Here is a 51,594-nt window from a genome sequence, read left to right as displayed (position 1 = left end):
ATGAGGTATCCCACTCTTCGTGAGTTAAGGCCCCCAGCTAGACCACTGGGTTGATAGGCCGGAGGTGGAAGACCGGTAACGGTTGGAGCTGACTGGTACTAATAGGCCGAGGACTTGTTACGAAGACGCTACGCATCCACTGTGCGGTTCTGGAAGAACAACCAGAACCGATCGAGCCCTGCCGCTGTGGCGGTTCGGGGTTTGGGTTGTGAATTCCATAGTGTTTCGGTGGTTATAGCGTTGGGGAAACACCCGGTCCCATTCCGAACCCGGTAGTTAAGCCCTTCTGCGCCGATGGTACTGCACTGGTTACGGTGTGGGAGAGTAGGTCGCCGCCGAACAATCTTTCAGAAGGCCCCTGCGGGTCGAGCACCCAGTGCTCCCCGCAGGGGCCTTTTGCATGCCCTCATCCGGCTCGGGTGGCGGATTTCGCTTGCCGGGCCTGGTCTGATGAACCCATGGACGCGGTCGTGCACACCACCCTGGAGTCCTTCGACGCCACCGCCCACGATCGGCTCGCGGCCGATCCGGTGCGCAACACGGTGGCGCTCACCTCTCTGGACCGGGTGCGGCGGCTGCCGGCCACCGCACTTCCCCCGACGCTGATCACCTTCCACGACAACGGCGAGCTGGTGGGATCGCTGATCCGCACTCCTCCCTGGCCCTTCCAGGCGGCAGACCTCCCCCTCGCGGCGGCGGTCCTGGCAGCCGAACTGGTCAGCGAAGTCGACCCGGACGCCCCCGGCGTCACCGGCCCGCGGGAAAGGTCATCGGCCTTCGCCACCGCGACCGGCAAGGACTTCACCGAGTCCCTGGCCACCAGGCTGTACCGCCTGGACACCCTGGCCCCGCCGACCGTGGACGGCTCCGGCCGCATGGCCACCGAAGCCGACGCCGGCCTCCTCGGCGCCTGGCGCGCGGCCTTCCAGGCGGAAGCGGTCCCGGAGGCCCCGGACGAGGACCCGGCCGAGGTCGTGCGCGGCTCCCTGCGCCTCGGCAACGGCCACGCCCTCTGGCAGGTCGACGACACCCCGGTCGCCTGGGCGGTGGCGAGCGTCCCGCACGCCGGCATGACCAGGATCGGCCCGGTCTACACCCCGCCCGAGCACCGCCGGCACGGCTACGGCGCCGCGGTCAGCGCCATGATCAGCCAGTGGGCCCTCGACCAGGGGGCCACCGACGTCCTCCTCTTCGCCGACCTGACCAACCCGGTCTCGAACTCGATCTACCAGCGCATCGGCTACCGGCCACTGGACGACTGGGCGGAGTTCTGGTGGAAGCGGTGACCCGCTCACCGGAGCGCGACCGGTAGAGGGCTCGCAGCACCTAGTTGAAGAGTTCGGGAGTGAGCGGCCGGTTGCGCACGTGCGAGGAGAAGACGAGAGACGTGGTCGTGTCGCCGTAGCGCTGCATGACCTCGACGAGTTCCTCCAGCTCGATCATCGACCGGCAGACGACGCGCAGCAGCCAGCAGTCGTCGCCGGTCACGTGGTCGGCGTCGAGGATCTGCGGCAGCACCAGGACCTGCGACCGGAACCGCGGCGTGTCCAGTGAGCGGACCCGCACGCGCACGATCGACTCGATCGGCAGGCCCAGCCGGGCGGGCGACACCACCGCGGTGAAGCCCGTGATCACGCCCAGCGCCTGCAGGCGGCGCACGCGCTCGGTCACCGCCGGGGCCGACAGCGAGACGTCCCGGCCCAGAGCGGTGAACGACATCCGCCCGTCCTGCTGCAACAGCGACAGGATCTTCCAGTCCACGGCGTCGAGCTCCACCTGGAAATCATAAGGAGAACGCGCCGAACACCTGGACTTCCGCATGTGCGAACGGGCCGTACCTCAGCAGGATCAGGGGCATGACGAACGCGTTGCGCTTCCCCGCCGCCGACCCGCACGCCGCGGCCGCCCACTTCGCCGCCGAGCTGGCGTTCGAGGCCGATCCCGACGACGTCCACCGGGACCTGCTGGCCGGGAACACCGCGGGGTACGTCCTCGTCGAGACCCGTGCGTCCGAGGCGTTCGCGCGGGCACGCATCCCCGGTGCGATCAACCTGCCGTACCGCGACCTGCCCGAGCGGCTCGACCTCGATCCCGGCCTCGTCTACATCTGCTACTGCGAGAGCTTCCAGTGCAACGCCGCCACCAAGGGTGCGCTCGCCCTCGCGCGGCGCGGGTACCGGGTGAAGCGGCTTTCCGGAGGCATCACGGCCTGGCGGGAGGCGGGCTACCCGGTGGAGTCCGATCAGGTCGTCGCGGCGGACGTTCCCCAGGTCGCGTGTCATTGCTGACCGGAGCCGACATAGGCTCATCCGCGTGACCGCACCGCGTTTGCTCGTCCTGCAGCCCTCGCCGTCCGACCCGCTGGCGAAGCTGGGCGACTGGCTCGAGGCCGACGGCGTCGAGCTCCACCTCGTGTCGCTGAAGGAGGAGCCCGCGCCGACGGACCTCGACGGCTACCAGGGCGTCATCTGCCTCGGCGGCGAGATGGGCGCGCTCGACGACCTCGAGCACCCGTGGCTCGCCGACGTCCGGCGCCTGCTCTCCCAGGCCGTGGCGAAGCGGCTGCCGACGCTGGCGATCTGCCTCGGGGCCCAGTTGCTCGCGGCGGCGACCGGCGGACAGGTGCGGCGTGGCCCGAACGGACCCGAGGTCGGAATTCTGCTCGTGGCCAAACGAGATGGCGCCGGAAAAGACCCGTTGTTCGCCGATCTGCCGTGGACGCCCGATGTCGTGCAGTTCCACCATGACGAAGTCCACCTCCTGCCGCCGGGCGCGGAACACCTCGCGGCCTCGCCGAAGTATCCGAATCAGGCGTTTCGCGTCGGCGCGTGCGCATATGGGCTGCAGTTCCACATCGAGACCACTCCGGAGATCGTTCAGGCCTGGGCGGCCAAGGCACCCGATGAGGCGGCCTGCGCGCGTGCCGGCCACTTCGACCAGGACTTCCTGGAGGAAGCGCACCGCGACCTCGAAGAGGTGTGGCACCCGTTCGTGCAGAGATTCGCGAAGCTCGTGCGCGGCGAATTGGCGCCCGCGGGACCAATGGGGACACCGCTCCCGTTGGTGTGACGTAACTTTCGTAGGTTCACCGGCACTCGTCGTTACCGGTACCTTCTGGTTGGCCTTGTTCGATCCAGCCGGAGGATCAGAGTGGATCCCGCTCTTGTAGTGATCATCGTCGTCGTCACTGCTCTCATATTCGACTTCACCAACGGGTTCCACGACACGGCGAACGCGATGGCCACCTCCATCGCGACCGGTGCGCTCAAGCCGCGCACGGCGGTCGCGCTGTCGGCGGTGCTCAACCTCGTCGGCGCGTTCCTCTCCGTCGAGGTCGCGAAGACGATCTCCGGCGGGATCGTCGACGACGCCAAGATCACCCCGGCGATCATCTTCGGCGGGCTGATCGGCGCGATCATGTGGAACCTGGTCACCTGGTACGCCGGTCTGCCGTCGAGCTCGTCGCACGCGTTGTTCGGCGGGCTGATCGGCGCCGCGTGGGTCGCCTCCGGGGTGGACGCCATCCACTTCGCCAAGGTCCTCGACAAGGTGATCGTGCCCGCCATCGTGGCGCCGCTGGTCGCGGGCATCGTGGCGGCACTGGCGACGATCATCGTCTACCGGCTCAAGAAGGCGGCGGACGCGCGCGTCTCGCACACCGGCTTCAAGGTCGGCCAGGTCGCGTCCGCGTCGCTGGTCTCGCTCGCGCACGGCACGAACGACGCGCAGAAGACGATGGGCATCATCACGCTGGCGCTGATCACGTCCGGCTCGCTCGCCCCCGGCTCGGCGCCACCCACCTGGGTGATCGTCAGCGCCGGTGTCGCGATCGCGCTCGGCACGTACCTCGGCGGCTGGCGCATCACGCACACCCTCGGCCGCGGCCTCACGACCATCGAGCCCGCGCAGGGCTTCGCGGCGCAGACCTCGACCGCCACGGCGATCCTCGCGTCGTCGCACCTCGGCTTCGCGCTGTCCACCACGCACGTCGCGTCGGGCGGCATCATGGGCTCCGGCCTCGGCCGCGACCGCCACGGCGTGCGGTGGGGGACGATGGGCAAGATGGCCGCCGGGTGGCTGCTCACCCTGCCCGCCGCCGGCATCGTCGGCGCCATCGCGGGCAAGTGGGCGTCGAGCGGCACCGCGGGCGTCATCGGGGTCGCCGTGATCGGCGCCGTCGTGTCCATCGGCATCTGGATCCTGTCGCGGCGCGAGCCCGTGAAGCCCGAGCACATCGTCGACGAGGTGGCCGCGCAGGCCGAACTGCACAAGGTGGCGGCATGACGATCAAGTGGGAAGCGCTGCTGCAGGTCTTCGGCGCCACGCTGCTCGTCACGCTGGTCGTCGTGACGCTGTTCGTGCTCGGCATCCGGGCGCTGTCGGGCGAGAGGAAGGTGCCCGCGTACGCGAGCTTCGCCGGGTGCGTCGCGGTCGTGCTCTACGGGCTCTCCCTGATCGTCTTCTGACGGTGTGAGGACTAGGTTGGCTCCTGATGAGCGAACCTGTCCGCCACGCGTCACCAGCACGATTCGGCCTCACCGGACCGCGCAGCGAGGAAGTGCTGCGCGGCCTCGGCCTGTGGGGCGACCGCCGTCCCGCGGACGGCTCGGAACCGGTACTGGCGGCGCTCTCCCGCTGCCCCGATCCCGACCTCGCCCTGCGCGGGCTGGAGCGGCTGCACGAGGTCGCCGAGTGGGACGCCCTGTCCGCCGCGCTGCACGACGACGAGGTCGTGCGGGGGCGGCTGCTCGCCGTGCTGGGCTCGTCCACCGCGCTGTCGGACTTCCTCGTCGTCAACCCCGGCCGGTGGCGTTCGCTCACCGGCGACGTCGACGTGTCGCTGGAGCTCGCGGACGACGACGTGCTGCGCACCGAGTACCGGGCGAAGCTGCTGCTCATCGCGGCCAACGACCTGGCGCACGTCGTCGAGCCGACGCTCCCGTACGTCCCGTACGACACCGTGGCCGCACAGCTGTCGGATCTGGCCGTGTCCGCGCTACGGACGTCGTTGCTGCTTGCCTCCGAACGCGTGACCGGCGCCGACCGGTGCCGGCTCGCGGTGATCGCGATGGGCAAGTGCGGCGCGAACGAGCTGAACTACGTGAGCGACGTCGACGTCGTGTTCGTCGCCGAGGGCGACCTGGGTGTCGCGACGCGGCTGGCCAGCACGGTGATGCAGATCGCGGGCCAGTCGTGCTTCGAGGTCGACGCGGCGCTGCGGCCGGAGGGCAAGGCGGGTGCGCTGGTCCGCACGCTCGACGGGCACGCCTCCTACTACCGGAAGTGGGCCCGGACCTGGGAGTTCCAGGCGCTGCTGAAGGCGCGGCCGGTCGCGGGCGACGCCGAGCTGGGGCAGGCGTACATCGACGCCGTGCGGCCGTACGTGTGGACGGCGGCCGAACGCGAGAACTTCGTCGAGGACGTGCAGGCGATGCGCCGCCGCGTCGAGGACCACGTGCCTTCCGGGCTCGCCGACCGGGAGCTGAAGCTCGGCCGCGGTGGCCTGCGCGACGTCGAGTTCGCCGTGCAGTTGTTGCAGCTCGTGCACGGTCGTTCCGACGAGGAACTGCGCATCCAGGCGACGACGGCCGCGCTGGCCGCGTTGGGCAAGGGCGGGTACATCGGGCGCAACGATGCCGCGGACTTCGGGCGTTCGTACCGGTTCCTGCGCACGTTGGAGCACCGGCTCCAGTTGCAGCGTTTACTGCGCACGCACCTCTTCCCCGCGGACGACGACGACGCGGCGTTGCGGTGGCTGGCGCGTTCGGCCGGTCTGGCGGCCGACGGCCAGAAGTCGGAGGGGCAGGTGCTGCTCGCGGAGTTCCGCAAGCACGCGAGCCAGGTCCGCAGGCTGCACGAGAAGCTCTTCTACCGGCCGCTGCTGCAGTCCGTCGCGGGCGTGCCGACCGAGGCGTTGCGGCTCACCACCAAGGAGGCCGTCGCCCGCCTCGCCGCCCTGGGCTACACCTCGCCCGACGGCGCGTTGCGGCACATCCAGGCGTTGACGCACGGCGTTTCGCGGCGTGCGCGCATCCAGGGCGCGCTGCTGCCGGTGCTGCTGGACCTGTTCGCCGGCACCCCGGACCCCGACGGCGGTCTGCTGGCCTACCGGAAGGTGTCCGAGGCGCTCGCCGAAACCCCCTGGTACCTGCGGCTGCTGCGGGACGAGGGCGCCGTCGTCGAACGGCTCGCGGTGCTGCTCGGCACGTCGAAGCTCGTGCCGGACCTGCTGGTGCGCGCACCGGAGGTGCTGCGCCTGCTCGCGGACACGGAGGCGTTGGTCGGCCGTGATCCGCACTCGATCGGCAACCCCCTGCGCAGCGCCGTCTCCCGCTACGGCGACCTGACGCGCGCGGTCGCGGCCGCGCGCTCGTTGCGGCGGCACGAGCTGCTGCGGATCGCCGCGGCGGACCTGCTGGGGTTCATGCCGCTGGAGACGGTGTGCGTGTCGCTGTCCGAGGTGTGGGTCGCCGTGCTGCAAAGCGCACTGGACGCCGCGGTGCGCGCGTCCGGTCAGCCCGCCGCCGCGCTGGCCGTGATCGGCATGGGCCGGCTCGGCGGGCACGAGCTCGGGTACAGCTCGGACGCGGACGTGCTGTTCGTGTGCAAGCCGTTCGAGGGCGTGACCGACGCCGAGGCGGCGAAGTGGGCGAGCGGTGTCGTGGAGAACATCCGGCGCCTGCTCGGCGCGCCGTCGCACGACCCGCCGCTGCAGGTCGACGCGGACCTGCGCCCGGAGGGCCGCCAGGGGCCGCTGGTGCGGACGCTGGACTCCTACCGCGCCTACTACCGGCAGTGGGCGGAGATCTGGGAGAAGCAGGCGCTGCTGCGGGCGCGGTTCATCGCGGGCGACGCGGCGCTCGGCGCCGAGTTCGAGGCGTTGATCGAGCCGTTGCGGTATCCGGCCGACGGCCTGGACGCGGCGTCGGTGCGCGAGATCCGGCGGATCAAGGCGCGCGTCGACGCCGAACGGCTGCCGCGCGGTGCCGACCCGAGCACGCACACCAAGCTCGGCCGCGGCGGGCTCGCGGACGTCGAGTGGACCGTGCAACTGTTGCAGCTGCAACATTCCGGCGCGGTGCCCGGCCTGCGCACACCGTCCACAATGGCCGCGATGGCGGCCGCCGTCGAGGCGGGCCTGCTCGCGGAGGAGGACGCCGCGTCGCTGACGGCCGCCTGGAACCTCGCGACGCACGCGCGCAACGCCGTGACGCTGGTGCGGGGCAAGGCGTCCGACCAGCTCCCGACGTCCGGTCGCGACCTCGTCGCCGTGGCGTCGGTGATGGGGTACCGGCCCGGTGGCGATCCGGGTGAGTTCCTGGAGGAGTACCGCAGGACCACCCGTCGTGCACGTGCAGTGGCCGAGCGGGTCTTCTACGGTGAGGGATCGTGAAAGCGATCGCGGTTACCCGGTTCGGCGACGCCGACGTCATGTCGCTGCAGGAGCTCCCCGACCCGTTGCTGGGGCCCGACCAGGTGCTGGTCGAGGTGAGGGCGGCCGGGGTGAACCCGGTGGACGCCAAGGTCAGAGCCGGGTACCTGCGGGGCCTGATGCCGCACCACACGCCGTTGATCCCCGGCTGGGACGTGGCGGGCGTCGTGCGGGCCGTGGGCACCGGTGTGCAGGACTGGCGGCCGGGCGACGAGGTGCTCGCCTACGCCCGCAAGGACCACGTCCAGTTCGGCACCTACGCCGAGCTGGTCTCCCTGCCGGACCGGCTGGTCGCCCGCAAACCGTCCACCGTGGACTTCGTGACCGCCGCCGCGCTGCCGCTGGCGGGACTGACCGCCCTGCAGTCGTTGAGGGCCGTCCACGCCGGCCAGGGCGATGTCGTGCTGGTGCACGCCGCGGCCGGTGGCGTCGGGCACCTCCAGGTGCAGATCGCCCGCGAGCTCGGCGCCGCGCAGGTCATCGGCACGGCCTCACCGCGCAACCACGAGTTCGTGCGGTCACTGGGCGCCGAACCGGTCGCCTACGGCGACGCGCTGGTCGACGCGGTGGCGGAGCTGGTCGGCGGGGACGGCCGGGTGGACGTGGTGATCGACAACGCCGGCGGCCTCGCGTTCGACCAGTCGTTGCGGCTGGTGCGGGACCGGGCGCGGATGACGTCCATTGTGGATGGGCAGCGGGCGCTGGAGAACGGCGTGATCAACACCTGGGCGCGGCCGAACGCCGAACAGGTCCAGTGGCTGGCCGACCTGGTCGCGGCCGGCTCGTTGCACGTCGAGGTCCAGCAGACATTTCCGTTGGCGGAAGCCGTGAAAGCGCACAAACTGCTCGAAGGTGGGCACGTGCGTGGAAAAGTTGTGCTGACCGTCTGAAATCTTCAGGTATTTCTTCAGGTTCGGGGGCATTCCGGAACGGGAGTGCCCCCGAACCCGAACTGCTCAGTCCTCGTCGGAGTCGGGGTCGACAGCCGGAGCGCTGGTGTAGACCTCGACCACCCACTCCTCCTCCAACGACTCTGCGTCGTCGGCGTCGGGGACGAGGCGGTTGTAGACGCGGACACCGAGATCGAGCACGTCAGCGGCCTGGAGCGCCTCGAGCGCCTCGGCCGCGGAGTCGACGATGTGAGTGGTGAGCAGCTGCGGAGCCGTGAATTCGGCGACATCTTGGGACACGCGCGGACACTAGCGCATTGACGTTTCACCCGATCGATATGAGACTAGGCGCGCCCAGCGGGGGAGCTGTGGGCAAGTCACCGGGGGTCGAGCAGAGGAAGTCATGCAGCATCGTCGGGTCACGCGCGGAGCGAAGACCGCGATCACCATCGCGGGCGTGGCGGCTGGGGTGCTCGCACTACTGGGTGTGATCCAGTTTGCACTGAGTGGTGAGAACTCCGCCGCCCAGCCCAACGTGAACATCACGACGACCACGTCGAACGGCGTCCAGACTCCGGACGCCGCACTGGAGACGACAGAGCCGTCGGCCGAGGTGAAGGTCCGGACAGGATCCTTCAAGCAGCAGCGCGGCATGCTCACCGTCGAGGTGACCCGCGTGGAGGTCGCGAACGGCCGGGTGAAGCTCTTCGTGACGGCCACGAACGCCTCCCAGGCCAGGATGACACTGCCCGTGGACGGCATCGCGGTCCTGGACGACCTGAACCGGACCTACGCGGCGTCGAGCAGCAAGTGGGAAGGCCTCGTCACCCAGGGCACCACGGCCTCGGGCACGGTCGTCCTCGACGAGAAGGTCGGCGCGGGTGTGAACTCGCTCACCCTGACGTTCTCCTCGGTGTCCGGCCAGTTCGCCCCGACGGGCGCCGCGATCACCGTGGCGGGGATCCCGCTGCCGAAGTGATTTTCCGCCGGAGCGGGGTACGTCTCGTGCATGACCCAGCGCGGAAGTGACCAACACGGTTTCATGATGGACGACCACCTGAAGAAGGAGGTCGAGAACGAGCTGCGCGCCAACGGCCCGACGCGGGCCGAGGAGTGGCGCGAGCCGGAGATGCCCGAGCCCGGCGAAATGGAAGAGGACTACCGCGCCTAGGCCGCCTACTGTGGCCGCGTGAAGTACCTGTTCTTCTGGGGCCACCAGCCCGAACGCGACGGGAGCATCGGCAAGGGCTGCCTGTCGCAGTGGTGGCCGTGCACGTTCGTCGCCGACGGACGGGAGTTCCCGTCCGCCGAGCACTACATGATGTGGCGCAAGGCCTTGCTGTTCGACGACCACGCCGTCGCCGAGCGGGTGCTCGCCGCCCGCACGCCCGCCGAGGCGAAGGCCCTGGGCCGCGAGGTCTCCGGCTTCTCGGAGCCGGTGTGGGCCGCGGCGCGGCTGGAGGTCGTGGTCGAGGGGAACCTGGCCAAGTTCGGCCAGGACCCGGCCCTGCGCTCCTACTTGCTGAGCACGGGTTCCCGCGTCCTGGTCGAGGCGAGCCCGCAGGACCGCGTGTGGGGCATCGGCCTGGCCGCGTCCGACCCGCGCGCCGCGGACCCGGCGTCGTGGCTCGGCCTGAACCTGCTCGGCGAGGCGCTGATGGAGGTCCGCTCTAGGTCGTCCGCAGCGTGAGGTAGGTGGTGAGCGCCGCCAGCGTGATCCCGCACGGGACCAGTCCTTTTCGGATCATGGCGGGAACCTCGTCGAGCGGCACCCACCTCACCTCGGCGGCCTCGGCGGGATCGTGCTCACCGGTCTTGACGGCGTTGGAGCCGACGAAGATGTGCGTGACGTGCGAGCTGATGCCGTTCAACGGGTTGATGGTGACCAACGGCTCGACCTCCGTCCTGTACCCGGTCTCCTCCTCGGTCTCCCGCACCGCCGCGTCCTCGGCCGTCTCACCCGCCTCGAGCCGCCCGGCCGGGATCTCCCAGCCCCAGGCATCGGTCGTGAACCGGTGGCGCCACATGAGCAGCACGTGGTCGTCCTCGACGACCACCACCGCCGTCGAGGGGTAGGGCAGGCGCAGCACGTGGTGCTCGAACCGTTCCCCCTGAGGCACCTCGACATCGTCGAGGTCGACGCTCATCCACTCCGACTCGTACATCCTGCGGGTGCCGTGCACCGTCCACTGCGTCACCGGTCAGCTCTACCACGCGGGAGCCGCACGCTGCTCGGCGGACGCCGCCCGGCGAGACCCTCGGCCGCCGCGTGAACCCAACGCGCGCGCCACGCGTGTTCCCAGGCGTTGGCGAAGCAGGGAGAGATGATGTTCAGCTACTCAGGGCCCGCCCGGCTCGTCTACGCGAACGGCAGCACGGCCGAGCTGGATCGCGTCGACATGATCGAGACGGTCACCGACGGCCTCTGGCAGTTCTCCGGCGCCGGAACGGCCGCGGAGGCCCTCGACGCGGGAGCCGCCCGGATCAAACTGGTGACCGGCGGGCAGGCCGACGTGCTGGTCTCCAACGTCCGGATCAGCGAGGGCGTGAGAGGGGTCTCGTGCAGCGTGACGCTGATCGGCTCGGAGAGGCCGCCGAGCGCGGCGTGAGCTCCGAAAGGCCCGGCGGGTGATCCCGCCGGGCCTTTCAAACGTGTCCGCGACATCGCCGGCACGTCTGGTGGATCGTGAGGTCCCCGTGGACGACACCGATCTGGATGACGTCGCCGTGCACCTCGCACGTGGCCTGGTTCGTCACGTCTGACCTGCTGTCCAGCCGGCGCAGGAGAAGCCGGGCGAGCCCTGTGGAGAAGCGGACCGAGAAGGCGACGAGGCCCGCTGCCAGCGCGAGCACCACTCCGTAGAGGAGGAGGTCCGCGGGTTTCGGGCAGGCTCCGCTAGGAGTCGGCGGTGGCCGCGAAAACCCAGATGATCCCTGCTGTCATCACCGCGTATTTCGCGGTCGGTGGAGCAGGCGTTACAGGAGCCGGAAGGCTCGGCGGAGGTCCACCGGGCCTTCCAGGACGAACGACTCCTACGTCGAGGTGGAGCGACCACCCTGGTCCCGTCTTCGGTCGCACGGCTCGGCTCGTCCAGCACAAACGCGCCGAGGGCCGGGCGACCACTGGTCACCCGGCCCTCGGCCTCACACGATCAGACGGCCCGACCAGAGCTTCAACCGGCGAAACGCCTGGTCAAAGCCCCGCGCCGATCACACGTCGTAGTAGAGCGCGAACTCGTAGGGGTTCGGGCGCAGCCGCAGCGGGTCGATCTCCTGCTCGCGCTTGTACGAGATCCAGGTGTCGATCACGTCCGGCGTGAACACGCCGCCCTCGAGCAGGAACTCGTGGTCGGCCTCCAGGTTGTCGAGCACGGCGTCCAGCGTCGCGGGGACCTGCTTGACGTCGCGGGCCTCCTCGGGCGGGAGCTCGTAGAGGTCCTTGTCGATCGGGGCCGGCGGCTCGATCTTGTTCTTCACGCCGTCGAGGCCCGCCATGACCATCGCCGAGAAGGCGAGGTACGGGTTGCCGGACGAGTCGGGGCAGCGGAACTCGATGCGCTTGGCCTTCGGGTTGTTGCCCGTGATCGGGATGCGGACGCACGCCGAGCGGTTGCGCTGCGAGTAGACCAGCGAGACCGGGGCCTCGTAGCCGGGGACCAGGCGGTGGTAGCTGTTCACCGTCGGGTTGGTGAAGGCCAGCAGCGACGGCGCGTGGTGCAGGATGCCGCCGATGTAGTGGCGGGCGGTGTCGGACAGGCCCGCGTAGCCGCTCTCGTCGTGGAACAGCGGCGCGCCGTCCTTCCACAGCGACTGGTGGGTGTGCATGCCCGAGCCGTTGTCGCCGAACAGCGGCTTCGGCATGAACGTCACGGTCTTGCCGGCCTGCCACGCCGTGTTCTTGATGATGTACTTGAACAGCATCAGGTCGTCCGCGGCGTGCAGCAGCGTGTTGAACTTGTAGTTGATCTCGGCCTGGCCGCCGGTGCCGACCTCGTGGTGGGCGCGCTCGACGGTGAAGCCCTGGGCCTCCATGTTGAGGACCATCTGGTCGCGCAGGTCGGCGTAGTGGTCGTTCGGGGTGACCGGGAAGTAGCCGCCCTTGTACTTGACCTTGTAGCCGAGGTTGCCGCCCTCTTCCTCACGGCCGGTGTTCCACCAGCCGGAGACCGCGTCGATCTTGTGGAAGCTGGCGTTGGCGGTGGTGTCGAACTGGACCGAGTCGAAGATGTAGAACTCGGCCTCGGCACCGAAGTACGCGGTGTCGGCGATGCCCGACTCGGTGATGTACTGCTCGGCCTTGCGCGCGATGTTGCGCGGGTCGCGGCTGTAGGCCTCACGCGTGAACGGGTCGTGCACGAAGAAGTTGACGATCAGCGTCTTCTCGATGCGGAACGGGTCCAGGCGCGCGGTGTACAGGTCGGGCAGCAGCAGCATGTCCGACTCGTGGATGGACTGGAAGCCACGCACTGAGGAGCCGTCGAAGGCGAGACCCTCTTCGATCGCGTCGGCGTCGAACGCCTTGGCCGGCAGCGTGAAGTGCTGCATCACGCCGGGCAGGTCGCTGAACCGCACGTCGACGAACTTGACGCCCTCGTCGGAGATGAACTTCAGCACCTCGTCGGAATTCTTGAACACCCTCGTCGACTCCTTGACTATGGACAACGGCTGGTCATCGCGAGCGACCGTATGTCGGCGGTGTTGCCCGTCCGTCACTCGGATGTTTCGCCAGTGTTAACGGGCGGGTCCACGGCGGCAAGGCGACCTGCCGATCCTCACCCCGCGTTCACGGGCTTACTCTGGTGGAGTGAGCAGGTGGACCGGTTCGTGGCTGTCAGGACCCAGCTCGGCGCTGTCGCCGGGTGACGATTCGAACGACGGGACCGGGCAGCGCTGGCGCGGTGAGCGCCACGGCTTCCCGGAGAAGGGGCCGGGCTCCATCGCCTCGATCGGGCGGCGCACGTTCGCCATCCTGGCCGACTTCCTCCTCGCCGCGGGCGTCGCCGCGGTGTTCACCCAGCCCGACCTGCCGCGCAACTGGAGCCTGCTGGTCTGGTTCGTCATCACCGTGGTCGCGGTGGCGTTCTTCGGGTTCACGCCGGGGCACGCGCTGTTCGGGCTGCGGGTGGCGCGCATCGACGGCAAGGCGTTCGTGCACCTGCCCCGCGCGCTGCTGCGCACGGTCCTCATCTTCCCGCTCATCCCGGCGCTGGTCTGGGACTCGGACGGGCGGTGCCTGCACGACAAGGCGGCCGGCACGGTCGTCATCAAGGTCCGGTAGCCGCACTAGAAGGCTGTGAACAGCGAAAAGGCCCGCCGCACAACTCGTGCGGCGGGCCTTTTCGCGTGGTGGGAGCTCGCCTCAGCGGCGGCGCAGGGTGCGCTGGACGTTGCGCATCTTGGCGCCCTGCGGCATCGGACCCTTGGGCAGCGCGGCACCGCGGCTGGACAGTGCGGCGAGACGGGTCTCGAGCGCGTCGACCTGGGCGGCCGTGATGTTGCGCGGCAGCTTCATCAGGGTCGACTGCAGCTTCTTCAGCGGGACCTGGCCGGCCTCGGTGCCGATGATGAAGTCGTAGATGGGCGTCTCGCCGATGACGCGCGCGATGCGCTTCTTCTCCTGCGCGAGCAGCGGCTTGACCCGCTGCGGAGCGCCCTCGGCGACCAGGACCACACCCGGCCGGCCGAGCACGCGGTGCACGGCGTCGAGCTGGGTGGTGCCCGCGACGGCGGGGGTGACGCGCCAGCGGCCGCGCAGGTTCTCGAGCGCCCACGCGCCCGCGCCCGGCTGGCCGTCGGCCTTGCGGAAGACGTTGCTCTGCACCCGGCGGCCGAAGATGATCACGGCCAGCAGCGCGCCGATCGCGACGCCCAGCGGCACGAACATCCAGACCGCGTCGAAGACCAGGCCGAGGACCACGGCGATCGCGGTGACGCCGAGCAGCGCGCCCAGCATCAGCGGAACGAGCGCCTTGTCCTCGCGGCGCTGCATCTTGAACGCCTCGAAGATCTGCTTGCGCCGTTCGCGTGAAGCCGCGCGGCGAACCTTCGCCGCTTCCTTGGCAGCCGCCTTGTCCTGCTTACCAGCCATGAGGACAGGATACGGCGCGGTGGTATCAGACTCGCATCGGCCGTCTGCGAGACTGCCGGGCATGGACGCGTTGCTGGAGGGTCTCGATCCGGAACAGCGCGCAGCGGTCGAGGCGCCGCGCGGCCCGGTGTGCGTGCTCGCGGGCGCCGGCACCGGCAAGACGCGGACCATCACCCATCGCATCGCCTACCTGTGCCAACGCGGTCACGTCGCCCCGTCGCAGGTCCTCGCCGTCACGTTCACCAAGCGCGCCGCGGGTGAGATGCGCACGCGTTTGCGCTCACTCGACGTGCACGGCGCCCAGGCCGTGACGTTCCACGCCGCCGCCTCACGCCAGTTGCGCTACTTCTGGCCGCGCGTGATCGGCGGCCCGCGCTGGGAGCTCGTCGACCAGAAGATCCGCGTCGTCGGCCGCGCCGCGTCCCGGCTGGGCCTGCCGACCGAGGCGGACGCGCTGCGCGACCTCACCAGCGAGATCGAGTGGGCGAAGGCGTCGCTGCTCACGCCGGAGGACTACCCGGCGGCCGCCGCGCGCGCCGCGCGGGACATCCCGGCGCCCGCCGAGCAGATCATGAAGCTCTACGCGACCTACGAGCAGCTCAAGAACGAGGCGCAGCTGCTCGACTTCGACGACCTGCTGCTCTACACGGCGGGCGCGCTGGAGGACAACGCGGAGGTCGCGCAGGAGTTCCGCGACCGCTACCGCTGCTTCGTCGTCGACGAGTACCAGGACGTGACGCCGCTGCAGCAGCGCGTGCTCGACGCGTGGCTCGGCGCCCGCGACGACCTGACGGTGGTCGGCGACGCGAACCAGACCATCTACTCCTTCGCGGGCGCCTCGCCGCAGCCGCTGCTCAACTTCGCGCGCCGGTTCCCCGAGGCCGTGGTCGTGCGGCTGGAACGCGACTACCGGTCGACGCCCCAGGTCGTCGCCCTGGCCAACGACGTCATCAAGTGGGCGCGCGGGCGTCCCGCCGGCTCGCGGCTCAACCTGGTCGGGCAACGGCCCGAAGGACCGCCGCCGCGGTTCCACGAGTTCGACGACGAGCCGGCGGAGGCGGACGCGGTCGCCGGTCGCGTCAAGACACTGCTCGACGAGGGGGTCGCCGCCTCCGAGATCGCGGTCCTCTACCGCGTCAACGCGCAGTCGGAGGTGTACGAGCAGGCGCTCGCCTCGCTGGGCATCCCCTACCTGGTCCGCGGTGGCGAGCGGTTCTTCGAGCGCGCCGAGGTGCGCCAGGCGATGATCGCGTTGCGCACGGCGGGCGAGACGTCCGGCAGCCTCCCGGAGGTCGTCCGCGCGGTGCTGGCCCGCGTCGGGCTCACCGACGAGCCGCCGACCGGCGGCTCCGCGCGGGAGCGCTGGGAGTCGTTGCTCGCGCTGGTCGAGCTGGCCGAGGAGTTCGCCGTCTCCGCGCCGGAGGCCGACCTGCCGCGGTTCTGCGTCGAGCTCGACGTGCGGGCGGAGGCCCAGCACCCGCCGACGGTCGAAGGCGTGACGCTGGCATCGCTGCACGCCTCGAAGGGCCTCGAGTGGGACGCCGTGTTCCTCGTCGGACTGGTCGAGGGCACGATGCCGATCCAGTACGCCGACGGCGACGAGGCGAAGATCGAAGAAGAACGCCGCCTTCTGTACGTGGGTGTCACTCGCGCGCGTGAACACCTTTGGCTGTCGTGGGCGCTGTCGCGCGCGGCCGGTGGGCGCAAGTACCGCCGCCGTTCGAGGTTCCTCTACAACCTGGTGCCGGAGAACCACCCGGCCGCCCGTGTATCCGCCGGCGCGCAGCGCCCTCCTCTGATGAAGAAGGAGAAGCCGACCTGCCGGGTGTGCGCCGCGACCCTGGTCGAGGCGCAGGCGGTGAAGCTGGGACGGTGCCGGTCGTGTCCGTCCGATGTGGACGAGGAACTGCTCGAGTCGCTGCGCCAGTGGCGTTCGGCGCGGGCGCGCGAGCTGAAGGTGCCCGCGTACGTCGTCTTCACCGACGCGACGCTCATGGCCATCGCCGAACAGCGGCCCACCGACACGGCGGGGCTGGTGGCGATCTCCGGGATCGGCGCGTCGAAGCTCGACAAGTTCGGCGACGACGTGTTGGGGCTGGTCCGGGCCGGTGTCGGGTACCCCGCCACCTGATCGGGACAAGTTTTCCTAAATAGGTTGCGGGCCCGTGGGACGGGGTCATAACCTGCTCATGCCGGGTCCGGAGGACCCGTCTGGGGAAGAAGAACTACTACTGCTCTCTCTTGACGACAGAGCTCTCTTGGAGGAGGTGCACCGTGAAGATCTTCACCATTTCACGCGCGCTCGCCCTCCCCATGCCCGAGGGCATCTGCACGTCCGCAGCCGCTCAGACCGTGTGGCAGAAGTCTGCCCACCGGCCGGTGGCGTTGCTGGGTCGTGAATGCGGCACCGGGCTGTTCATCGAGCAGCCGCGCCTGCGTCCGGCCGTCGATGACGTTCCCAACTACACGAATGCGCTGTCCGCGCATCAAGTGAGAAGGCTCCTGCCGACCCCATAGGGGTCGAAGGACCACCAGGCTCACGAAGGCCGCGGACTCGCACAGAGTCCGCGGCCTTCGTGTTTTCTGCGTACCCCACACAAGGAGAAAACCCAGATGTTGACCGCGACTGTCCCGCTCACCGGCGAGACACTTCCGGACCTCGCGGAAGGGCTGGACCTGCCCTGCCGCACCCACAACCCCGACCTCTGGTTCGCTGACGCGCCGGCCGACCTGGAGAAGGCGAAGTCCTTCTGCGGGACCTGCCCGGTGCTGGCGGAGTGCCTCGCAGGCGCGCTCGCACGTCACGAGCCGTGGGGTGTCTGGGGTGGAGAGATCTTCGAGCGCGGTGTCGTCATCGCGCGGAAGCGGCCGCGTGGCCGTCCGCGCAAGGACGCGGCTGTTGTCACTGCTGACAAGACGGAGGCGGCAGCGTGAGCACCGTGCAGATCAACCACAGCACAATGCCCGCCTACCTGAACGAGGCCCTGACACCCATGTCTCTGAATGAAGAACTCGTGCGAATACGAATACAAGAAGCCCAGAGGTTCGCGGAAGAGCAACGCCTGGCGAACCGCCTCGCGGCAGCGCAACGTTGGCGCAGGTTGTCGCGATGGGCGGGGCGCAGAGCGGCTCGCTTCGACCTCTGACAGTCTCGAGCTGAGGCCGTCATCCACGAGAAGGTGGATGGCGGCCTCGGCCGTTCGACCGTACCGTTCCCCTTGTGCCGCACCACACCCACGACGGGATCGACTGGTCCGCCCGCCTCCACGCGATGAAGCGCTACGGCTCGCTGCAGGCCGAGGCGTTGTCCGTTGTCGCCCGCAAGCTCGTCTCGTTGCTGCCGGACTCACCGGTCGTGATGGACGTGGGCTGCGGTGCCGGTTCGATGAGCGTGCCGCTGGTCTCGGCCCTGCGCGAGCACGGTGGCGGCGTCCTCGTCCTGGTCGACGCCACCCCGGAACTCCTCGACGCGGCCTGCGCCGCCGCGCGTGCCGAGGCCGACGGCGTCGTGTCGGTGAAACCCGTGCTGGCCGATCTCGCCTCCGAGGACCCGCTGTCCTTCGCCGGCCCGGTCGAGCTCGTCTGGGGCTCGCGGGTGATCCACCACCTCTCCGATCAACTGCGCGGTGTCCGCCGCCTGGCCTCTGCCCTCGCCCCCGGCGGCTGGCTGGCCCTCGCCGAGGGAGGGCTGGAGACGCGGTTCCTCCCGTGGGACCTCGGCGTCGGCGAGCCGGGCCTGCAGGACCGCCTGGCCGCGGCCCGCGCCTCGTGGTTCGTGTCGATGCGCGAGAACATGACCGGTTCCGTCCGGCTGCCCGTCGGCTGGAACGTGGCCCTGGCCGACGCGGGCCTCGGCGAGATCAGCGCCTTCAGCTTCGTCGTCGACCATCCGGCCCCGGCCAAGCAGCTCGTGCGCGACTGGGCCGTCGACCGGCTGGCCTGGCTGACGGAGGTCACCGGGCCGTACCTGCACCCGGCCGACCGGGAAGCCCTGCGGCGGCTGCTCAACCCGTCCGACTCCGAGTTCGTGGGAGCCAGGGAGGACGTGTTCCTGCTGGAGACCGACACCGTCCACCTGGGACGGCGGCGGTGACGGCGTGCCACCGGTGCGGGCGGTTGCGCACCTCCGTTTCCGACCTCGAGTTCCTGGCTTGGTCCTCTGAGCGGACCGGTGGGACCGTGCGGTGGCTTTGCCACGTTTGTGCGAAGGCGCACGTGCGGGACATCGAGGGGAAGCTGCCGGACGAGTACTGGCGCTGACTCACCTCCGTGTTCTGGGGTGGCATGTCGAGTATGTGAGTGCTCATGGGTGGGGGCTCGTGAGCGGGATGAGGCCGGCTGTGGTCGGGGGTGTCCGATGGGCGCGGTCTTCCGGTTGGCTCGGGTGAGGTCGGGCGAGCCGGTGGTGTCGGCTGGGTGGCCGGGGGCGGTGCCGCGGCGGACTGGTGTGGCCTGGGGGCGAGAGTTGCCGGGGGCGGGCCGGTGGTGCCGGGTGATTGGTGTGGTCAAGGGCGCGTAGGCACGCCGGACTGATGCGACCGGGGCGGGTGTTGCCGGGTTGAGCGGGCCGGTGGCACGGGTGATTGGTGTGGCACGGGGCCCGGCGAGCCGGTGTGACCGGGATCGGGTGTTGCCGGGTTTGGGTGGGCTGGTGGTGCCGGGTGTTTGGTGTGGTCAAGGGGCGTGGGGTACGGCGGGCTGGTGTGGCCGGGGACGGGTGGTGCCGGGTTTGGGTGGGCTGGTGGTGCCGGGTGTTTGGTGTGGTCAAGGGGCGTGGGGTACGGCGGGCTGGTGTGGCCGGGGACGGGACGTGCCACAGTCAAGTGGGCTGATGCTGCGAGCTGATTGGTGTGGTCAAGGGGCGTGGGGTACGGCGGGCTGGTGTGGCCGGGGACGGGACGTGCCACAGTCAAGTGGGCTGATGCTGCGAGCTGATTGGTGTGGTCAAGGGGCGTGGGGCACGGCGGACTGATGCGACCGGGGGCGGGAGCCACCGGGGCCGGGCGAGCCCGGTGGCATCGGGTGACTGGTGTGGTCGGGACCGTGGCGCACGACGGACCGATGCGGCGGCATCGGGAGTTGCCAAGCTCGGGCGGGCCGGTGGCACCGACTGACTGGTGGCCGAGAACGGGAGCCACCGAGGTCCGGCGGGCCGACGCGAGCGCCCGGTCAAGGACGCCCAGCAGGCGTGAGCGGCCGACCGGTCCAAGCCGAGACCTGACCGAGGCCCGATCCAAGCCCCGCGGCGCGAACCGGTGAGACCGGATCGGCTTCGCCGCACCTCCCGAAGCCGTCGGCCCGGCGCAACCGCCAGAACGCCCCGCGCGCGGCGGTCAGGTCGGGCAGAGGTGGCGCAAGGCCTGTCTGACCAGCGCCGTTCCTCGGCGGCTGCTCTGCCGCAGCTCCTCGTGCAGGTCGCCGGGCGAGCACAACCGGGCGTCCACCACGGCGTCGAGGATCTGCACGACCGCCTGGGGGTTGGTCTCCCGCCTCGCCATGTCGACGGCGGCTCGCGCCGGCGCGGCCAGTCTCAGGCCGTCCTTCTCCACCACGGCCGGCATTCGGCCGGTGCGTTCGAGGAGGATTCCCGGGTGCGCCCGGCGCGCGTTCTTCCCCGCGAGCACGTGGATGTGCCGGGGGAGCGGGACCGCGGCTCCCTGCCGCACCACCGCGTCGGCGCCGGTGATCACGGACGAGAGCCCGAGGAAGAACAGGACGGCTCGGAGCCGGTCCAGCCGGTTCGGGGGCGACGGCTTCTGCAGCACGACGCCGGGCAGCAGTTGCTGCCAGGGCCCGAGAGGGGCGCAGCGCCTGAGGACCTCACGCGGGGAGAGGCCGGATTCACGCAGGTCAGCGGTGGTCGCGATGAGGGTCATGGGGTCATCGTGGCCGACTGGGCGGGGGCTGGGGCGGGCTGAGCGCCAACCTGTGGACAACTCGGCGGAGGTTCACCCGGACGAGTCAGTCGTCGAATCCCGGCTGCCAGCGGGCGACGATCTCGCGGGCCTGCACGTGGGCGTCGAGCTGGCAGAGGATGCCCGTCGCGCCCAGGGTCACGCGGTGGATCAGCAGGTACTGCGGGGGCAGGTTCAGGGAGCGGCCCGTGTGCGAGTCCGGGCTGCGCAGGTCGCCCACCCGTTCCGCCTGCGACTGCAGCCAGCGGCGGGTGAAGTGGAACGACTCGGTGCGCAGGGGCTCGACGAAGGGGGCCAGGTAGCCGAGCACGTCGTCGCCGTCGAGGGACATGCCCTCGCGGATGAAGTTCTCGGCGCGCAGCAGCTCGACGAGGTCGGCGGAGCGGCCGTCAAGGGCGAGCCTGGTCATCAGGCCCAGGGTCTTGGGCAGCCCGTCGGGGAGGCGGGCCACCGCGCCGAAGTCGATCACGCGCAGCAGGCCGTCGTCGCCCAGCATGAAGTTGCCGGGGTGCGGGTCTGCGTGCAGCAGGCCCGAGCGCGACGGGGCCGAGAAGTGGAACTCGGCCAGGAGCTGGCCCGCCCGGTCGCGGTCCTGCTCGGAGCCCTCGCGGATGATCTTCGACAGCGGCGTGCCCGACGTCCACTCGGTCACCATGACCTTGGGGGACGAGGCGATCACCCTGGGCACCAGCACGTGCGGGTCGTTCTCGAACGCCTTGGCGAACGTGCGCTGGTTGGCGGCCTCGTCGCGGTAGTCGAGCTCTTCGAGGTAGCGGTCGCGCAGCTCCTCCAGCAGGGGGCGCACGTCGGCGCCGGGCATGATCGCCTGCAACAGCCGGGAGAAGCGCAGCAGCTGCTTCAGGTCGGCGCGCAGCGCCTCGTCGGCGCCGGGGTACTGGACCTTCACCGCCACGTCGCGGCCGTCGTGCCACACGGCGCGGTGGACCTGGCCGATGGAGGCCGAGGCGGCCGGGTCGTCGTCGAACGACTGGAAGCGCTTCGCCCAGGACGCGCCCAGCTGCTCGGCGAGCACCCGGTGCGTCGTGCGGGCGGGCATCGGCGGGGCCGCGGTCTGCAGCTTCGTCAGCGCCTCGCGGTACGGGGCCGCGAGCTCGTCGGGAACGGCGGCCTCGAACACGCTCAGGGCCTGGCCGAACTTCATCGCTCCGCCCTTGAGCTGGCCGAGCACCGCGAAGACCTGTTCCGCCGTCTTGGCCGTCACCTCGGCGTTGACCTCGTCGGCCGCGCGTCCGGTCAGTCGCTTCCCCCAGCCGCCCACCACCCGGCCGGCCACCCCGAGGGGGAGGCTCGCCAGCTTGGCGGTGCGCTGCACGGCCTTGCGCGGAATCTCGGTCACCCAGCCATGGTATGTGCGGAGCACTGACAGTCAGGGTGCGGATACCAGCTCCGCCTCTCAGCAACCCCCGCCACCAGGTCCAGTTCGACAGTGGCGTTGACCACTGGCGGCGGCGCCTGGGCGCGGCCGCGGACGTGGACCAGCGACTCCAGGACCTGCGCCACGGCCAGCGCGGCCGTGCCCGATGCGAACAACACGTCCGAGGAAGCCGGTTTGGCCACCAGTTGCGCCGCGATGACGGGCCACGCCGGGTCCTGGTCGGTGCGGTGCAGGTCCGCGCAGTTCAGGCAGCTCGTCCGGCCCGGCAGGACGAGCGGTCCGACGATGCCCACGCCCTCACGGACGCGCACGGCCAGATGCGGCGTGCGGGACGCCATGAGCGCGTTCACGACGTTCGGATCCGGGACGAGCGTGGCGGCGAGCACGACCAGGTCGGCGTGGTGGTCCAGGCGCACGCTCGACTCCGCCAGCAGCGAGGTGATGGACAGCGCGAGGTGGCCGGCGCCCTGCACGGCGACCGCCGCGCCCGTCGCGGGGAAGCCGGTGTCGAGCAGACCGGCCTCGTCGAGCGATGCGAGAACTTCACCCAACTGGGCGGGGTCCTCGCCCCGCTCCGCCAGCCTCTCGCCGAGCTCGGCGGCGGTGTGGCGGCCGTCGAGGGTGAGCAGCACGTCGACCAGCGCCTCGGACAGCGAGCCGATCACCACGGCGTGCTTGGGATCGGTGCCGATCTGCACGACGCCGGGGGCCCGGCGCACCACGGCGAGGCCTGCACGCACGCGAGGTCTGGGGTCCACAGTGGAAGCCTGGCAGGGGGCGTGGCCCCCTGCCAGCGGAAACGTCAGACCTTGGCCTTGCCGAGGATCCGCGTCATCTTCGTCCCGCAGACAGGGCAGGTGCCCTTCGCCATGCGCCGGCCGTTGGTTTCCTCGACTTGGCCGTCGAAGTCGCGCTTCTCCCGACACTTGACGCAGTAGCCGTTGTAGGTCTCGGCCACAGCCCCTCCCTTGCAGTTGTGAGTGCGGACACACTCGGGGACCTTGGCGCGACGGTACCTCTGCGAGGCCGTGAAGCCGCGCATGTCGTTCCCGCGCGTGTCCAGCCGCCGTTCGGTGGAACTTCACCCGCCGGGTGCCTGCCTGCGGCCGGTTGGGGGCGGCTGGTTGTCGGTGCCGACGTTTACGGTGACTGCATGGCCGAACCGCGGGTGGAGGTGCGGCGGAGCTCCCGGCGCCGCCGCATGGTCAGCGCGTACCGGGAGGGCGACACCGTCGTCGTCCTTCTGCCGGCACGGATGACCAAGGGGGAAGAGAAGCACTGGGTGGCGGAGATGTTGAGCCGCCTCCAGCGCAGCGAGACGCGCAGGAAGTCTCCTGCGCGAACGTCGGACGAGGCGCTCATGGCGCGGTGCGCCGAGCTGTCGGCGCGGTATCTGGACTCGCTCGCCGATCCGGTCAGCGTGCGCTGGGTGCCGCCCATGCGCACGCGCTGGGCGTCCTGCACGCCGAGCGAGGGCACGATCAGGGTGTCCGAGCGGCTGCGGGACGTGCCGCCGTGGGTGCTCGACTACGTGCTGGTGCACGAACTGGCGCACCTGCTCGTGCCAGGGCACGGCAAGGACTTCTGGGAGTGGGTTCACCGCTACCCGAAGACCGAACGGGCCATGGGCTACCTGGAAGGTCTCTCGGCCGCCGCAGGCCTGGGGATCTCCGAGGACTAGGAGCCCGAACGCGACGCGCCCGGCGAGGAAGGTCCTCGCCGGGCGCGTCGTCCACCAGCCGGTCAGCTCTGCCCGGGCTCGCCGCTCTCACCGGGGCCCTTGCCGCCGTCCTCGCGCATGGTGCGCTCCAGCTCGGCGATCGGGTCCTCCAGCGCCTTGCGCGTGTTCGCGAGGCGCTCGGCGAACTCCAGCGGGTCGTCGAGGTCCTCGGCGGTCGGGATGAGCTCGGCGTGCTCCCACACACCGTCGCGCACCTCCACACCGTGCCGGTCGCCGACGAGCTTCCACAGCGCGGAGGCGGCACGCAGGCGGCGGGGGCGCAGCTCCAGGCCCACCAGGGTCGCGAACGTCTGCTCGGCCGGCCCGCCGGAGGCACGGCGGCGGCGCAGCGTCTCGCGCAACGCGGGAGCACCGGGCAGGCGTTCGGAGACGGCGGCGTCCACCACGACGTCCACCCAGCCCTCGACCAGGGCCAGCAGCGTCTCCAGGCGGGTCAGCGCCGCCTTCTGCTCGGGGGTCGTCTGCGGCTCGAGCAAGCCGGAGCTCATGGCCTCCTCGATGGAGGCCGGGTTCGACGGGTCGATCTGGCCGGCGAGCTGCTCCAGGGCCGACGTGTCGACCTTGATGCCCCTGGCGAACTCCTCGACGGTGTCGAGCAGGCGCTGCCGCAGCCACGGCACGTGCGTGAAGAGGCGCTGGTGCGCGGCCTCGCGGGCGGCGAGGAAGACCATCACCTCCGACGCCGGGCGCTCCAGGCCCTCGGTGAACTTCTCGATGTTCGCGGGCAGCAGCGCCGCGGTGCCCTCGGGACCGAGCGGCAGGCCGACGTCGGTCGAGGTGAGCACCTCCGCGCCGAGCTGCGCCAGCGCGTTGCCCAGCTGCGAGCCGAACGCCATGCCGCCCATCTGGCCGAGCATCGACAGCAGCGGACCGGCCGCCTGCTTCGCCTCGGCGGGCATCGCCTCGACCCACGCGCCGGACATGCGCTGGGCGACCGGGTCGCACAGGCGCTGCCAGGTCGGGATGGTGCGCTCGATCCAGTCGCGCGCCGTCCACGCCTGCGTCGTGCGGGTGCCGGCGGGCAGCGACGTGACCGGGTCGAGCCACATCTCGGCCAGGTGCACGGCGTCGGTCACCGCGCTCGACTGGTCGGCGGCGAACCCGATCGTGGTGGTCGACGAGGACAGCTGCTGGAACGCGACCTGCTTGGCCAGGTCGTAGTTGACCGGCCCGCTCGACGACCCTGCGCTGCTCAGCATCGCGCCCAGCTGGCTCAGCATGTTGCCCAGCTGGTTGAAGTCGAACGGGTTGTCTCCCGGCTTCCCGCTCTTGTCGTCGGGGTCGTGCGGGCTGAACCCGAACGGCACGTCACTCATACCTCTACCGTACGCGGATCCACGTGGTCGTACGCTGTTCAGCCGTGAGTGAAACCGTCACGACCGCATCCCCACCCGCGCCCCCGCCGAGGGAGCGCGGACTGACCCGCCGGACGTGGACGCTGGTCGTCAGCTTCCTCGTGGTGGCGGCACTCGGACTGCTCGGCGGTTTCGCCAGAGTCCCGTACGTCGCGCTCGGCCCCGGCCCGACCTACGACGTGCTCGGCAAGGTCAAGGACACCGACGTGGTCGCGGTGGACGGCCAGAACACGTTCCCCACCAACGGGACCCTGCGCATGACGACGGTCTCGCTCACCGACGACGTGTCGTTGTTCGGCGCGCTCGGCCTGTGGCTGTCCGGCCGCTACGCCCTCGCGCCGCGCGAGGAGTTCTTCAAGCCCGGCGAGTCGGAGGAGGAGGTGCAGAAGAACAACGAGCTCGCGTTCAGCGAGTCGCAGACCTCCGCCGAGGTCGCCGCGCTGCACTACCTCGGCTATCCGGGCAAGGTGATCGCGAACCAGGTCACCAAGGGCAGCCCCGCGGACAACGTCATCCCGCTCGGCGCCCGCATCATCTCGGTCAACGGCAAGCAGGTGCAGAGCTCCGCCGACGTGAGCTCCGCCCTGGAGAACACCAAGCCGGGCGACACCGTCGAGGTGGCCTTCGAGTCCGACGGCACCTCGAAGTCGACCCAGCTCACCCTCGGCACCCGCGAGGACGGCCGCCCCGCCGGCTTCATCGGCATCTCGCCGGTCGACCGCGCCGACGTGCCGTTCAAGATCAAGATCAGCCTGTCCGACGTCGGCGGCCCGTCGGCCGGCCTGATCTTCGCGCTCGCGATCGTCGACAAGCTGACGCCGGGTGAGCTGAACGGCGGCAAGGCCATCGCGGGCACCGGCGAGATCGCGGGCGACGGCACCGTGAAGGCCATCGGCGGCATCGCGTTCAAGATGGTCGCCGCGAAGGAGGCGGGCGCGTCGGCGTTCCTGGTGCCCTCCGCCAACTGCCAGGACGCGAAGCAGCAGGCCCCCGACGACCTCAAGCTGATCAAGGTCGAGAACCTGAAGGACGCGGTGTCGTCGCTGGAGGCGCTCAACGCCGGCAGGGACACGCCGAGCTGCTGACGCGAGGAGCGGCTTGTCCGCTCCTCGCGAACAACGGACAACGAGTTCACAACCCCGGCGCGGTCTCGTGCCGGGGTTGTGCCAGCCTGGGGGAGTGACGACTAGGGCCGCAGCGTGGCGAGCAGGGCGTCGGTGAGGTTGGGCGCCAGCTCGGGGTGCTCGACGACCTCCTCTGGCACCTCGACCGTCCCGCGCAGCCGCAGCACGCAGGAGACCGAACCGTCGCGCAGCACCGCGGCGACCAGGCGCGCCTCGCGCCGCGCCGGGTGCTCCGCGGCGAACCTGCGGGCGGCCTCGTCGTCGAGCTCGCCGTGGCTCAGCTCCGTCTCCGCCTCCGGCGGCAGGACCACGATCTCCTGGGCCAGCGCGCACCCGGTCACGGCCGGGGGCCACTCGATGCCCGCCAGCGCGTCACCGAGATCGCCCTCCAGCGGGTCCTGGGCGATCGGGGTCAGCGGGCTCGACTCCGGGTCGAGCTGCGCCCGCAGCTCGGGCTGCTGGGTGATCAGGTCGGAGGTGGCCACGAGGGCGAAGAGTTGCGGTGGCTGCTCCCAGCCGCCTGCCGCTACGAACTCCTCGACCTCGCGGGCGACCGTCGGGAGGATGACCGCTGGCGTTTCACTCGCTGACACGCGTGTCATCGTAAGACCGCGGACTCCGCGGGAACCCAGGGCGTCATCCGTAGAGTTGGACTAAACGTACGTATCGATTTACCGCGATCCAGGAGCGTGCCTCGTGGCCACACGGCCTCCAGTCGGACTGCCGAAACTGTCCCGACGCAGCCGAATCCTGCTCGTCGTCGGTGTTGTGCTCCTGTTCGGTCTCATCACGGGATCGCGGCTGCTCGACACCTACGTGAACTGGCTGTGGTTCGGCGAGGTGAATTTCCGCAACGTCTACAGCACAGTCCTGATCACCCGCCTGGCGCTGTTCGTGGCCGTCGGGGCCGTGGTCGGCGGCATCGTCGCGCTCAACCTCTACCTCGCCTACCGGTCGCGGCCCGTGTTCGTGCCGGTCTCGGGCCCGGACGACCCGGTGGCGCGCTACCGCACCGTCGTGATGCGGCGGATGCGGCTGTTCGCGATCGGCATCCCGGTGTTCGTCGGGCTCATCGCGGGCGCGTCGGCGCAGGCCGACTGGCAGCAGATCCAGCTCTTCCTCAACGCCCAGCCGTTCGGGGTGACCGACCCGCAGTTCGGTCACGACATCGGCTTCTACGCGTTCACGCTGCCGTTCTACGAGTGGCTCCTGTCGTGGCTGTTCATCACGGTCGCGGTCTCGTTCATCGGCGCGGTCATCGCGCACTACCTGTTCGGCGGCATCCGGCTGGCCGGTCGCGGCGGTCAGCTCTCCGGTCCCGCGCGGCTGCACCTGGCCCTCGTTGCCGGCGCGTTCGTGCTGCTGAAGGCCGTCGCGTACTTCTTCGACCGGTACGCCCTGCTGCTGCACGAGAACGAGAAGTTCGTCGGCGCGAGCTACACCGACCTCAACGCGGTGCTGCCGGCCAAGCTCATCCTGCTGTGCATCGCGGTGTTCTGCGCGGTCGCCTTCTTCGCGGGCGCCTTCATGCGCAACGTGCAGCTGCCCGCCATCGCGACCGTCCTGCTGGTGCTCTCCAGCGTGCTCGTCGGCGCCGCGTGGCCCGCGGTGCTGGAGCAGTTCTCGGTCAAGCCGAACGCCATCCAGAAGGAAGCCGAGTCGATCAAGCGCAACATCGCGGCGACGAGGCAGTCGTTCGGGCTGACCGAGGACAAGGTCGAGACCAAGCCCTACGAGGGCAAGCAGACGATCACCAACGACCAGATCAAGACCAACGACCAGGCCACGCTCGGCAACATCCGTCTGCTCGACCCGGCCGTGCTCTCGCGGACCTTCACGCAGTTCCAGCAGCTGCGGCCGTTCTACGGGTTCCCGAACAAGCTCGACGTCGACCGGTACACAGTGGACGGAAGGCTGCGCGACTACATCGTCGCCGTCCGCGAGCTGAAGCTCGACAGCCTGCCGCAGGGCCAGCGCGACTGGATCAACCAGCACCTCATCTACACCCACGGCAACGGCTTCGTCTACGCCGAGGCGAACAAGGTCAACGCGGTCGCCGACCAGACCAACGGCGGCTACCCCGAGTTCAAGGCCGGTGAGGTCGCCCCGGACGGCGCGGTCCGCAACGCCGAGAACGGCATCAAGGTCGACCAGCCCCGCACGTACTACGGCGAGCTGTTCGGCCCGGCCGACTACTCGATCGTCGGTGGCCGTCCGGAGGGCTCGGCCGCCGAGTACGACACGGACGCGAAGTCCTACACCTACACCGGCTCGGGCGGCGTGCCGATCGGCAGCCTGTTCAACAAGCTGGCGTTCGCCGCCTACTACGGCGAGCGGAACATCCTCTTCAACCAGTCGATCGCGGACGAGTCGAAGATCCTGTTCAAGCGCGCGCCGCGGGACCGCGTGCAGGCCGTCGCGCCGTGGCTCACGGTGGACAGCGACCCGTACCCCGCCGTCGTCAACGGCCGCATCACCTGGATCGTCGACGGCTACACCACGCTGGAGAACTACCCGTACGCGCAGCGCACGCAGCTCGGTGACGCGACGAACGACTCGCTCACCGCGGACGGCGTGGTGATCTCGCAGGTCAACAAGCCCGTCAACTACATCCGCAACTCGGTCAAGGCCACTGTGGACGCCTACGACGGCACGGTGAACCTGTACCAGATCGACGACAAGGACCCGGTCCTCAAGGCGTGGATGGGCGTCTTCCCCGGCACGGTCAAGCCGGGCAGCGAGATCTCCGACCAGCTTCGCCAGCACTTCCGCTACCCCGAGGACCTGTTCAAGGTGCAGCGGCAGATCCTGTCGAAGTACCACGTCTCGTCCCCGTCGGACTTCTACTCCGGTGTCGCCTACTGGGCCCCGGCGCAGGACCCGACGATCGACAACGTGACCTCGGCCGACGCGCAGCGCGACGCGGCCGCGAAGCGCAGGGACGCCCAGCCGCCCTTCTACGTGCTCGCCGGTGACCCCGGCGACCCCGGCAAGGTGCGCTTCCAGCTCACCAGCCCGCTGGTCCGCGAGAACCGGGAGTTCATGGCGGCGTACGTCTCCGTGGGATCCGACCCGGACAACTACGGGAAGATCAGCGTGCTGCAACTGACGCAGGACGCGAAGGGCCCGCAGCAGATCCAGACGCAGTTCCTCACGTCCGACAACGTCAGCCGCGAGCTCAACCTGCTGGCGCAGCAGAAGACGACGGTCGTCTACGGCAACCTGCTCACCCTCCCGGTGGGCGGCGCGCTGCTCTACGTCGAACCCGTCTACATCGAACGCGCGTCGAACAACACGTCGTACCCGCAGCTGTCCAAGGTGCTCGTCTGGTACGGCGACCGGGTCGGCTACGCGTCCACGCTGAACGAGGCGCTGGACCAGGTGCTCAGCGGTGCCGGCGCGGTTGTGCCGCCGCCGAGCAACAACAACGGCAACGGCCAGACGTCCACGCCGCCGTCGACCACGCCACCGCCGGTCGGCAACGGGTCGCTGAGCCCCGAACTGCAGAAGGCGATCAACGACATCGGCGCGGCGCTGGACGACATCACCAAGGCGAACCAGAGCGGCAACTTCGCCGAGCTCGGCCAGGCGTACGCACGTCTGGACGACGCGAGGAAGCGGTTCAAGCAGTACAACACCGGTCCCGCCGCACCGCCCGCGGCGAGCCAGTCGTCCGTTGTGCCGAGCCCCACACCGTCAGGCTGACCTGACGATTTGCATCAACGGCTCCACCCCGCGTAAGGTTCTGTTCATACCGACGCGGGGTGGAGCAGCTCGGTAGCTCGCTGGGCTCATAACCCAGAGGTCGCAGGTTCAAATCCTGTCCCCGCTACAAAGCTGGGAAAGCCCTGTCTGCGGAATGCGCAGACAGGGCTTTTTCGCATTGTATTGGGGGCGGAGCCCCCAAGCCCCACCCCGGGGGCAAGCCCCCGGACCCCCAGGACGCCTCGCCTTCGGCATCGGCGGGGCCTGTTGGCCGCATCGGTCTCCCAGAGGCTTCTGACCTGGGGGAACGTGGTTAGAGGGGGGTGGTGGAAAAGGGGTTTTTGGAGGGTGTAGAGTTCTCCTTACAACAGCAAGACAGCAAGACAGCAAGACAAGCTAGAAGCGGCGCGGGGTGGAGCAGCTCGGTAGCTCGCTGGGCTCATAACCCAGAGGTCGCAGGTTCAAATCCTGTCCCCGCTACTAGACGGAAGGCCGGAGTCCTCGGACTCCGGCCTTCTGCTTTGTGCTGATGTTTTCAGGTCATGTTCTCGGCCCAGTACTGGGCGCACAGCATGCTCGAGCAGATCCGGCCCTCCCCGTTGACGGTGCGGTGCTTGCGGATCTGCTTGCCGCAGACCATGCACTCGTCCTTGCCGGCCTGCTCCGGGATGCCCCCGGTCATCCACGCCATCGTGTGCGCCGCGACCTTCTTGTGGTCCAGCCACTTGATGCTCTTCAACATCCCCGACCTCCGTGTCCTGCCACGCCTGCCTGGCAGTGATCATTTTCCCGGTCCGGCGGGCCGAGGAAAGAGGCCGGAGCGCACATCACCGGGTCGTGCGACGAAGGACGCCCGTCCGTCCATTCGGGTGGCTCCGGCCGGTGAGAGCCGTACCGCCGATCGAGTGAGGGCCGAAGGCTTTCGCTTCCGCCGAAGGCTTTTTCCATCCGGGATGGACACGGACGGTCAAGCGGCCAAACGCGTGAGGCGCGGAAACTGCCGCTTACTCAGCGAGACTTTCGTTGCTCCGCATGGCCCATCAGACTAGCCCGGTGATCAGCCACAGTGGACAGAACGGCTGACCATTGTGGACAGCTTCCCCCAGACGTGGGAACGTTGTCGTTGTGTCAGACCTGAATGCGACCGCAGCCGCCCTGCTCGGGCTGCTGCACGACGGACCCAAGACCGGTGGCCAGTTGGTGGCGGAGGCGGGAGAGCGCTTCGGTGCGTTCTTCAGCGTGACCCGCAGCCAGGTGTACCGCGAGCTGCCCGCGCTGGCCGACCAGGGCCTGCTGCGCCTCGGCAAGCAAGGACCGCGGTCCAGCCAGCAGTACGTCCTGACCGCGGCCGGCAAGAAGGCCTTCAAGAACTGGCTGCTGTCCGAGCCCGGCCCCGACCACCTGCGCAGCCCGCTCATCCTGCGCCTGGTGCACGCCGGCTCGCTGACGGCGAAGCAGCGCGAGGCCCTGATCACGACCGCGCGCACGACGTACGGCCAGGAGCAGGAGAGCGCGCGCAGCGCCGCCAAGTCGGCGGAGGACCCCTACGCCAAGGCGGTGGCCGAGTTCGGCCTGGCCCACGCCAAGGCCGTGCTGAAGCTGCTCGACGCCATCCCCACCGCGTGAGAGCGGTGGCCGCGGGCTGACGCCGGCCGCTTCCGGCGCCCGTCCGGGTGCCGGAAGCGTGCGACGCCGGCCCACGGCCACCGCGCGGAGGAACACGAGCGAAGCACCGGTCGCGAACAACGACCGGTGCTGGCGTAATCTTTTGCCGTGAACCCGGACGTCGAAGCAGACATCAAGGAACTCTCCGCCACTCTTTCCAGCATCGAGGCGGTGATGGACCTCGATGGACTGCGCGCCCAGGTCGCGGACCTCGAGGAGCAGGCGGCCCGCCCCGACCTTTGGGACGACCAGGAGAAGGCGCAGAAGGTCACCAGCCAGCTCTCGCACAAGCAGGGCGAGCTGCGCCGCGTCACCGGCCTGCGCGAACGCCTGGACGACCTCCCGCTGCTCTACGAGCTCGCCGAGGAAGCCGAGGACGCGGACGCCCACGCCGACGCAGACAACGAGCGGACCAAGCTGCGCGGGGAGATCGCCGGCCTCGAAGTCCGCACGCTGCTGTCGGGCGAGTACGACGAGCGCAACGCGCTGGTCACCATCCGCGCCGAGGCCGGTGGCGTCGACGCCGCGGACTTCGCCGAGATGCTGCTGCGCATGTACTCGCGCTGGGCCGAGCGCCACAACTACGGCGTCGAGGTGTTCGACACCTCCTACGCGGAAGAGGCGGGCATCAAGTCCGCGACGTTCCGCGTCACCGCCCCGTACGCCTACGGCACGTTGAGCGTCGAGCAGGGCACGCACCGCCTGGTGCGCATTTCGCCGTTCGACAACCAGGGCCGCCGCCAGACCTCGTTCGCCGGCGTCGAGGTCGTGCCGGTCGTCGAGCAGACCGACCACGTCGAGATCGACGAGAAGGACCTGCGCGTCGACGTCTACCGCTCCTCCGGTCCCGGTGGCCAGGGCGTCAACACGACCGACTCGGCGGTGCGCCTCACGCACATCCCGACCGGCATCGTGGTCTCCTGCCAGAACGAGCGCTCGCAGTTGCAGAACAAGGCCACGGCCATGGCCGTCCTGCAGGCGAAGCTGCTCGAGCGGCGCCGCCAGGAGGAGCAGGCCAAGATGGACGCGCTCAAGGACTCCGGCTCGAGCTGGGGCAACCAGATGCGCTCCTACGTGCTGCACCCGTACCAGATGGTGAAGGACCTGCGGACCGAGCACGAGGTCGGCAACCCGTCGGCGGTGCTGGACGGGGAGATCGACGACTTCCTCGAGGCCGGCATCCGGTGGCGCAAGCAGTCCCAGCAGGGGTAGGCGAGTTCCGCGGCCTCGTGCACGAGGCCGCGCGACGTGCCGGTGGCGAGGTCACCCGCTGGTGCGAGCCGGAAGTCACTCCGAACTTCTACGCCGCGCACGTCGAGTACGGCGACCATCGGCCGGGGGTCGCCGTACTGCGCTCGCACGCCGGCGACGTGGCTCTCGCAGTCGGTCACGACCGGCAGCCACTGGTGTTCGCCGATGACGCGGCGCTCCTGAGCGTGCTCTCCGAGCTGGGCTTGCGCGTGCGCACGTCCGCGGAGTTGCGTCGACCGTTCCAGGCAGCGGAGTGGCCCCTTCTCGACGTTCGCGATGTGCGGTACTGGCGTCCGCACACCGTCGGCGAGGCGCTCTTCAACCGGTGGGACTGACTCCTCCGGTACCGTCCAGTGGTCCGAACGTGCCCAGTGGTCCGAATGAGCACTGGCGTCCACCGGTAGTGGTGGCCCGACCACGGCGTGTTGAGGTTGCCGACCGCCTTTCCGGGGGCGGGAGTTAACCGGAACGGGGGCTTTACCCCGGACATGAGTAGACTCGCGCCTCGTGATTCGCCTCGAACACGTTTCCAAGGTCTACAAGACCTCCACGCGCCCCGCGCTCGACGACGTGTCCGTCGAGATGGAGAAGGGCGAGTTCGTGTTCCTCATCGGGCCTTCCGGGTCCGGTAAGTCGACCTTCCTGCGCCTGCTGCTGCGCGAAGAGGTGCCGACCAGGGGACGCGTCTACGTCTCCAACTTCGACGTCGCCAAGATGTCGCGGCGCAGGGTCCCCCGCCTGCGCCAGTCCATCGGCTGCGTGTTCCAGGACTTCCGCCTGCTGCCGACGAAGACGGTCGCCGAGAACGTGGCTTTCGCGCTGGAGGTCATCGGCAAGCCCCGCAACACCATCGTGAAGGTGGTGCCCGAGGTGCTGCAGCTCGTGGGCCTCGACGGCAAGGAGGACCGGTTCCCGACCGAGCTCTCCGGTGGTGAGCAGCAGCGCGTCGCCATCGCGCGCGCGTTCGTGAACCGCCCGCTGGTGCTGATCGCCGACGAGCCGACCGGAAACCTGGACCCCGACACGAGCCAGGACATCATGTTGCTGCTGGAGCGGATCAACCGCACCGGCACGACCGTCATCATGGCCACCCACGACCACGGGATCGTCGACTCGATGCGCCGCCGCGTGGTGGAGCTGTCGTACGGCAAGGTCGTCCGCGATGACGCGCGCGGTGTCTACGGCGTCGGCCGTTAGACACTCCTCACCCCCGACCCCCAAGGAACCCCGCCCCCGATGCGTACCAGCTTCGTGTTCAGCGAGGTCGTCACCGGACTTCGCCGGAACGTCACGATGACGATCGCGATGATCCTCACGACCGCCATCTCGCTCGGGCTGCTCGGCGGTGGCCTGCTCGTCGTCCGCATGGTCGACAAGATGCAGGCCAACTACGCGGGCAAGCTCGAGGTCTCCGTGCTGCTGACCAACGACGTCAGCGCCAACGACAAGGACTGCACGCAGCAGCCCTGCTCGGGGCTGCGCTCCCAGCTCGAGCAGACCTCCGGCGTCGAGACCGTGGTGTTCCAGAACCGCGACGAGGGCTTCGAGCGCTTCAAGCGCATCTTCGAGGCGCAGCCGGAGCTGCTCAAGCTCGCGCGGCCGGAGGCGATCCCGGCGACGTTCCGCGTCAAGCTCGAGGACCCGGAGCGCACCGACGTCATCCGGCAGGCCTTCGAGGGCAAGCCGGGCGTGAAGGCCGTCGACGACCAGGGCAAGTTCCTCGAGCGGTTCTTCGAGGGGCTCAACGGTCTGCGCGACGTCGCCCTGATCCTCGCGCTCATCCAGGCGTTCGCCGCGCTGCTGCTGATCTCCAACACCATCCAGGTGTCGGCGTTCACCCGGCGCGTCGAGGTCGGCATCATGCGCCTGGTCGGCGCGACCCGGTGGTACACGCAGCTCCCGTTCCTCATCGAGGCGGTCGTCGCGGGCATCATCGGCGCGGTCACCGCGGTCGCCGGCCTGGTGCTGTTCAAGGCGTTCTTCCTCGACCGGATCACCAGGAACCTCACGGAGTCGGGCCTCATCCCGCCGACGGGGTACCTGGACATCCTGTTCGTGTCGCCGTGGCTGTTCCTCGTCGCGATCGTCATCTCGGCGACCACCGGCTACGTGACGCTGCGCCTCTACGTGCGGCTTTAACGACTTTGCCGACCACGTAAAGTTGTCGCCATGGTCAAGGAACGCGGGCAGAAGGTCATCGCGTCGAACCGCAAGGCTCGGCACGACTGGGCCATTCTCGACACCTACGAGGCGGGCATCCAGCTCGTCGGCACCGAGGTGAAGAGCCTGCGCATGGGGCGGGCGTCCCTCGTGGACGCCTTCGCCCAGGTCGACGACGGCGAGATCTGGTTGCACGCGTTGCACATCCCGGAGTACGTCGCGGGGACCTGGACGAACCACGAGGTCCGGCGCAAGCGCAAGCTCCTGCTGCACAAGTCGGAGATCGAGCGGCTGATCGGCAAGACCAAGGAGTCCGGTCTGTCGCTCATCCCGCTGCAGATGTACTTCAAGGACGGCTACGTCAAGGTCGAGATCGCCCTCGCGAAGGGCAAGAAGGCCTACGACAAGCGCCAGGACATCGCCAAGCGCGACGCCAACCGCGAGATCGCCAAGGCGCACGGCCGTGCGCTGAAGGGCCGTTACTGATGGCACTGGTGGACGTCCACGTCCACTTCATGCCGCAGAACGTCCTGGACAAGGTGTGGGCGTACTTCGACCGCGTCCGCGAGTCCGGGATCGACTGGTACATCCACTACCGCACGGACGAAGACGCCCGGCTCACCGCGTTGCGGGAGTTGGGCGTCGTCGCGTTCGCGCCGCTGGTCTACCCGCACAGGCCCGGCATGGCTCGGTGGCTGAACGAGTGGGTGGCCGGGTTCGCCGCACGCGTGCCCGAGGCGGTGCCCACGGGCACGTTCTACGCGGAACCCGGCGCCGGGGAGTACGTGCGCGAGGCGCTGGAAGCCGGTGCGCGGTGCTTCAAGTCGCACGTCCAGGTCGGCGGCTACGACCCGCGGGACGACCTGCTCGGCGGCGTCTGGGGCCTGCTCGCCGAAGCCGGGGTGCCGGTGGTGGTGCACTGCGGCAACGGCCCGATACCGGGCGAGTTCACCGGGCTCGACGTCTTCGAAGGCGTGCTGCGGAAGCACCCCCGGCTCACCGCCGTGGTCGCGCACGCCGGGATGCCCGACTACGCGGCCGCGCTGGACCTGGTCGAGCGCTACCCGAACGTGCACGTCGACACCACGATGGTGGGCACTCCGTTCACCGAGCAGCTCGTGCCGCTGCCCGCCTGGTGGAGCTCCCGGATCGCCGGCTTGGCCGACAGGGTGGTGCTGGGGAGCGACTTCCCGAACATCCCGTACCCGTACGAGGTGCAGCTCGACGCCATCCGGTCGTGGGGCCTCGACGCCGCCGCCGAACGGGCGGTCCTGCACGACAACGGCGCCCGCCTGCTTCAGCTGTCCAGGTAGGCCAGGACGGCGCGCACGCGGCGGTGCTCGGAGTTCGACGGCTCCAGGCCGAGCTTGGCGAAGATGTTGCCGACGTGCTTCTCCACGGCGCCGTCGGACACGACGAGCGTGCCCGCGATGGCGGTGTTGGACAAACCCTGCGCCATCAGCCCGAGCACCTCGCGTTCGCGGGGCGTCAACGAGTCGACAGGGCTCTTCTTGCTGCGCACCATGAGCTGCGTGATCACCTCGTGGTCGATGCTCGTGCCGCCGTCGGCGACCCTGCGCACCGCGTCGACGAACTCCTTCACGTCCGCGACCCGTTCCTTGAGCAGGTAGCCGACCCCGCTCGCGCCGCCCGCGAGGAGCTCCACGGCGTAGCGCTCCTCCACGTACTGCGACAGCACCAGGACCGGAAGCCCGGGATGGCGGCGGCGGGCCTCGATGGCGGCCCGCAGCCCTTCGTCGGTGAACGTCGGCGGCATCCGCACGTCCACCACGCACAGGTCCGGCCGGTGCTCGGTGACGGCGTCGAGCAGCCCGTCGCCGTCCTCCACGGCCGCGACGGTCTCGATGCCCACGTCGGCGAGCAGCCGCTGCACGCCCTCCCTCAACAGCACCGAGTCCTCGGCGATCACCACGCGCACGGCAACTCCGCTCGAATCACGGTCGGCCCACCGGCGGGGCTGACGACGACAACCACACCGTCGATCGTGGCAGCCCGGTCGGCCAAACCGGCGAGCCCGCCGCCCGGCTTCAGCTCGGCGCCGCCCTGACCGTTGTCGGTGACCTCCACCAGCACGCCCGTCTCCACCCGCTGGACCCGCACGGTCGCCTTGGTGCCGTTGGAGTGCTTGGTGATGTTCGTGAGCGCCTCGCCGACGGTGAAGTACGCGGCGCTCTCCACCGCCGTCGGCGGCCGCGGCTCCACGTCGACCTGCAGGTCAACCTCGATCGGCAGGCGCGCGGCCAGCGCGGACAGCGCGGCGTCGAGCCCGCGGTCGCCCAGCACGGACGGGTAGATGCCGCGGGCCAGGTCGCGCAGCTCCTTGATGGCGAGCTTGGCGTCCGCGTGCGCCTCCGCGATGAGCACGGCGGCCCCCTCCGGATCGGAGTCCATCTTGGACTTCGCCCGGCCGAGGCCCATCGCCACCGCCACGAGCCGTTGCTGCGCGCCGTCGTGCAGGTCGCGTTCGATGCGCCGGCGTTCCGCCTCGGCCGCCTCGACCCCGCGCGCCCGGCTGGACTGCAGCCGTTCGGCCTCGATGGCGAGCGCGTCGGCGCGCGTCGGGCCGAGCATGGCGCGCGCGAACTTGCCGTGCAGCACGCCGAGCCGCCTGGTGCCGATGATCGCGACCGGCAGCAGCGCCAGCCCCATCACCGCGACGGGCAGCGCCGACGCGAACGAGTCGATGGTCCAGAACTCGCCCACGACGACCGCGAACGACGCGTGACCGATCCAGAACGGCGCCGCGACGAGCGCCGCCACGACCGACCACAACGCGACGACGAAGGCGAACTCGAGGACACCCACCGGCAGGAGCAGCAGCAGGTAGCCGAAGTCGCGCCAGGTGGCCGGGTCGGTGAACTGGTGCTTCCACCGCTGCCAGAGCGTGCCGTCCACCTTCTCGCGGTACGGCCGGGGGACGTCCGTGCCCAGCGCCGCCCGCACCCAGGCCCGCTCCACCGTCGCGCCACCCCGCACCACGTTCATCGCGAGCCAGAGGATCGGCAGGCCGACCCACAGGACCGATGTCGCGAGCCCGACCACCGTCAGCACGACGGAGAGGGTGAACCAGAAGATGCCGGTCACCAGGTTGGTCAGCAGGTAGAACCCGGCTGCGAGCGCGTTCGGTTTCCTCATGCCGTCCATCGTGTCGTTCCCGCTGGTCAGGGACCATGTGGCTAGCTATGCGGTCCGGGGTGGGGACAGCCCTACCTGCCTCGGGAAGAACTGGCTGGCGCCCATCGTTATGCTATGCGTACCACTACGAGGGGGTGAACGGTTTCGACTGTGGACGTTGATTCAGGGGAAGCGTGCCGGTGCAGGCGAGAGACCACCGCAAGCGTCATCGCAAACCAATAAGCGCCGAGTCTAACGACAAGCGCGCGTTCGCTCTCGCCGCCTGAGGCGAGTAGCAACGCTGTCGGCCTAGGAGCGCCTTCGGCCTAGTGTCCGGCATCAGCTAGAGGGCTTACCGGCAGTCCCGGTCGCGGGGACTGTTCGGGACACTCACAGCGACTGGGCCCGTCACACCAGCTCGTTCGCGTGACTGGTGGGGCCGAGCAGAGGCAGAGCGGACTGCGCACGGAGAAGCCCTGATGAGCCGCCACAGGACCCGGGTTCGATTCCCGGCACCTCCACCAAGTCAGTCATTGCACGAACCGTTCGGGGTCGTATCCGCTGGTAAGGCGGGTGCGGCCCCGTCGTCGTCGCGGGGTTGGGCGATGTGGAAGACCAGGGTGAGCCGGTGGGGTCCCGGTGATGGTGACCTTCTCGACCAGCGCCGTGGCCTGGCCGCTGCTGCCCGACGCGATCTTCGTGGCGGACGGCGACGTCCTCACCTCGGCCGGTGTGACGGCGGGCATGGACCTCGCGCTGGCGCTGGTCGAACGCGACTACGGCGCCGATCTGGCCCGGACCGTCGCGCGTGGCCTGGTCATGTTCATGCAACGGCCCGGTGGTCAGTCGCAGTTCTCGGCGCCGTTGCGGGTGCGGGCGCCGCGCACACCGGCGGTGCGGGAGGTCGTCGGCCTGGTGTCGGCGCAGCCCGCGCTCGGCCACAGCCCGCGGTCGCTCGCGGCACGGGCCGGGTCAGCGTGCGGCGCCTGGCCCGCGTGTTCGCCAGTGAGCTGGACACCACGCCCGCGAGGTTCGTGGACAGGTCCGGCTGGACCACGCAAGGCGTTGCTCGACGCGGGGCACGGGGTGGTGCAGGCGGCGCGGCTGGCCGGGTTCGGCAGCACCGAGACCATGCAGCGGGTGTTCGTGGCGCGGTTCGGGGCCTCGCCCAACGAGTACCGGGCGCAGTTCGGCAGCACCCGCGGGTGCCCGGCGGGGGCGCTGGAGGCGGCGGCACGAGGGGTGGGCGTCAGGACCAGTCCTTGACTGAGATGACGCCGGACAGCGACCGCAGGAAGTCGGCCGCGTCGAACATCGCGCCCGCCGAGGCGACTCCCGCGGCCCGGTGGCGGCCGGTGAGCAGGCGTGCGACCGCCTCGACCGCCAACGGCGCGCTCACCCCGTAGATGTCACGTCCGCCGGCGGTCCACCGGCGCTCCTCACCGGCCCGGCGCACGCGCACGTCCACCTCGAAGGTCTCCGGCTCCCGCCGTCGCGCGGCCTCCTGCAGGCCCTGGGCCGCGGCGGCCGACATGTAGGAGGTGACGGAGGGGATCGGCAGGTGGCTGGGGATCGTGACGACGTCGGCCATCGAGAACTCGCCGATCACCTCGCGGGGGCCGCCGACGAAGTCCCAGGTGAGGGTCGCCGGGGTGGCGGAGTGGTACGCCAGCGCGCCGTCGTGGAAGCGGACCCGCCGGCCGCCGCGGCGGTCGCGGGACACCGCGCCCGCGGTGAGCGTGCCCGCCGTGGGCTGCCAGCCGCTGAGGCCGTAGGCGATGTGCGCCTCGTCGGCGGTCGTCCAGCCGGTCATGGCGGCGGTGACCAGCAGGTCCGCCAAGCCGCCGAAGAACGCCATCGCGGGCACGACGGGCACCGAGGCGCCACGGGCGAACGTGTCCGCGTTCGCCTCGATCTCCGCGGCCACGTCGACGTACGGGAGGCCGGCGCGTTCGGCCGCGGCGATCAGCGGGAGAGCCGTCACGGCGAACGGACCGGCGGTGTTGATCACGGCGTCGGCCCCGGCCAGCGCCCGGTCGAGGGCGGCGGGGTCGTCGGCCGTCGCCTGGGCGCGGCCGAAGGGGAGCGGTGTGAAACCGCGCTTCTCCAGCTCCGCCAAGACGAAACGACCTGTGTGCCCGGACGCTCCGTAAACCGCAACCTTGTGTCCCATGTGGACTATCCAAGCCGCGGGGAGCGCGGTGAGCCAGTGTCCGGAACGACACGATGCGTACACTTCCGGACATGCTCGCGTTCGCCGTGACCGAGGGGATGCTGCACTTCGAGCTGGCTGCCGCCTACGAGATCTTCACCGCGCCCCAGCTCGACTACCGGGTGGTCGTGTGCGGCAACGCGCCGGTGCGCGCCGGCAGGTTCACGCTGGAGCCGGACCTGCCCCTCGACCGCCTCGACCAGGCCGGCACCGTGGTCGTGCCCGGCATCGCGGACGTGGACGAGCCGATCGCCCCGGAGCTCGTCCGCGCCGTCAGGAGGGCGCACGAGAAGGGCGCGCGGATCGTGTCGTTGTGCACCGGCGCGTTCGTGCTGGCCGAAGCGGGGCTGCTCGACGGGCTGCGGGCGACCACGCACTGGGCGCACACCGGCGTGATGGCGCAGCGGTATCCACGAGTCCGGGTCGACCCGGACGTGCTGTACGTCGACAACGGCCGGGTGCTCACGAGCGCGGGCAAGGCGGCGGCGATCGACCTGAGCCTGCACCTGATCCGCGCCGACCACGGCACCGCCACCGCGAACACGGCGGCGCGCAGGCTCGTCGTGCCACCGCATCGCGACGGCGGGCAGGCGCAGTTCGTGCCGGCACCCGTGCCGTCCGCTGAAGGGCATCCGCTCACGGAGCTGTTCGACTGGGCCTCGGCGCGGCTCGACCGGAGGATCACCGTCGAGGACCTGGCGCGCCGGGCGCACATGAGCTCGCGCCACCTCACCCGGCTCTTCAGGTCCGTGACGGGCACCACGCCGTTGCAGTGGTTGCACTCCCAGCGGATCCGGCGCGCGCAGGAGCTGCTGGAGATGACGGACGACAGCGTGGACATGATCGCCGAGGCGTCCGGCATGGGCACGGCCACGACGCTGCGCAGGCACTTCCACCGGACCGTCGGTGTGCCACCGGACACATACCGCCGCACGTTCCGCCCGGTTGGCGGCCACCAGGTCAGCGGGGGAACGTTAAGTTGACCGGATGAGCAACCAACAGCGCATCGGGGCGCGGGTGTTGCGGCGCAAGCCGATCGACCAGCTGACCCACCCGGGCAGCGAGCTCAAGCGCACCTTGGGTGTCGGCCACCTCACCATGATCAGCATCGGCGCCACGCTCGGCACCGGCATCTTCGTCGTGCTGGGCGAGGCGGTGCCGCTCGCCGGTCCCGCGATCGTGGTGTCGTTCGTGCTGGCCGGCATCACCGCCTTGTTCTCCGCGCTGTCGTACGCCGAGCTCGCGGGTCTCATCCCGGCGTCCGGCTCCTCGTACTCCTACACCTACGCCACGCTCGGCGAGATCGTCGCTTGGGTCTGCGGGTGGTGTCTCGTCCTCGAGTACGGCGTCTCGGTCGCGGCCGTCGCGGTCGGGTGGGGGCAGTACATCAACGAGCTGCTGCACCTCGTGCTGGGCGTGCGGATCCCGGACGCGCTGAGCCAGCCGCCGGGTGCGGGCGGGATCGTCAACATCCCGGCCGTGCTGGTGGTGGTCCTCTCGATGCTGGTGCTGCTGGGCGGCGCCAGGGGAAGCGCGCGCACGAACACGATCCTGGTGTGGGTCAAGGTCGGCGCGTTGCTGATGTTCTGCGCGGTCGCGTTCACGGCGTTCAAGGCGGGCAACCTGCAGCCGTTGTTCCCGTTGGGGCTGGCCGGCATGAGTGCCGGCGCGGCCACGTTGTTCTTCTCCTACATCGGGTTCGACGCCGCCTCGACCGCCGGTGAGGAGGCGGAGAACCCGCAGCGCGACCTGCCGCGCGCGATCATCCTGTCCCTGGTCGTCATCACCGCGCTCTACTGCGCCGTCGCGCTGGCCGCGGTCGGTGCGATGCCGTGGCAGACGTTCGAGGGCACGGAGGCCGCGCTGAGCCGGGTGCTCACGGACAACGTCGACGGCGCGATCTGGCCGATCCTGCTGTCGGTCGGCGCCGTGGTCGCCACGACCTCGGTCGTGCTGACCGTCCTCTACGGACAGACGCGCATCCTGTACGCCATGTCGCGTGATGGGCTGGTACCGCCGATCTTCGCGAAGCTCAGCCCGCGCACCGGTGTGCCGTTCGCCAACACAGTCGTCGTCGGCCTGTTCATCGCCGTGCTCGCCGCACTGGTGCCGTTGGGGTCGCTGGCGGACGCGACGAGCATCGGCACGCTGTTCGCGTTCGGGCTGGTCAACGTCGCGGTGATCATCCTGCGGCGCACCGAGCCGGACCGCCAGCGCAGCTTCCGGGTGCCGTTCTCGCCGGTCACACCGTTGCTGGGGCTGGCTTTCTGCGTCTACATGATGTTCAGCCTCGGACTGGACACGTGGATCGCGTTCCTCGGCTGGATGGCGCTCGGGTTCGTCGTCTACTTCGGCTACAGCGTGCGGAAGGCCCGCCTCGAAGGTCACGTCAAGGACTGAAGCTCCCGCCGGAGGTTGGTCCGCGCGGCGGCGTCCCAGAGCTGCCGCGCGGGCTCGGTCACGAAGAGGTTCTCGCGGTCGAGCAGGGTTTTCAGCACCTTCGCCCGGCCCGCCCGCCACGTCCGGTCGTCGTAGCGCGCGTACTCCTGCCGCACGGCGGAGCTGTAGCGGTCGTAGTGCTCCGGTTCGGAGCCGAGGATCGCCAGGTCGGCGTCGAGCAGCACGTGCGCCAGCGGGTCGTCGGACGAGTGCGTGATCGTGGCCAGCACCAGCGACTCCACCCGCGCGATGTGCCGTTCGTCCAGCCCGGCCAGGCGTTCGCGCGCCCAGGCGGCGGACGCGCGTTCGTCCTCGCCCGGTGCGCCGTCGTAGATCACGTCGTGCGCGCAGGCGGCCAGCGCGAGGACCGCGCGCTCCTCGGTCGTGAACGCGAAGGCGTCGGCCAGCGCCGACGAGTCGCGGACGACGGAGACCACGTGGAAGGTGTTGTGGTAGGCGCGATGCGGCTCGGCGTAGCGCTCCATCAGATCGCCCGCGTCCGGCGTGCCGCCGAGCACGCGCACCGCGTCGTCCCAGATCCTTCTCACTTGGCCTGCTCCTCTTCGACGACGTCCGCGGCGGACCTGCTGCCGCCCACCGGTGGTCACCTGCTCCTGTCCCAGGGGCGCTCGGGCCAGTGGTGCTTGGGGTACCTGCCCTTCAGCTCGCTGCGCACCTTCAGGTAGCCGTTGCGCCAGAACGACCTGAGGTCGCTCGTCACGGCGGTGGGGCGGCCGGCGGGGGAGAGCAGGTGCACCACCACCGGGACCCCCGCGATCTGCGGTGTGTCGGCCCACTTCATCGCGTCCTGGATGCGGACCGAGAGAACCGGCTGGTCCTGGGTGTAGTCGACCTTGCCCTGGCCGATGCGCTCCGGGGCGAGCTTGTCGAACTCCGCTCCCTCCGGCCACGGCAGCAGGCTTCTGAGCAGGGCCACTGTGTCGATCTTCGCCAGGTCGGAGCGCTTGCGCGCCTTGCCCAGGTCGATCGCGCGGATCAGGTGCTCGTCGTCGACGCTCGGCCAGTCCCTGGTCCTGTGCAGGAACGCCATGCGCTCGCGCAGCCGCTGGGCGGCGTCGGTCCACTTGAGCAGGCCCAGGCCTTCGGTCTCGAGGCCGAGGCGGAGCGCCTCCTGCGACTTGGCGAGGTCGTTGAGCGGCCGCTCGTCGAGGGTGATCGCGCCGAGCTTGCGGACCTGGTTCGCGATGACGTCGCCGTTCCAGCGGATGTCCTCGACCGTGTGCACGAGGGCCGCGGCGGCGGTGACGGCGAGCTCTTCGTCGGCGGGGGCGGCGAGGCGGATGCGGCCGTGCTTGCTGCCCGGTTCGCGGTCGGCGATCGCGACCGCCAGCCACTTCGCGTGCGAGTCGGTGTGCTCGACCGCCGTGCCGTTCGCCATCAGGTAGACGTTGCTGTTCTTGGACCGGCGTTTCGCCAGCCGTTCCGGGTAGGCGAGTGCGACGACGAGCGCCGGGTCGCCGTGGCCCTCGGGGTGGGTGCCCGGCGTGCCGGTGCCGAGCTTCTCCAGCTTCTTGACCTCCTGGCGCCACTTGCCGGGGGACTTCAACGCGGTCGCGAGGTCGTTCGTGGCGGGGTGGGCGCTGTCGTCGAGCAGCGCCACGACCTCGGCGGCGGTCCGGTTGCCCGCGAGGGCGCTGCCGTCGATGAGGGCGCGGCCGAGACGGGGGTGCAGGCCGACGTTCGCGATGCGGTCGCGGCGGCCGGGTTCGAGCGCGCCGATGGCGCCGAGCGTTTCCCGCGCCGCCTTGAGCGCGCCCTCGGGAGGGGCGTCCCACCAGTTCAGGCCGCTGCCGTCCGGGGTGCCCCACACCGCGAGCTCCAGGGCGAGCCTGGTGAGGTCGGCGGTCTTGATCTCCGGTTCCGGGTAGCGGGGGAGCGTCGAGTGCTCGTGCTCGGGCCAGCAGCGGTAGACGCGGCCGGGGGCCTCCCGGCCCGCTCGTCCGGCGCGCTGGTCGGCGACCGCCTGGGAGACCCGGATCGTGGCGAGACCGGCGAGCCCCCTGCGGTGGTCGACCCGCGGCACGCGCGCCAGGCCCGCGTCGACCACGGCCCGCACACCGGGGACGGTGAGGCTGGACTCGGCGATGCTCGTGGCGAGCACCACCCGCTGGCGGTGGCCGGGCCGCAGCGCGGCGTCCTGGGTCTGGGCGCTGAGCTGGCCGTGCAGGACCACGGTGTCCGCGTCGAGCAGAGCCGCCGTGCGGTTGATCTCCCGGACACCGGGCAGGAAGGCGAGCACGTCGCCGTCCACTTCGGACAACGCCTTCGCGACGGCTCTGGCGACGGTGTTCTCGACGTGCTCGTTGCGCGCGGGCGGGACGTAGGTGATCTCCGTCGGGAACATCCGCGACTCGGTGTGCAGGACCGGGGCGCCGAGCAGCTCGGAGAGCCGCTGGGCGGCGACGGTCGCGCTCGTGGCGAGGAGCTTCAGGTCGGGACGCAGACCCGCCCTGGCGTCCAGCAGGAGCGAGAGCAGCAGGTCGGCGTCGAGGTGGCGTTCGTGGCACTCGTCGAGCAGGACCGTGCCGACGCCGGCGAGCTCCTGGTCGTGCTGGAGCCTGCGCACGAGCAGGCCGCTGGTCACGACCTCGACGCGGGTGTGGGCGCTGGTCCTGCGGTCACCGCGGACCGAGTAGCCGACGGTGTGGCCGACCGGCTCGCCGAGCAGGCTCGCCATGCGCGCGGCGGCGGCTCGGGCGGCGATCCGGCGCGGCTCGGCGACGAGGACCTTGCCGTCGAACTCGTCGTGCAGGGCCAGCGGGACCAGCGTCGTCTTGCCGGTTCCCGGTGGCGCGACCAGCACAGCCGCCCCGTGCCGCCGGAGCTGTTCGAGGAGTTCGGGCAGGACCGGCTTGACCGGGAGATCGGGCAGGTGCACGCCGTCGAGTGTGTCAGGGTGGGCACATGGGGATGATGGGCGTGGTGTCCGGACTGGTGTCCGCGTTGCGGTCCGCGCGGACCATGACGCAGTGGCAGCACGTGGCGAGGCTGTCGGCTTCGTCGGAGGCCGCGTCCGTGCTGGTCGTCGTGCCGGCGCGCGACGAGGAGGCCGCGCTGCCCTCGTTGCTGCCCGGTCTGGTCGGACGGCCTGGCGTGCGCGTCGTGGTGGTGAACGACGCCTCCGGGGACGCGACGGCGTCCGTCGCCCGGTCGCTGGGGGCCGAGGTGGTCGAGTCGTCCGGTCCCGCCGAGGGCTGGGCGGGCAAGACGCACGCGATGCACCTCGGTGTCCAGGGCGCCCGCGACGAGGAGTGGCTGCTGTTCGTGGACGCGGACGTGACGTTCGCGCCCGAGCTGGTGGGCAGGCTGGTCGCGACGGCGGCGGAGCTGGGCGCGGACCTCGTGTCGTCGTCGGGTCGCGGCAGCGGGCCGGCGTGGTGGTTCCTGCTGCCGGCGTTCAACACGCTGGTCTTCGAGGGCTCGCCGCCGGACGGCCGCGGCGCCACGGCGCTCGCGGTCGGGCACTGCGTGCTGGTGCGGCGGTCCGCGTTCCACGCGGCCGGCGGCTGGAAGGCGCTCGCCGGGACCTGCGCGGACGACGTCGGATTGGCGACCCTGCTCAGGGACGCCGGCGGGGTCGTGCGGTTCGTCGACGCCTCCGCGCTGCTCACGACCTCGGGCATCGACACGTTCGGGGACTGCTGGCGGTCGTTGCGCAAGAGCATCCAGCCGACGTTCCGGGAGATGTTCGGGGTGTGGGCGCGTCCGCTGCTGGTGGTCGCCGGGCTGCTGCACCTGGCGTACGGGCTGGTCCCGGTGCTGCGGTGGCGGTCGCCGTGGTCGTGGCTCGCGTGGTTCGCGCAGGCCGTGCCGCACCGCGAGTTCGTGCGGCGCGTGGGCCAGCCGCAGGTCTCCGCCGTGCTGGCGCCGCTGTCGTGGGCGACGATCGGGGTGTTCCTGCTGGACTGCGCACTGCGTCCAGGAGCTTCGTGGAAGGGCCGTCGAGTTGGTTGACCCGTTGCGCGATCCGGACGACCCGGAGCTGCTGGACCCGTACCAGTCGCGGTCGCTCGCGATCCTGGTGGAGGGCGCGCGGCTCGCGTCCGGCGCGGTCAGGTACGGCAAGGTCGGGCGGGTCGGCTCCGCGGCCGTGGTGATCAACCGGGAGAACCCGCTGCCGTCCGGCAACTTCGGCTGCGCGCTCGACGGGTCGTCGGTCGAGGTCGCCTCGACGCTGCTGCAGCTCGAGCACACGTTCGCCGCGGTGGGGCGGGCGGAGGCGGTGGTGTACGCGTCGCCGACGACCGTGGACGAGATCGAGGGCATCGCCGACGACTCCGGCTGGTACGCGGTCGAGGAGCTGCTGACCGTGGTCCACCGCGGCCCCGCCCGCGTGGAGGGGGTGCGGCGGGCGGTCGACGCCGACCTGCCGGGCATCGTCGAGCTGCTGTCCGACGAGCTGGTCGGCAACCGGGAACGGCTGTCCCGCTGGCTCGGGCACCGGATGGACGACCCGCGCTGCACGCTCCTGGTGGCCGACGACGGCGACCGCATCGGCGGGTTCGCGTCGGGGTTCGCCGAACGCGGTGTGGGCCTCGTGGAGCAGTGCGTCGTGCGTCCGGCGCGGCGGCGTCGCGGGGTCGGGCGATCGCTGGTGGTGTCCACTGTCGCGACCTTGCGCTCCGCCGGTGCGGCGCTGGTCGCCTCCCAGGTCGACGAGGGCCCGGGAGAGCGGTTCGCCGAGGCGTGCGGGTTCGTCGCGGCGTATCCGGTGACGGCGTATGTACGCAGGGTGGATGAGCTGCTCGACTGAGTTGCTTAGTTGCCGCGTGACATATCCTTAGCAGGGCTAAGGGAGGCTTTGTGCGCGAGCGGTTGCCGGTCGAGGTGTGGGTTCTGGTCGCGGCGAGTTTCATCATCGCCGTGGGGTTCGGGATCGTCGCACCCGTTCTGCCGGTGTACGCGGCTTCGTTCGGCGTGGGTCACACGGCGGTCGCGGCTCTGATCAGTGCTTTCGCGTTCGTCCGGCTGGCGTTCGCGCCGATGAGCGGCAAGCTCGTCAACCGGTTCGGCGAGCCGAAGGTCTACATCGTCGGCATCCTCATCGTCGCGGTCGGCACCGCGATGTGCGGGTTCGCGTCGAGCTACGCCGAGATGCTGTCGTGGCGGGCGCTCGCCGGCGTCGGGTCGACGATGTTCACCGTGGCGGCCCTCGGCCTGCTGATCCGGATCACCCCGGCGCCGATGCGCGGGCGGGCGTCCGGGATGTGGGCGGCGGGCTTCCTGATCGGCAACATCGCGGGCCCCATCGTCGGCGCCGCCCTCGTGCCGTTCGGGCTGTGGGTGCCGTTCGTGTCGTACGGCGTGTTGCTGTGCCTCGCGGCGTTCGTGGTGTGGTTCTTCCTGCGGCGTTCGACGCTGGTGGAGATCGACAGGACCAACACCGAGATCCCCATGACCGTGCGCGAGGCCGTGCGGCACCGCGCCTACCGGGCCGCCCTGGCGTCCGGGTTCGCGAACGGCTGGGCGGTGTTCGGCGTCCGGATCTCGCTGGTGCCGGTGTTCGTCATCGAGGGGCTCAAGCACAGCCCGGCCGTCGCCGGCATCTCGATGTCGGTGTTCGCCGGCGGCAACGCGGCGATGCTGTTCCTGTCCGGCAGGGTCGCCGACAGCCGCGGCCGCAAGCCGATCGCCATCGTCGGCCTGGTGGTGAGCGGTCTCGCGACGATCTGGATGGGCTTCACCGGCGACCTGTGGACGTTCATGGCGGCGTCGCTGATCGCCGGCATGGGCGCGGGCCTGCTGAACCCGCCGCAGAACGCCGTCGTCGCGGACGTCATCGGCGCGCGCGGCAAGGGCGGCCCCGTCCTCGCGGGCTTCCAGATGGTGAGCGACCTGGGCGCGATCATCGGTCCGATGTGCGCGGGCCTGCTGGCCGACTCGTTCGGCTTCGGGGCGTCGTTCGCGATCACCGGCGCCGCGCTGCTGCTGTCCGTCGGCTTCTGGCTCGTCGCCCCTGAGACGTTGCCCACGCACGAGGAGGAGCACACGGCCACCGCCGTCGCCCCCGAGTGCGGCTGCCTCGACGAGAGCGCCGAGCTCCCCACCGGCGAGAGGGTCGGCGGGAAACCACGCCACCCGGAAGCGTGATCGCCCGCTCAGCCTTCTTTCAGTTCAGCTCGCTACCCTCGTCGCCGTGGGTGGAGCAGAGCGCAGTGCGCGGAAGAAGAAGCAGGCCGCGCGTGCGGTGACCCAGGCCCGTACCACCGGCGGCGGTTCGGACCGGACGAAGATCATCGCAGGTGTCGCGGTAGTCGCGGTGCTGGCCGTCGCCGTCATCGGCTACGTCGTCTTCCAGTCGACGAGGTCCTCGGGCCCCCAGCCCGGCGCCGCGATCCCGCTGGCACCGGCCGACCACGTGATCTCGGCCCCCGCCGTCCGCGACGGCGGCACCGTGCTGGTGGGCAAGGACACGGCCACCGTGACGGTCGACGTGTACGAGGACTTCCTGTGCCCGATCTGCGGCACGTTCGAGAAGACCTACGGCACCGACATCAAGAAGGCGGTCGAGGACGGCAAGGTCAAGGTCCGCTACCACGTCCTGCCGATGCTGAACCGCCTCTCGAAGCCCGAGGGCTACTCGACCGACTCCGCCAACGCCGCCCTGTGCGTGGCCGACGACGGCAAGTTCAACGCGTTCCACGCGGCCCTGTTCGCCACGCAGCCCGAGGAGGGCGAGGCGGGCTACACCAAGGACCAGCTCATCAAGCTGGGCAAGGAGGTCGGCGTCACGTCCGCCACCTTCGAGTCCTGCGTGCAGAACCAGAACTACAAGGCGCAGCTCGACGAGCTGATGTCCAAGACCAGCAACGACCCCGCGCTCCGCGACGCGGAGACCGGCCGCTTCCGCGGCACGCCGAGCGTGGCCTCCGGCGGCAAGCTCGTCGACCTGGACAACAAGAACTGGCTGAACGACCTGACTAGCTGAGACCGTCGACCGGCGCCTGGCCCCGGGTCCACCGGGCCAGGCGTTGTGCTTTCCCGACCTCGGTGCGCGGCAGCCTCCCCGGTGCGAGGACGTGCACCTGGCACGTGACGCCGAGGCGTTCCCTGAGGTTCGTCGTGAGCCTCGGCGCGACGTCCTCAGCGGACTCCACCGCCACGTGCAGCCGGGCGATCGGCGTGCGGCGGTCCTCGACGATCAGGTAGTGCGGGCCCGCGTGCTCGAGCACGACCGCCTCGATCTCCGTCGGGAACACGTTGACCCCGCGGATGACGAGCATGTCGTCCTTGCGCCCCTTGAGCTTGCTCATCCGCCGCAGCGTCCGCTGCCCCGCCGGCCCGTGCAACGTGGCCACGTCACCCGTGCGGTACCTGAGCAGCGGCATGCCGGTCTTGGTGAGCGTGGTGAAGACGAGTTCGCCGTCCACGGTCTCGGGGTAGAAGTGGTCCTCCGCGATGTTGAGAAGCCCTTCGGAGTCAAGGGACTCACATGCCACACCAGGGCCGATCACCTCCGACAGCCCGTAGATGTCCAACGCCCTGATGCCGAGCCGGGCCTCGATCTCCCGCCGCATCTCCTCGGTCCACGGCTCGGCGCCGAAGACGCCGACCTCGATGGAGTTGTCCGGGTCGAGGTCCTCCGCCAGCCGCAACGCGTACGACGGCGTGCAGCAGAGAACGTCGGGCCTCAGGTCGTGGATGAGCCGCACCTGCCGCTCGGTCATGCCGCCGGACATGGGAACGACAGCGGCCCCGAGCTTGAGACCACCGTGGTGCACCCCGAGCCCGCCGGTGAAGAGCCCGTAGCCGTACGCGTTGTGGACGATGGACCTGCTGGAGGCCCCGGCCCCCTTGAGCGCCCTGGCCATGACCTCGGACCAGACCTCGACGTCGTTGGCCGTGTAGGGGATGAGCGTGGGCCGCCCACCCGTGCCGGACGACCCGTGGACGCAGACGACGTCCTCCTCCGGCGCGATCCGCAGCCCGAACGGGTAGTGGTCCCACAGGTCCTGCTTGGTGATCGTCGGCAGCAGGTGGATCTCGTCGAGCCGCACATCTGTGCCGCGCATCACTCCGATTTCCCTGAGCCTGGCGCCCTGCGGGTTGTCGGTCGACAGGAGCCGGTCGACGAGGTCTCGCAGGCGCTGTTCCTGCAGGTCGTGACGGGCTTCGGGGTCCATGCACTCGATCTTCGGGTCGAACGGCGCTCCGGCGGTCATCACCCGGTCCTACCAGGCCGAATGCGGCTTGGATACCCCCGATTTTCATCCTGTGGCAGGGGTGATGTACGGTATTGCCACACGAGAACGGCGGGGAAACCTCCCGGGAACGTGGACCTTCAAGGGGCTGTGGCGCAGCTGGTAGCGCATCACACTGGCAGTGTGAGGGTCAGGGGTTCGAGTCCCCTCAGCTCCACAATTGGATACAGCACACGAATCGCCCGCTGACCTGCGCAAACAGGTTCAGAGGGCGATCTTCGTTTTTGATCCATTGTGGACGGTGGCGGGTCAAACTGGAGCAAAACTGGAGCAGGCGCCTGAATCCAGTGAAATAGGGTCACGATCCTGCTCCAGGCGCCTGTCCCCCATCCGGGTGGAGTTCGCCGGGGATCTTCTGGTCGGCCGTTGACCGTCGCAGGGGTCGTGGCAGGTGTGTTGTCCCTAGACCCGCGGGTTTCGTGGTGCAGTAGGCGTTCATGGGCGGCGTCCTGGACCGGTGCGCAATCCGTCCAACCGTGCGTCACAGCGCTGGCATCAACCTGTTCCCGTTCTGACTGTTCTGGGCGGCGGCGCGGTTTGGCCGAGCTTGGCGCCGTCGCAGCGCGGGTGAGGAGGTGTGTCGGCGCTGATGGCTGTCCACGACACTGAGCGAGACGTGTCGCATCGACGGCACTTCGCTCGCGGCAGTTGCCGTGACCACCCCGTGTGCGCGGGGAGCACGCCGGATTGCGACGTTTGTTGGGAACCATAGGCGTCGTGCGACACACCGGGAGGTTCCGAACTATGGTGGCGGCGCGTCATGTTCACAACGATCACATGGCGTCAGATCACGGTGTACGTAGGATGATTGCCCCTGGTCAGCCAGGGCAGCGCTGAGCGTCCGCGCTCAGCGAGGATCGCAAC

At 70.1% G+C, this 51,594-nt stretch carries 53 protein-coding genes, 3 tRNA genes, 2 rRNA genes and 1 other RNA gene; 40 read left to right on the top strand and 19 right to left on the bottom strand.

The window, feature by feature from the left end:
* The 3 genes from BMW88_RS28480 to BMW88_RS28470 all read left to right on the top strand — a co-directional run.
* Positions 1–122, top strand: a 23S ribosomal RNA gene (locus BMW88_RS28480); the annotation flags it as partial.
* Between the two features lie 102 nt (positions 123–224).
* A 5S ribosomal RNA gene (gene rrf / locus BMW88_RS28475) occupies positions 225–341 on the top strand.
* 117 nt (positions 342–458) lie between these two features.
* On the top strand, positions 459–1,286 hold the full coding sequence (locus tag BMW88_RS28470; protein ID WP_089956151.1) for a GNAT family N-acetyltransferase: 828 nt from the start codon (positions 459–461) through the stop codon (positions 1,284–1,286).
* Positions 1,287–1,326: 40 nt separating this feature from the next.
* On the opposite strand, the gene BMW88_RS28465 is transcribed toward BMW88_RS28470, so the two are convergent.
* Positions 1,327–1,776 carry an Lrp/AsnC family transcriptional regulator gene (locus tag BMW88_RS28465; RefSeq protein ID WP_089956148.1) on the bottom strand — a complete coding sequence of 150 codons (450 nt, stop codon included), beginning with the start codon at positions 1,774–1,776 and terminating at the stop codon, positions 1,327–1,329.
* A gap of 80 nt (positions 1,777–1,856) precedes the next feature.
* Between BMW88_RS28465 and BMW88_RS28460 the strand changes: the two genes are divergently transcribed.
* From BMW88_RS28460 to BMW88_RS28435, 6 genes are all read left to right on the top strand, one after another.
* Complete coding sequence (locus BMW88_RS28460) at positions 1,857–2,288, top strand: rhodanese-like domain-containing protein (RefSeq protein ID WP_089956145.1); 432 nt, start codon at positions 1,857–1,859, stop codon at positions 2,286–2,288.
* A gap of 25 nt (positions 2,289–2,313) precedes the next feature.
* Positions 2,314–3,069, top strand: a complete 756-nt coding sequence (locus BMW88_RS28455; RefSeq protein ID WP_089956144.1) for a type 1 glutamine amidotransferase — start codon at positions 2,314–2,316, stop codon at positions 3,067–3,069.
* A gap of 81 nt (positions 3,070–3,150) precedes the next feature.
* The gene (locus BMW88_RS28450; RefSeq protein ID WP_089956142.1) at positions 3,151–4,284 is read left to right on the top strand and encodes an inorganic phosphate transporter; all 1,134 of its coding nucleotides are present in this window, start codon (positions 3,151–3,153) and stop codon (positions 4,282–4,284) included.
* Positions 4,281–4,466 (top strand): hypothetical protein, encoded by a 186-nt coding sequence (locus BMW88_RS28445; protein WP_089956140.1) that lies wholly within the window; start codon positions 4,281–4,283, stop codon positions 4,464–4,466. Before BMW88_RS28450 ends, BMW88_RS28445 begins: the two co-directional genes overlap by 4 nt.
* A 26-nt stretch (positions 4,467–4,492) precedes the next feature.
* Positions 4,493–7,393 (top strand): bifunctional [glutamine synthetase] adenylyltransferase/[glutamine synthetase]-adenylyl-L-tyrosine phosphorylase, encoded by a 2,901-nt coding sequence (locus tag BMW88_RS28440; RefSeq protein ID WP_089956137.1) that lies wholly within the window; start codon positions 4,493–4,495, stop codon positions 7,391–7,393.
* Positions 7,390–8,322 carry an NADP-dependent oxidoreductase gene (locus BMW88_RS28435; RefSeq protein WP_089956135.1) on the top strand — a complete coding sequence of 311 codons (933 nt, stop codon included), beginning with the start codon at positions 7,390–7,392 and terminating at the stop codon, positions 8,320–8,322. The genes BMW88_RS28440 and BMW88_RS28435 overlap by 4 nt, the downstream gene beginning before the upstream one ends.
* A 66-nt stretch (positions 8,323–8,388) precedes the next feature.
* Here the strand turns inward: BMW88_RS28435 and BMW88_RS28430 are convergent, their stop codons facing one another.
* Complete coding sequence (locus BMW88_RS28430) at positions 8,389–8,622, bottom strand: hypothetical protein (RefSeq protein ID WP_089956133.1); 234 nt, start codon at positions 8,620–8,622, stop codon at positions 8,389–8,391.
* A 103-nt stretch (positions 8,623–8,725) separates the two neighbouring features.
* Between BMW88_RS28430 and BMW88_RS28425 the strand changes: the two genes are divergently transcribed.
* From BMW88_RS28425 to BMW88_RS28420, 3 genes are all read left to right on the top strand, one after another.
* Positions 8,726–9,301 carry a hypothetical protein gene (locus tag BMW88_RS28425; protein WP_089956126.1) on the top strand — a complete coding sequence of 192 codons (576 nt, stop codon included), beginning with the start codon at positions 8,726–8,728 and terminating at the stop codon, positions 9,299–9,301.
* Between the two features lie 66 nt (positions 9,302–9,367).
* On the top strand, positions 9,368–9,493 hold the full coding sequence (locus BMW88_RS44080; protein ID WP_281249455.1) for a hypothetical protein: 126 nt from the start codon (positions 9,368–9,370) through the stop codon (positions 9,491–9,493).
* An 18-nt stretch (positions 9,494–9,511) separates the two neighbouring features.
* Positions 9,512–10,012: a riboflavin biosynthesis intermediates N-glycosidase gene (locus BMW88_RS28420; RefSeq protein WP_089956123.1), complete on the top strand. Its 501-nt coding sequence runs from the start codon at positions 9,512–9,514 to the stop codon at positions 10,010–10,012.
* Here the strand turns inward: BMW88_RS28420 and BMW88_RS28415 are convergent.
* Positions 9,993–10,520: an NUDIX hydrolase gene (locus BMW88_RS28415; protein ID WP_089956121.1), complete on the bottom strand. Its 528-nt coding sequence runs from the start codon at positions 10,518–10,520 to the stop codon at positions 9,993–9,995. The genes BMW88_RS28420 and BMW88_RS28415 overlap by 20 nt on opposite strands.
* Before the next feature lie 129 nt (positions 10,521–10,649).
* On the opposite strand from BMW88_RS28415, the gene BMW88_RS28410 reads away from it, so the two are divergent.
* Entirely contained in the window at positions 10,650–10,931 is a 282-nt protein-coding gene (locus tag BMW88_RS28410; RefSeq protein WP_143116291.1) for a hypothetical protein, read from the top strand.
* 37 nt (positions 10,932–10,968) lie between these two features.
* Here BMW88_RS28410 and BMW88_RS28405 read toward each other — a convergent pair whose 3' ends face one another.
* Both BMW88_RS28405 and glnA read right to left on the bottom strand, forming a co-directional pair.
* Positions 10,969–11,175, bottom strand: coding sequence for a hypothetical protein (locus BMW88_RS28405; protein ID WP_143116290.1), 207 nt, complete (start codon positions 11,173–11,175; stop codon positions 10,969–10,971).
* Positions 11,176–11,532: 357 nt separating this feature from the next.
* Positions 11,533–12,957, bottom strand: a complete 1,425-nt coding sequence (gene glnA, locus BMW88_RS28400) for a type I glutamate--ammonia ligase (RefSeq protein ID WP_089956115.1) — start codon at positions 12,955–12,957, stop codon at positions 11,533–11,535.
* Between the two features lie 169 nt (positions 12,958–13,126).
* Between glnA and BMW88_RS28395 the strand changes: the two genes are divergently transcribed.
* Positions 13,127–13,600, top strand: coding sequence for an RDD family protein (locus tag BMW88_RS28395; RefSeq protein WP_089956112.1), 474 nt, complete (start codon positions 13,127–13,129; stop codon positions 13,598–13,600).
* Between the two features lie 81 nt (positions 13,601–13,681).
* On the opposite strand, the gene BMW88_RS28390 is transcribed toward BMW88_RS28395, so the two are convergent.
* A complete protein-coding gene (locus tag BMW88_RS28390; RefSeq protein WP_089956110.1) occupies positions 13,682–14,410 on the bottom strand; it encodes a DUF4191 domain-containing protein in 729 nt (242 codons plus the stop codon).
* A 61-nt stretch (positions 14,411–14,471) separates the two neighbouring features.
* Between BMW88_RS28390 and BMW88_RS28385 the strand changes: the two genes are divergently transcribed.
* From BMW88_RS28385 to BMW88_RS28370, 5 genes are all read left to right on the top strand, one after another.
* Positions 14,472–16,541 carry an ATP-dependent DNA helicase UvrD2 gene (locus tag BMW88_RS28385; RefSeq protein ID WP_089956107.1) on the top strand — a complete coding sequence of 690 codons (2,070 nt, stop codon included), beginning with the start codon at positions 14,472–14,474 and terminating at the stop codon, positions 16,539–16,541.
* 143 nt (positions 16,542–16,684) lie between these two features.
* On the top strand, positions 16,685–16,927 hold the full coding sequence (locus tag BMW88_RS28380; protein WP_089956105.1) for a hypothetical protein: 243 nt from the start codon (positions 16,685–16,687) through the stop codon (positions 16,925–16,927).
* Between the two features lie 96 nt (positions 16,928–17,023).
* Positions 17,024–17,344, top strand: a complete 321-nt coding sequence (locus tag BMW88_RS28375; protein WP_089956102.1) for a WhiB family transcriptional regulator — start codon at positions 17,024–17,026, stop codon at positions 17,342–17,344.
* Complete coding sequence (locus BMW88_RS41190) at positions 17,341–17,556, top strand: hypothetical protein (protein WP_143116289.1); 216 nt, start codon at positions 17,341–17,343, stop codon at positions 17,554–17,556. The genes BMW88_RS28375 and BMW88_RS41190 overlap by 4 nt, the downstream gene beginning before the upstream one ends.
* 74 nt (positions 17,557–17,630) lie before the next feature.
* Positions 17,631–18,503: a class I SAM-dependent methyltransferase gene (locus tag BMW88_RS28370; protein ID WP_089956101.1), complete on the top strand. Its 873-nt coding sequence runs from the start codon at positions 17,631–17,633 to the stop codon at positions 18,501–18,503.
* A 1,240-nt stretch (positions 18,504–19,743) separates the two neighbouring features.
* Here BMW88_RS28370 and BMW88_RS28360 read toward each other — a convergent pair.
* From BMW88_RS28360 to BMW88_RS42195, 4 genes are all read right to left on the bottom strand, one after another.
* Entirely contained in the window at positions 19,744–20,286 is a 543-nt protein-coding gene (locus BMW88_RS28360; RefSeq protein ID WP_089956096.1) for a type IV toxin-antitoxin system AbiEi family antitoxin, read from the bottom strand.
* Between the two features lie 85 nt (positions 20,287–20,371).
* Positions 20,372–21,682 (bottom strand): ABC1 kinase family protein, encoded by a 1,311-nt coding sequence (locus tag BMW88_RS28355; protein ID WP_089956094.1) that lies wholly within the window; start codon positions 21,680–21,682, stop codon positions 20,372–20,374.
* Positions 21,679–22,479, bottom strand: a complete 801-nt coding sequence (locus tag BMW88_RS28350; RefSeq protein WP_245778117.1) for a TOMM precursor leader peptide-binding protein — start codon at positions 22,477–22,479, stop codon at positions 21,679–21,681. The genes BMW88_RS28355 and BMW88_RS28350 overlap by 4 nt, the downstream gene beginning before the upstream one ends.
* A 44-nt stretch (positions 22,480–22,523) precedes the next feature.
* Entirely contained in the window at positions 22,524–22,679 is a 156-nt protein-coding gene (locus BMW88_RS42195; protein WP_176946781.1) for a DUF5679 domain-containing protein, read from the bottom strand.
* A 195-nt stretch (positions 22,680–22,874) separates the two neighbouring features.
* Here BMW88_RS42195 and BMW88_RS28345 point away from each other — a divergent pair, with 195 nt between their 5' ends.
* A complete protein-coding gene (locus BMW88_RS28345; RefSeq protein ID WP_089956091.1) occupies positions 22,875–23,402 on the top strand; it encodes a M48 metallopeptidase family protein in 528 nt (175 codons plus the stop codon).
* A 62-nt stretch (positions 23,403–23,464) separates the two neighbouring features.
* Here the strand turns inward: BMW88_RS28345 and BMW88_RS28340 are convergent, their stop codons facing one another.
* Positions 23,465–24,778 (bottom strand): zinc-dependent metalloprotease, encoded by a 1,314-nt coding sequence (locus BMW88_RS28340; protein ID WP_089956090.1) that lies wholly within the window; start codon positions 24,776–24,778, stop codon positions 23,465–23,467.
* 44 nt (positions 24,779–24,822) lie between these two features.
* On the opposite strand from BMW88_RS28340, the gene BMW88_RS28335 reads away from it, so the two are divergent.
* A complete protein-coding gene (locus tag BMW88_RS28335; protein ID WP_245778116.1) occupies positions 24,823–25,902 on the top strand; it encodes a YlbL family protein in 1,080 nt (359 codons plus the stop codon).
* Positions 25,903–26,003: 101 nt separating this feature from the next.
* Here BMW88_RS28335 and BMW88_RS28330 read toward each other — a convergent pair whose 3' ends face one another.
* Positions 26,004–26,543: a PPA1309 family protein gene (locus tag BMW88_RS28330; protein ID WP_089956088.1), complete on the bottom strand. Its 540-nt coding sequence runs from the start codon at positions 26,541–26,543 to the stop codon at positions 26,004–26,006.
* Between the two features lie 94 nt (positions 26,544–26,637).
* On the opposite strand from BMW88_RS28330, the gene BMW88_RS28325 reads away from it, so the two are divergent.
* The 3 genes from BMW88_RS28325 (at position 26,638) to BMW88_RS28315 (ending at position 30,126) form a co-directional block, all read left to right on the top strand.
* The gene (locus BMW88_RS28325) at positions 26,638–29,646 is read left to right on the top strand and encodes a UPF0182 family protein (RefSeq protein WP_089956086.1); all 3,009 of its coding nucleotides are present in this window, start codon (positions 26,638–26,640) and stop codon (positions 29,644–29,646) included.
* A gap of 53 nt (positions 29,647–29,699) precedes the next feature.
* A tRNA-Met gene (locus tag BMW88_RS28320) sits at positions 29,700–29,773 on the top strand.
* Positions 29,774–30,052: 279 nt separating this feature from the next.
* Positions 30,053–30,126 (top strand) — tRNA-Met (locus BMW88_RS28315).
* A 55-nt stretch (positions 30,127–30,181) separates the two neighbouring features.
* On the opposite strand, the gene BMW88_RS28310 is transcribed toward BMW88_RS28315, so the two are convergent.
* On the bottom strand, positions 30,182–30,388 hold the full coding sequence (locus BMW88_RS28310; RefSeq protein WP_089956084.1) for a hypothetical protein: 207 nt from the start codon (positions 30,386–30,388) through the stop codon (positions 30,182–30,184).
* A 383-nt stretch (positions 30,389–30,771) separates the two neighbouring features.
* On the opposite strand from BMW88_RS28310, the gene BMW88_RS28305 reads away from it, so the two are divergent.
* The 7 genes from BMW88_RS28305 to BMW88_RS28275 all read left to right on the top strand — a co-directional run bounded on the left by BMW88_RS28305 (position 30,772) and on the right by BMW88_RS28275 (position 36,035).
* Entirely contained in the window at positions 30,772–31,272 is a 501-nt protein-coding gene (locus BMW88_RS28305; RefSeq protein ID WP_089956082.1) for a PadR family transcriptional regulator, read from the top strand.
* Between the two features lie 147 nt (positions 31,273–31,419).
* Positions 31,420–32,523, top strand: coding sequence for a peptide chain release factor 2 (gene prfB, locus BMW88_RS28300; RefSeq protein WP_089956080.1), 1,104 nt, complete (start codon positions 31,420–31,422; stop codon positions 32,521–32,523).
* Positions 32,496–32,897, top strand: coding sequence for a hypothetical protein (locus BMW88_RS28295; protein WP_143116288.1), 402 nt, complete (start codon positions 32,496–32,498; stop codon positions 32,895–32,897). The genes prfB and BMW88_RS28295 overlap by 28 nt, the downstream gene beginning before the upstream one ends.
* A 172-nt stretch (positions 32,898–33,069) precedes the next feature.
* Positions 33,070–33,759 carry a cell division ATP-binding protein FtsE gene (gene ftsE / locus BMW88_RS28290; protein ID WP_030470385.1) on the top strand — a complete coding sequence of 230 codons (690 nt, stop codon included), beginning with the start codon at positions 33,070–33,072 and terminating at the stop codon, positions 33,757–33,759.
* Positions 33,760–33,798: 39 nt separating this feature from the next.
* A complete protein-coding gene (ftsX, locus tag BMW88_RS28285; RefSeq protein ID WP_089956075.1) occupies positions 33,799–34,701 on the top strand; it encodes a permease-like cell division protein FtsX in 903 nt (300 codons plus the stop codon).
* Between the two features lie 30 nt (positions 34,702–34,731).
* Positions 34,732–35,208 (top strand): SsrA-binding protein SmpB, encoded by a 477-nt coding sequence (smpB, locus tag BMW88_RS28280; RefSeq protein WP_089956073.1) that lies wholly within the window; start codon positions 34,732–34,734, stop codon positions 35,206–35,208.
* A complete protein-coding gene (locus BMW88_RS28275; RefSeq protein ID WP_089956070.1) occupies positions 35,208–36,035 on the top strand; it encodes an amidohydrolase family protein in 828 nt (275 codons plus the stop codon). Before smpB ends, BMW88_RS28275 begins: the two co-directional genes overlap by 1 nt.
* On the opposite strand, the gene BMW88_RS28270 is transcribed toward BMW88_RS28275, so the two are convergent.
* Together BMW88_RS28270 and BMW88_RS28265 are read right to left on the bottom strand one after the other, a co-directional pair.
* Positions 36,020–36,661, bottom strand: coding sequence for a response regulator transcription factor (locus BMW88_RS28270; RefSeq protein WP_177221412.1), 642 nt, complete (start codon positions 36,659–36,661; stop codon positions 36,020–36,022). The two genes, BMW88_RS28275 and BMW88_RS28270, sit on opposite strands and share 16 nt — an antisense overlap.
* On the bottom strand, positions 36,649–37,887 hold the full coding sequence (locus BMW88_RS28265; RefSeq protein WP_425434696.1) for a sensor histidine kinase: 1,239 nt from the start codon (positions 37,885–37,887) through the stop codon (positions 36,649–36,651). Before BMW88_RS28265 ends, BMW88_RS28270 begins: the two co-directional genes overlap by 13 nt.
* Positions 37,888–38,008: 121 nt before the next feature.
* Between BMW88_RS28265 and ssrA the strand changes: the two genes are divergently transcribed.
* Both ssrA and BMW88_RS28255 read left to right on the top strand, forming a co-directional pair.
* Positions 38,009–38,381: a transfer-messenger RNA gene (gene ssrA / locus BMW88_RS28260) on the top strand.
* 118 nt (positions 38,382–38,499) lie between these two features.
* Entirely contained in the window at positions 38,500–39,123 is a 624-nt protein-coding gene (locus BMW88_RS28255) for a helix-turn-helix domain-containing protein (protein WP_177221410.1), read from the top strand.
* Here the strand turns inward: BMW88_RS28255 and BMW88_RS28250 are convergent.
* On the bottom strand, positions 39,107–39,976 hold the full coding sequence (locus BMW88_RS28250) for a saccharopine dehydrogenase NADP-binding domain-containing protein (RefSeq protein WP_425434695.1): 870 nt from the start codon (positions 39,974–39,976) through the stop codon (positions 39,107–39,109). The genes BMW88_RS28255 and BMW88_RS28250 overlap by 17 nt on opposite strands.
* A 107-nt stretch (positions 39,977–40,083) precedes the next feature.
* Here BMW88_RS28250 and BMW88_RS28245 point away from each other — a divergent pair, with 107 nt between their 5' ends.
* On the top strand, positions 40,084–41,052 hold the full coding sequence (locus tag BMW88_RS28245; RefSeq protein WP_089956066.1) for a helix-turn-helix domain-containing protein: 969 nt from the start codon (positions 40,084–40,086) through the stop codon (positions 41,050–41,052).
* A gap of 4 nt (positions 41,053–41,056) precedes the next feature.
* Positions 41,057–42,469, top strand: a complete 1,413-nt coding sequence (locus BMW88_RS28240; protein WP_089956063.1) for an amino acid permease — start codon at positions 41,057–41,059, stop codon at positions 42,467–42,469.
* Here the strand turns inward: BMW88_RS28240 and BMW88_RS28235 are convergent.
* Both BMW88_RS28235 and hrpB read right to left on the bottom strand, forming a co-directional pair.
* Positions 42,454–43,056 carry an HD domain-containing protein gene (locus BMW88_RS28235; protein WP_245778115.1) on the bottom strand — a complete coding sequence of 201 codons (603 nt, stop codon included), beginning with the start codon at positions 43,054–43,056 and terminating at the stop codon, positions 42,454–42,456. The genes BMW88_RS28240 and BMW88_RS28235 overlap by 16 nt on opposite strands.
* Positions 43,057–43,112: 56 nt before the next feature.
* Positions 43,113–45,407: an ATP-dependent helicase HrpB gene (hrpB, locus tag BMW88_RS28230; RefSeq protein ID WP_089956060.1), complete on the bottom strand. Its 2,295-nt coding sequence runs from the start codon at positions 45,405–45,407 to the stop codon at positions 43,113–43,115.
* 26 nt (positions 45,408–45,433) lie between these two features.
* Between hrpB and BMW88_RS28225 the strand changes: the two genes are divergently transcribed.
* The 4 genes from BMW88_RS28225 to BMW88_RS28210 are packed head-to-tail and all read left to right on the top strand — an operon-like array spanning position 45,434 to position 49,457.
* A complete protein-coding gene (locus tag BMW88_RS28225) occupies positions 45,434–46,483 on the top strand; it encodes a glycosyltransferase family 2 protein (protein ID WP_089956059.1) in 1,050 nt (349 codons plus the stop codon).
* Positions 46,476–47,282, top strand: coding sequence for a GNAT family N-acetyltransferase (locus BMW88_RS28220; RefSeq protein WP_089956057.1), 807 nt, complete (start codon positions 46,476–46,478; stop codon positions 47,280–47,282). The genes BMW88_RS28225 and BMW88_RS28220 overlap by 8 nt, the downstream gene beginning before the upstream one ends.
* Before the next feature lie 50 nt (positions 47,283–47,332).
* Positions 47,333–48,619 (top strand): MFS transporter, encoded by a 1,287-nt coding sequence (locus BMW88_RS28215; RefSeq protein WP_089956055.1) that lies wholly within the window; start codon positions 47,333–47,335, stop codon positions 48,617–48,619.
* A 46-nt stretch (positions 48,620–48,665) separates the two neighbouring features.
* Positions 48,666–49,457 (top strand): DsbA family protein, encoded by a 792-nt coding sequence (locus BMW88_RS28210; protein ID WP_089956052.1) that lies wholly within the window; start codon positions 48,666–48,668, stop codon positions 49,455–49,457.
* Here BMW88_RS28210 and BMW88_RS28205 read toward each other — a convergent pair.
* The gene (locus BMW88_RS28205) at positions 49,450–50,691 is read right to left on the bottom strand and encodes a phenylacetate--CoA ligase family protein (RefSeq protein ID WP_245778114.1); all 1,242 of its coding nucleotides are present in this window, start codon (positions 50,689–50,691) and stop codon (positions 49,450–49,452) included. The genes BMW88_RS28210 and BMW88_RS28205 overlap by 8 nt on opposite strands.
* Before the next feature lie 123 nt (positions 50,692–50,814).
* Here BMW88_RS28205 and BMW88_RS28200 point away from each other — a divergent pair.
* Positions 50,815–50,887 (top strand) — tRNA-Ala (locus tag BMW88_RS28200).
* The last annotated feature ends 707 nt before the right edge of the window (positions 50,888–51,594 follow it).

The sequence above is a fragment of the Lentzea xinjiangensis genome, from assembly GCF_900110955.1.
GTDB lineage: Bacteria > Actinomycetota > Actinomycetes > Mycobacteriales > Pseudonocardiaceae > Lentzea > Lentzea xinjiangensis.
The sequence above is the reverse complement of the archived record's forward strand: the minus strand, read 5'-3'. Positions and strand labels throughout refer to the sequence as shown.

Coding starts and splice junctions, on each gene's coding strand:
- BMW88_RS28470 (WP_089956151.1), top strand. CDS start 459: ATGGACGCGGTCGTGCACACCACCCTGGAGTCCTTCGACGCCACCGCC.
- BMW88_RS28460 (WP_089956145.1), top strand. CDS start 1,857: ATGACGAACGCGTTGCGCTTCCCCGCCGCCGACCCGCACGCCGCGGCC.
- BMW88_RS28445 (WP_089956140.1), top strand. CDS start 4,281: ATGACGATCAAGTGGGAAGCGCTGCTGCAGGTCTTCGGCGCCACGCTG.
- BMW88_RS28440 (WP_089956137.1), top strand. CDS start 4,493: ATGAGCGAACCTGTCCGCCACGCGTCACCAGCACGATTCGGCCTCACC.
- BMW88_RS28425 (WP_089956126.1), top strand. CDS start 8,726: ATGCAGCATCGTCGGGTCACGCGCGGAGCGAAGACCGCGATCACCATC.
- BMW88_RS44080 (WP_281249455.1), top strand. CDS start 9,368: ATGGACGACCACCTGAAGAAGGAGGTCGAGAACGAGCTGCGCGCCAAC.
- BMW88_RS28410 (WP_143116291.1), top strand. CDS start 10,650: ATGTTCAGCTACTCAGGGCCCGCCCGGCTCGTCTACGCGAACGGCAGC.
- BMW88_RS28390 (WP_089956110.1), bottom strand. CDS start 14,410: ATGGCTGGTAAGCAGGACAAGGCGGCTGCCAAGGAAGCGGCGAAGGTT.
- BMW88_RS28385 (WP_089956107.1), top strand. CDS start 14,472: ATGGACGCGTTGCTGGAGGGTCTCGATCCGGAACAGCGCGCAGCGGTC.
- BMW88_RS28375 (WP_089956102.1), top strand. CDS start 17,024: ATGTTGACCGCGACTGTCCCGCTCACCGGCGAGACACTTCCGGACCTC.
- BMW88_RS28360 (WP_089956096.1), bottom strand. CDS start 20,286: ATGACCCTCATCGCGACCACCGCTGACCTGCGTGAATCCGGCCTCTCC.
- BMW88_RS28345 (WP_089956091.1), top strand. CDS start 22,875: ATGGCCGAACCGCGGGTGGAGGTGCGGCGGAGCTCCCGGCGCCGCCGC.
- BMW88_RS28340 (WP_089956090.1), bottom strand. CDS start 24,778: ATGAGTGACGTGCCGTTCGGGTTCAGCCCGCACGACCCCGACGACAAG.
- BMW88_RS28330 (WP_089956088.1), bottom strand. CDS start 26,543: ATGACACGCGTGTCAGCGAGTGAAACGCCAGCGGTCATCCTCCCGACG.
- BMW88_RS28310 (WP_089956084.1), bottom strand. CDS start 30,388: ATGTTGAAGAGCATCAAGTGGCTGGACCACAAGAAGGTCGCGGCGCAC.
- ftsX (WP_089956075.1), top strand. CDS start 33,799: ATGCGTACCAGCTTCGTGTTCAGCGAGGTCGTCACCGGACTTCGCCGG.
- smpB (WP_089956073.1), top strand. CDS start 34,732: ATGGTCAAGGAACGCGGGCAGAAGGTCATCGCGTCGAACCGCAAGGCT.
- BMW88_RS28275 (WP_089956070.1), top strand. CDS start 35,208: ATGGCACTGGTGGACGTCCACGTCCACTTCATGCCGCAGAACGTCCTG.
- BMW88_RS28265 (WP_425434696.1), bottom strand. CDS start 37,887: ATGGACGGCATGAGGAAACCGAACGCGCTCGCAGCCGGGTTCTACCTG.
- BMW88_RS28255 (WP_177221410.1), top strand. CDS start 38,500: ATGGTGACCTTCTCGACCAGCGCCGTGGCCTGGCCGCTGCTGCCCGAC.
- BMW88_RS28245 (WP_089956066.1), top strand. CDS start 40,084: ATGCGTACACTTCCGGACATGCTCGCGTTCGCCGTGACCGAGGGGATG.
- BMW88_RS28240 (WP_089956063.1), top strand. CDS start 41,057: ATGAGCAACCAACAGCGCATCGGGGCGCGGGTGTTGCGGCGCAAGCCG.
- BMW88_RS28225 (WP_089956059.1), top strand. CDS start 45,434: ATGGGGATGATGGGCGTGGTGTCCGGACTGGTGTCCGCGTTGCGGTCC.
- BMW88_RS28205 (WP_245778114.1), bottom strand. CDS start 50,691: ATGACCGCCGGAGCGCCGTTCGACCCGAAGATCGAGTGCATGGACCCC.